This is a genomic window from Desulfatiferula olefinivorans, assembly GCF_054657895.1.
The window spans coordinates 1-57,671 of record NZ_BAAHXV010000028.1 but is presented as its reverse complement, the minus strand read 5'-3'; the positions used below and the strand labels follow the sequence as shown (position 1 = coordinate 57,671).

Below are 57,671 nucleotides of genomic sequence, written 5' to 3'. Positions count from 1 at the left end.
ATGGCCGCCTGCGGCCTGTCGAACCTTCCGGCCATGATCGGGTATGATGTGTTTCCCTTCGGGTCGTTCATGGGACTCCCCGTGATGATCCTGGCCTATGGGGTGTTTCGTTATGACGTGGTCCGGATCAATCTGTATTCCCGCCGCAGACTCTGGCACGGCGTGGTCATCGGGCTCACCTGGGGGGGATATGCCCTGCTGGCTGCGGCGGTCGGGATCACCGTAAGGACCGTGCCGCTCGACATGGCGGCGGCACGGGTTGTGCCCGCAGGTCTGCCGCTTTTGCTGTCCCTGTCGGTCTGCGTGTTTTTTTCGGTGCTGTCCCTGAGGGTTGATCCCTCTCTGGTGGGGTCGCGGCTGTTCGGGCTGATCTGCCTGGTTTTCGCGTTTTTGAGCACGGATATTCTGCTGAACAGCCTGGTGACCGATGCCGAAACCGGCCTTCGGATCAGCCGCCTGAACCATGCATTTCTGGTGATGTGGCCGGGCCTTTACATCCATCTGGTGTCCCTGGTCTGCAAGCGGCCGGACGTAAGGCCCCTGGTCCTTTTTTATTACATCCTGGGCGCCGTGTTCGCGCCGTTGACCCAGAGTCCATGGTACCTGAGCGGCACGGTTCGCTATTCCTGGGGATTTTTCGCCCAGCGGGGCCCCCTGTTCGATCTGTTCTGTCTGCTTTCGGTCCTGAATTTTCTCTACTGCCTGGGCCTGTTCGCCGAGGCGAGGCGTCGGGAGATCCGAGCCGTGGACCGGCAGCGCCTGACCCTCTTCGCCCTGGGCCTGGGTGCCCTGGGCCTGTTCGCCGTGGGCAACCTGCCTGCCATGAACGGATATGATCTGTATCCGGCGGGCAATTTCGCCTTCGTTCCCATCAGCCTGTTCGGCTATGCCATGTTCCGCAAGAATCTGAAGGATGTAAGGGTTCTTTTGAGCCAGTCGGTTTACCTGATCGGTATCCTGGGGTTTCTGGTGCCGGCGGCGGGTCTCGCGGGACGCCACGATTTTCGAACCTGGTCCCGGGGGAGTATCCTGTGGGCCCTGGGTTTCGGGCTTGTGATGTTCGCCGTTTACAAACGGGTCCTTGTTCGGTTTCTGGCCCTGGTGCTGAGACGACAGGACAGGGCCCTTGACCGCTGGTACGAACGGCTGACGGATCGGCTGTCCCGCGCCCGGTCCCTGACGGATGTGGTGGGGTTTCTGGCCGATCCCCTCTTTCAGGGCCTGGGGGTGTTCCGGTACCTCGTTGTCATTGACGATCCTGGGTCATCGGGTCTTCGTTTCTTCGAGGAAAACCATCCCGACGCGAGGGCCGGGGGGGGCTCTCCCATGGGGCGGCTGTTTCCGCAGCGCCTGTCGGACCATCCCCTTCGTCCCCTCATCGACAGTCGGGGCCGGGTGATCACCCAGTCCGTCCTTGAGGCCTGGGTCGCCGACGGCAACCTCACCCTTGGGCCCGATGATCCGATACGGACGGCGGACGTCATTCAGCCGGTGCATTCCGACGCGGCCCTGATCGGGCTGATTCTGTTTTACGGCAAGGAGGACGGGTCCGTGTATTCGCTCCGTGAAACGGAATTTATCGGCCGGATGGGGCTGATTCTCGGGCCCTGCATCGAAAACGCCCTGCGGCTCGAAGGTCTGGAGACGGAGATCGACCGGCGGACCCGGGATCTCAAAGGGGCCCTGGATGAGATCACCCGGATCCACCGGTTCATCCGGGATGCCAATGCCAGTCTTAATCCGGACGACATCCTCGGCGTTCTGGCCCGGAACCTGCCTTCGGGGTTTCCCCTGGATACCCTGCTCATGCTGATGGTGGACGGCCCCATGGACCGGCTGTCGGTGTCGGCGGTTCACAGCCGTGAAGCCGATCCGGAACGGACGCGACGTCTGATGGCCCTGTCGGTGTCCCTTGACGACCTTTCGTCCTGGGCCGTGGGCTGCGTCCGGTCGGGCAAGCCGGTGTGTCGCAGGGCGGATGAGGAGCAGCCGGTGTTTGAATCGGCCGTCCACGGGCTGGTGCCGTTTACGACCATGCTGATCTTTCCCATGGAACTCGGCCGGGATGTGATCGGAGTCATTGTGTTCCTGTCGGATCCCCGGCCGTTTGAGGCTTCGGCGGCAGATATGGACAGGCTTCAGGGCGATGTGGCCCGGGTCGCTTCGGCCGTCAACAACGCCCGGCTGTACGAACGCGCCGAAGCGGCGGCCCGGGCGAAAAGCGAGTTTCTGGCCCGAATGAGTCACGAGATCCGGTCGCCCTTGACGGCGGTCCTGGGCATGGGCGAGCTTCTCGCGGGAACGCCCCTTTCGGATCACCAGGCGCGTTGCGTGGATATCCTGACCAGTGCCGGCGGCCTTCTGTTGTCCGTCATCAACGACATCCTGGATTATTCCCGACTGGAGGCGGGCCGGGTGACGCTCGAGGTTCTTGACTTCGATCTGCACCGCCTGATGGAGGATCTTACGGGCATCGTCGGCATTTCAGCCGGGAAAAAAGGCTTGACCGTGTCCCTGATCCGCTCGGACGATCTGCCCCGGCGGGTCAAGGGGGATCCCTTCAAACTGGCCCAGGTGATCATGAACCTTCTGGATAACGCCGTGAGGTTCACGGAAACGGGGGGCGTGACGCTTTATGGTGCTCCTGTAGGTGACGATCGCGTGCGGCTTGCGGTGGAAGACACGGGCATCGGCATGACGGCGGAGCAGATGGCGGTGATTTTTGACCGGTTTACCCAGGCGGAGTCCTCGACCACACGGCGGTTCGGCGGGACGGGTCTGGGCCTGTCCATCAGCCGCAAACTGGCCGAGCGGATGGGGGGCACCCTTTGCGTGACCTCGCAGCCGGGGCAGGGCAGCCGTTTCGAGATGACCGTGCCCCTGCCCGCGGCCGGGGACGGGGCCGTGGACGCCGTGCCGGTGATCCATGCCGAACGGTTCAGGCTCAAGTCCGCCTTTGCCGAATCCCTGCCCGCCATGCCGGAGCCCTTGTCACCGAACGCGGCGGCCCGGCGTATTCTTTTGGCCGAGGATCTGGCTACCAACGTTCAGGTGGTCCGTCTTTTCCTGGAATCCCTGCCGGTTCGGTTGGATGTGGCGCGAAACGGGGCCGAGGCCCTTTCCATGGTTCAAAAAGAACGATACGACCTGGTTTTGATGGACATTCACATGCCGGTGATGGACGGGGAAGATGCCCTGCGGCACATTCGTGATTGGGAGCGGCGTGAGGGGCACCCGCCGGTGAGGGTGGCGGCTCTGACCGCCCAGGGGCCCGACGAAACGGGCCGGCGGTTCCTGGCCGGGTTCGACGCCCTGCTGCCCAAGCCGTTCAGCCGGTCGGACCTGCTCCGGGTTCTGGGCTTTGACGACCGTCCCGCTTCAAGCGAACCGGCCGCCGGGGTAACGGCCGTCGATCCGCGGTTCCTGCCGCTCCTCCCGGAGCTGATCGCCGAAATCACCGAGGCCCTGGACACCATGGCCCGAGCCCTCGGCGACGCTGATTTTTCGACAATTCTGAGACTGGCCCACGGCTTCAAGGGGGCCGCCGCCAACATGGGACTGACCGCCCTGAGCGACCGGTTCCGGATGCTTCACGCCCAGGGGCTCGCCCGTCGGCCGGACCTGATTCGGGCCGCCTTCGACGCCATCCGCTCCGACCTGTCGGATCTGAATGCCACTTTTTTGTGACATCCCACGGGACCGTCAAAACGTGACTGAACGATTCCCGCGGATCACTTATCGCAGGGCCTCCTTGTTGAAGCGGGCGGGCGGCATGTCGGTGTTGTACGTGATGGAGTCAGGCACCAGTTCGGTCCATTCGTCGCCGTCCTTTTCGATCATGCGCATCCGGTGGGCGGTGAGGATGCCGTCCACCGGACGGACGTCATGCATCTCGAGCCGTTTGAAGGGTTTTCCTTTGGCGAAAAATTCCACCTGGAGGATGAAAAAATCGGAAGTGCGTATGCACAGGATCAGTTTGTCGTACACGAGGGCGTCCTTTTTTTTCACAACCTCGATCCGGTAGCAGGGCTCTCCGAGAACCGTACCGTCAGGCAGGCGGGTGTAGGTATAATCGTCGATGTTGCGGGGTGACAGATCCTCGTAGCAGAAATGGGAATTCACGAAGGATTTTCCCTTGGACGAGGAGGAGATGCGCTTGACTTTGCCCGAGGACATCATCAGCCACTGGTCATCCTCCGTGTCCGGATGGGTGTGGGTGAGCAGTTTGATCCGGGAGGGCCGGGTAAAGGAAAGCAGGGTTCTTGTGTCGTTTTGGGCCATCTCCATGGATTCCAGGGTGAAGGCCTTTTCGGTGGACGTGCCCTTGGAATGGATGGTCATGGTCACGGTGCTTTCGGCGGTTTTGGGCCGGGGCAGGTTATCGCTTTTTTCGACGATGTCCCTGGCCGTGAGGGCCGTCGCCGGGGCCGTGGTGAAAAAAAACAGGAACAGGATGGGAAACAGGCGGTTTTTCATGGGTATTCCTCCGTGTGATGCATGGGGATCAAAAGAGATAACGCAGGGACCACACCACGCTGTCGTTGGTCCGGTAATAGTAAAACACTGAGGCGGTGTCGTTTCTTGCCCGGGATGCTCCGTCGATACGGATCCATCCGAGGCTGGTCGACAGGCCGTTTTGAAAATCGTAGGTGACTTTGGGCCAGAGGGTGCCGCCGGATTTACGGACGTCCCACAGGCCGGACAGGGACAGGGACACCCGTCCGTCCAGATAGCTGTCCTGGAGCCTCACGCTCAACAGGTTGCTGAGGATGGGCGGGACGAACCCGTTTTCAAGGTACCGTCCCCGATACCATTCCACGGTCAGCACCGTGTCCCCGTCATGGCCGTCAAGGAGTTTGTAAAGGGGAATGAAGTAGTTGAATCCCAGGCTGACGGCGATGAAGGGGGAGGTGTCCATGGTGTAGGGCAGCGTCACGCTTGCCGAACCCTGGGTCGACTGGTCGAGAACGGCCGGTTTGTCGGCGGTGAAGGCCGCTTCCGCCTGGATCACGAGATCGCCTATGGCCCGCGAAACATCCGCGCCCAGGCGGGAAATCACGCCGGAGCGGGGCTCGACCAGAACACAGACACGCCCGTCCTCCCCGATCACCGTCCGCATCGGCACAAACTGCAAGTCCGGATCAGGTCCGTGGTAAACGCTGGCGGACGTGTCGGCCCCATAAATCGTTGTGGTCAGGCGCGCCCCCCAGCCGATGTTCGAAAAACGGGCGGCAAGTTTTTGGGGATCGTCGAAGAGGATGGGGAGGCTGTAGTTGTCAAGATCGATGGCCCAGTAACGGTCCCGGACGGGCAGGATGCCGGGGGTGTGAACGGGGGCCATGACCATCTCCAGGGTCGACCGTTCGAAAAATACCATGCCGGACAGGGAAAAGACCCCCTCCCTGATTTCATCCTCGTCTCTGAAAAAAAACTCGCGCATGTCATGGGGGTTGAAGCAGGCCGTCGGATTGAGCACGTCCGCCGTTCCCCATCCGTAGATCTGGTTGCCGACCCGGAGACGGAAGGCCGTGTTTTCGTAATGGACATAGCCTTCATTTATCGAAAGCTCGGCGGCGTCTCCGGTCACCGTCAGGTTGCGCGACACATCGGTTTTTTCGCGGTACGCGTGATCGTCCCGGTGGTTTCGGGCGAAGAGGCCCGAGGAAAGGTACAGGTCCGGCGCCAGGTACACGTGAAAGGTGTCCGTTCCGTATCGGACCTCGAGGTGTCCCCGCAGTTCGGTTTTCTTGTGGGCGCTGCGGACCGACGGGGCGTTTTCTGTCTGGTAGAGGGTTTCGATATCGACAAAGCCCTGGGGCGCGGATGCAAGGTCGCCTGCACGGACCGCGGGCGAAACGAGGAGACCGAGAAGCATCACCGCCGGGGCAAGGCGTTTTGAAAAACCGGTCATCATTCCGCTTCCTCGGCAAGGGCCGGATGCCAGGCGTCGGCAGGTGAGGCTTCGGTTTTCTTTGTGCGGGCTCTGAACGAGGGTTTGACGATCATGATCAGGGCGGGAAGAATGAACAGGTCTCCCAAAAGGGCGAAAACCATGGCCATGCCGGCCAGGGCGCCGAAGGCGATAATGGGCTTTACCGATCCGGTGGTCAGGACGAAATAGGCGATGGAAAGAACCACGGAGGTCATGACGATGGGTTTGCCCGTGTCCCGGAAGGTCTTGATGACGGCCGCACGGGTATCAAGTCCCGAAAGGGCGTTTCGCCGGAACCAGGTGATAAAGTGGATGGTGTCGTCCACGGCGATGCCGATGGTCACGCTGGCGATCATGATGGTGGAACCGTCAAGGGGAATGCCGAACCATCCCATGATGCCCAGGGTGACCAGGATGGGAAACAGGTTGGGAACCATGCTGAGGACGGTCAGGCGAATGTTCTTGCACACAAAGTACATCATGATGAAAATCAGGACAAAGGCCGATCCGAAACTCCGGGCCTGACTGATTTTGAGGTTGCGGTCCATGGTTACGTAAAGGGTTGACATGCCCGTGTGGGTGAAGGACAGCCGCTCCCCTAAAAGGGGGGCGATCGTTGTGTCCATGTACCGGTTGAATTCCTTGGATTTTTCGGTGGACCCGAAGCGGGAGGCGAAGGACATCCTTGCGTCCATGCGGTCAGGCGACAACACCCGCCTCAGGATGTCGGTATCGCCGAGCTCGTAATAGTCGAGCACATCCAGGCGGTCATGGGGAAGGGCCCCGTCGTCAGTCTGTTTCGGGTTGAAGGCCCGGTGGATTTCCCGGACGTAGTCGACGGCGGAAAAGGCGCTGGTGAACTGGCCGTCCATGCGCGTCAGGATCATGTTCTGGACGCGGGCCAAAAGCGCAAGGCTTTCCGGGTTAGTGAAGTCATGGTCGGGGCTGCCGGCATGGAAAACCACTTCCACCGGGACGGTCCCCCGCAGGGTCTCTTCGATGAATGCGATGTCCTGTTTGAGCGGGTTGTCATCCTTCAGATAGCTGACGAAATCGGTTTCGAACCTGAGTCTTATGATGCCTGCGGAGGTGACCACGGCAATGATGAGGAAAAGGACGGCCACGGCGGTATGGTGGGTGGTCACCAGGCGTCCCAGCATGTCCAGGGCTCTCACGGCAAGATCCGGCCCCTTTGAAGGCCGGCGACGCCTTTCGCCGGCCAGCCCCTTGCCAAGGCGTTTCCGGAAGATCATCAGCAGCACGGGCAAAAGCACCATGGTCATGAAAAAGGCGATCATCACGCCGATGGACGTGAACACCCCCACTGTTTTGACGGGCCGGACCGTGGTGGTCACAAAGGACAGGTAGCCGATGCCCGTGGTCACGCTGGTGAACAGGCAGGGGAACCACAGGGAACCGATGGATCGGGCCACGGCCTCGCGGTGGTTGCCGCCGTTTTTGACGTAGCTTTCTTTGTAGAACGATAGAATGTGGATGGAGTCGGCGATGGAGATGGCCAGAAGCACCGGGGCGATGATGACGGTGACGGTGTTGATGCTTTCCCCGCACATGATCAGAAGACCGATGCCCCAGAGCACGATGACCGTGATGTTGAGCTGGCCCAGGAGGGAAAGGGTCATGTTGCGGAGCAGCATGTAGACCACGAAGATGATGATGAAAAAGGTGATGGGCGTGAATTTCAGATTGTCCGATCCGGTGAGCCCCTCGATTTCGACTTCCAGATAGGGGCCCCCCGAATAAAACAGCGTCACCCTGCCTCCGGCCACGGCTTCAACCCGGTCGCGCAGGGTCTTGAGCAGGGCGTGCTTGGTCTCGTTGGACGACATCGGGGTAAGTTCGATCATCACGGCCGTGGTGGTTCCGTCGGCTGAAATCAGGTTTCCCACCAGCACCGGATGGCTCAGGGCCTCCCGTCTTATCTCGGCAAGACGGCTCCCGGTCAGGGGGGCATCGGCGGGGATCAGTGTGCGGAATTCCACGGTGTCGTCGTCGCCCTGAGCCACCTCGGTTTCGGTGAGGCTCATTACGTTTTCAACGCCGGGAAGGGCGAGGGCCGTTTCCGAGATGCCCCGGATGAGCCCGATGGCCTCAGGGGTGAAGATGTCATCGGCCCTGAACACGATGGCTGCCACCTCATCGTTGCCGTATTGTTCCTGAAACTGACGGTAATACGCAACCACCGGGTCATCCGAATCGAAAAACATGGTGACATGGTTGTCGTATTTCTGTTGGGTATAGAAATAGGCAAAGGGCACAGTCAGAATCAGCAGGCAGATGCCCACCAGCACATAATGCCTGACGATTCGGTCAATCCAGATGTCCATGCGGTTATCCCCGGCAAGCGAGCGTTGGAAAACATGCCGGACATCGTGTGTGCCCGGCGCGGAAGAAGCACTCTGGGAATTGAATTTTTTTTGAATCCATAGCCTTGTTTTGTACAAAAGTCAAATATCGAAACACGGCCATCTTATGGCGGGGAGGTTCCCACAGGCGGGGGCCGGGTCAAGGCCGGGACGAATCGATGAAACAGCCGCCGTCGGAACTCGGGAGGGCCGATGTGGCGGGGGAATCGGGGTCCTTGTTGTCCGATGGTTCGGTGACGGTGATATAGGCCGTGCGGGTCATGGGGCCGGACAGGGGATAGTCGACGCCGTCCACGGTCATGGACACAGAGACGGAAAAGAGACCCGGACTGTCGTAACGGACCTGGGGATTGGCCCCGGTGGACGTGTCGGGCGTACCGCCGGCGAAGGTCCAGGTAAATGCCGTGACCAGCTCGGGATGGCTGGGCAGGGCTGAAAACGAAACGGTGTCGCCCGTGTCCACGGCCGTCCGGTCGGCGCTGAAGGACAGCGATGGGATGACCCGGATGTAATCGGGCCGGGTCAGGGTGTCGGTGACCCCGTTGTTTGAAACCGAAAGAGTCACGTCGAACAGGCCCAGGTCGGGAAAGGACACCGTGGGGTGCTGGACCGTGTGGGCGGTCTGGACGGCCCCTTCGATCATCCAGGCAAAGGTTTCCGGACAGCCGGTACTGGTGTCGGTGAAGGTGACGGAACGTCCCGCAAGGACGGTGACCGTGGCCGTGGTCGGGTCTGCACCCACCATGAACCGGGCCTGGGGTTCCGTGGTTTCCGGCAGGCTTCCGAGGGCGACAAGCGCGGTATGAGGTCGCCGGTTCTGTTTGGTGATGACCAGATCGATGGTGTCCTCATCGGTGAGCCCGTGCAGGTCAAGGGAGATTCGTCCTGAGGCCCCCGTCCAGACCGATTCAAGCAATTCGTCGCCGTTTGAAACGGCGACCCGTGCATAGGGCTCGGTGACCAGGGCAAACGTGCGGTCAAGGCAGGGTGCGGCCAGGGGGGGCGGGTCTCCCAGCCAGGGGGACAGGGACGGGTCCCCCAGAACGTTGTAGATTTCAAAATAATAGGGGCCGTAGGCCGGGGAATGGGTCATGACGGACAGGTTGCCGCAGTAGACCATCTGACCGGCGGTGACATGCCAGTCGGTTTCCGGTTCGCCGTGGGTGTGGAAGAGGGCGTCGATGTTGCCGAATCCGGTGTCCTCGTAATCGAGGTTTCGGACGGTCTGGGCGGTCAGGGGGATGTTGTTGACGCCCACGGCCCAGTAGAAATCCTCGTCCCAGAAGGTTTCGTTGGCGGCTCCCAGGTAAACGGCGGCGCCTTTGGATTGTGCCAGCACCAGTTTTTCACCGAAGGCGTCCTGCCTTTCGAACCGGCTGGACTCACAGCAGTTGGCCACGACGAATCCGTAGCGGTTCGGGTTGTCCAGATCGAAAATGTCGAAGATGTCCAGTTCGTAGCTGTCCGCGGGCTTGTTAAACCAGCCCGTGGAATCGCAGTGGCCGGTGTAGTTGACAAACCCCGCGCCCCCGTCGATGCGGGCCATGATCTGGTCGGTCATAAGGGTGGTTCCGGTACTCCGGGTGTCCACGGTGCCGCCCCAGTCCCAGCTCTGGTTGTACAAAAAGGCGTAGATTTCGGAAAAGCCGGAATCCACGTTGAAATATTCGTTGATCAGGTAGGCGATCTGGCCGTTGGCGTAGGTGGGGCTGTCGTAAACATCCGCTCCGGCGATCAGCAGGCAGGCGTCCAGGTAGTCGGTGTTGAGCGGCTCGTCGTTCGACGTCAGGGTCTCGTAGGCCAGGGTTTTGTGGACGACGGCGTCAAGTTCCCAGGAGGTCGCGGCGGGAAATCGTCCGTAGTAGGCGTCGGGCAGGCCGTCGTCGGTGAAGTCGCAGTAGAACAGGTCCGTGACGTGACCGCCGTCCACCAGGTCATGGGTAACCGGGAAGGCCGGAATCTCGGCGACGTCCCCCACGAGAAGCACATAGACCGGCGGGGTGTCGCCCGTGTACAGATCCCGGAGATAGGTTTTCAGATCGTTGCGGCGGATGGCCGGATCGGACGATGAAAAAATCACGTCGGTGTCGGCCTCGATCACGTGGAAGCCTTTGCGCCGCTTCCAGGTGATAAAATCCTGAAGGCTCTCTCTGGCCAGAAAGGTGCTGGACGCCGCCACCACATAGGTCGGCGGGCCCGCCGCATAGGGATCGGAAAGGGCGTCTTTTGTCCGGGACCGGGGGGGCGTCAGGCTGCGGTAAACGGCGTCAAAGGCCGGGGTCCGGTAGCGGGTTTTCAGGGTTTCGGTGAGGGCGGTGTCCGCGCCCTCGAAATTCAGCCGGGCCGTGAGACGGCCGGAAACGATCAGGGTGTTGCTCCGGGCATCGTACCGGAAGGGCGCCACGGTGACCCGGGCCATGCGGACCCCCCGCATGACGCCCAGAATGTCCACGGTCACGGGTTCCGGCGCCATAGACCGGTCCGGTTCATAAGCCGCCGGGTCATAGGCAAAATTCCGCTCGTTTTCATCCGTCCGCTTGGACCGTCCGGGCTGGCGGGGCATGGGCCGGAGGCCTTCGGCCAGGGCATCGAGATCAAAACAAACCTCGAAACGGTCAAGGATTTCAACGGTGATCTCGGCTTTCTGAGGTATTTCGATGAGTGTGTGGATCACGGGAAGGTCCGGCGCCCCCTTGGCCCCGATCCCCGGGACGTATCCGGGGACATCGAGCCGGACAAAGGGTCCCGCCGTCGTGTCGATGCGGGCCAGGGTCAGATCGGAGAGGGTGCTGACCAGATCAAGGGACAGCCCGGCCACCTTTTCCACACGACAGGCCGTGGGCTCATGCGGCATCACATCCAGCCGGGCGGGCAGGGCGGCAAACACCGAATGGTGCAGAAGGACGCACACCACGGCCAGAAAACATCGTCTCATAAATCATCCCATCACGGTCAAATATCATATCAATCGGCCAATCATATCCCGGCCTTTAACCATCATGCAAGAAAAAAGATCGGAGGCGGAACATCAGGCAGCCCATCCCTTCACCACCCCCGGCATGGGATCATGCTTCAATGACAAACAAGAAAGGACGAAGGTCGGCCGAGCCGCCCTTCCTCGGTTTCGCTACCAGGTGGCGTAGAGTCTGAACTGGGGGCCGTGACGGAGCATGCCGTAACTGGCGTCGTAACCCAGTTCATCGGCGTGTTCGGCCGCGCCTTCGAAGGTCGCCAGAAAGCAGAAGTTCAGGTTGTAGCCCAGGGCCAGAACCCCGTGACCGCCCAAGAGGGACGGCGCCCAGAAGAAACCCATGGTGCTGTCGTTCTGGAGATAGGCCACGAAGCTTTCACGGTCCTCAAAGGTACGGCCGGGCCCGTTCAGTTCTTCGGCCCAGGCCGCCGATTCAGGCGACACCGTGCCCCGGCCGAATCCGATGGAGTCCTGGGCATGGGCGAAGAATTTCACCGTGCCGGGCTGGATGAGGCCCCCGGCCATCTCTCCCATCATCGTGTCGAATCCGAATTGAAAACAGTATAAATCCGCTTCGTAACCGTTGTCGTACACCGGTACGCCGTAAACCTGATTTTCCTTTCCGCCGGGGGTGGTCATGGTATGGATTTCAATGGGCACCGTCATGGTGGTGTACCCCAGGCCCACATACCAGCCCATGGTTTTGTCCGAGTTGAACAGGTAGTTCAATTCATAAGAGGTCACGTCATGGTCGTAGGCCATGGCGGCGGGCATGCCCGTGGCCAGTGTTCCAGTCCAGTCGGCCGTCCCCCGGATCGTCCCCAGCGAATACCGGGCAAAGATGTTTTTGACGGCCAGGTAGCCGGTGTACCGGTCCACTTCCCCGATGACCTCGTCATCGATCACGGCCGAGAGGCCGAGACTCGCCTGGATTTTGTTGATCCGCACATTGGCGGTATACGACGTGAAGCTCGAGGCGTCCATGTCGTAGTCGATGTCGTCGGTGCCGTGGGGATTCAGAAAGGAGGGGAAGCTCCAGACCACATGGGGCAGGGTGTCCACCCCGACCACCGACTGGATGATGTCGCCGCCGGCCCGGGCCGATGAAGGCGAAACACAGAAAAAAAATGTCAGGATGATACAAAACGACAGGCGGACGATTGCAGGTCTGATCATGGACACTCCTTTGTTGACACTAAACACGGGTTGACGGTCATGTATCATGTATCGGCTTTTATGGAACGAGGCTTGACGGCAGTTTTTGATCATGGATGATATTCGTTTCCCCTGAACCGGCTGGGCGTGCATCCCGTCCAGGCTTTGAAGGCGCGGTAGAAGCTTGATACCTCGCCAAAGCCGAGGCGCGCGGCTACCTGTTCCATGGTCAGGCTGGTGGTTCGGATCAGTTCCAGAGCACGGGCTTTGCGAAATTCGGTGACAATGCCGGTGTAGGTGGTCTTTTCGGCCAGCAGGCGACGCCGGAGCGTCCGGGGCGACAGGCCAAGGTGACGGGCCATCTGGTCAAAGCCCGGGACAGGGTCCCGGGAGACGGTGAGTTCCTGGAGGATGTGGGCACCGATTGAATCATGGGCCTGGAGCAGGGGCAGCATCTGGGCGCAGTCCCGCTCCAGGGCGCGCCGGGCCAGGGGGTTGGCCAGGGGCAGGGGGCGGGTCAGGTGTTTTGCGTCGAAGACCATCATGTTTTCGGGGGCGTTGAACACGATGGGACAATCGAACAGGGCCTCGTATCGTTCGGCGTAGTTGGGCCGGGGGTAAGCGAAATGCAGCTCCCGAAATACGTCGGAGTGAATCCGGCTGGCTTTGGCCATGGCCTGGATGGACCCGACCTCGGCCTCGCAGCAGAACGCCCTGAACCCGTCGAGGTTTGTCATTTCCCGGAACCGGGCGACCCCCCTGGTGCCGTCGATGGTCAGGCTGTAGCGGTGATAGGACCCCGTCAGGGGGAGGTAGGTCAGAACCAGCTTGAGGGCGTCCAGAAGGGTGTCGCAGCACATCATGGCCATGCCCAGCTTGCCGTTGGCGCTGAAATTGTATTCCGCTCCCACGTCCAGGCCGATCCAGGGGATATTGACCAGATCGATGAAGCGCCGGGCAATGGCTTTTTCCCGGAGCAGGGTGATATGTTTTCGGGGGTCTTCGAGATCTCCGGACACGAGGCCGCTTCCCGCCAGCAGAACCTCCCGTGCGATGCCGTGACGCTCCGCCACCCGGGCCATGATCAGCACGGCGTTGATCAGTCGTCGCGGCGTCAGCGTTTTGTGTGACGTGAATCGTATGATTTGGTCCATCTGTCCCTCCCCGGCGGTCTGGCCTGTTTTGCCACTATAATTGTCCTTTCCGGACATTGTCAACGGCGATCATCTCGCATATCACTGTTTACAAAACCCCCTTGAGTGAAACAGGAGAATAAAACGTCACCATGATCAGCGTCGGCATCGATATCGGCTCCATCACGACGAAGATTGCCATGATGGACCGGGACAAACTGCTTTATTCGGACGTGGGCTTCAGCGGCTACGACATGGGCAAAGCCTGGCGAAACCTTTTTGACCGGATGCTTGAACGGACCGGCCGGACTGAGGCGGCCATCGACTGCATCGTGTCCACCGGATACGGTCGGAAAAGCGTGACCCCGGCCCATAAACAGATCACGGAGATCACCTGTCATGCCGCCGGGGCCCGTTATTTTTTTCCGAAGGTCCGGGCCGTCATCGACATCGGGGGCCAGGACAGCAAGTGCATTGCCGTCGATGAGAACGGGGACGTGTCGGATTTTGTGATGAACGACAAATGTGCCGCCGGTACCGGTCGGTTCCTGGAGGTGATGGCACGGGCCCTCGAGGTGGATCTTGCGGACTTTGCGGCCTTGTCGAAAAAGGCTAAACGGCCGGTGCTGATCAGCAGCATGTGCACGGTATTCGCCGAATCCGAGGTGATTTCGATGATTGCCCGGGGCGAACGTCGGGAAAACATCATCGCGGGCATTCACGATTCCATCGCCTCACGCATGGTTTCGATGATGAACCGTACCGGCGTCATCAAACCCCTGGTCATGACCGGCGGGGTGTCGAAAAATCCGGGGATGCGGTGGGCCATCGAAAAGAAAGTGGGGATGACCCTTCATGTGCCGGAAAAGGCCCAGGCGTGCGGGGCCATCGGAGCCGCCATTCTGGCGACACGCTGACAGGAAAAAAGAGATGATGAAACCCTTTGCCTATTACGACACGGGTCATGAGTTTTCCGAAGAGATCGTCATGGCCGCCGGAATGACCCCGGTCAAAATTCTGGGGAATGTCCATGTACCCAATGACCCGGCGGACCGTTACGTCCATCATTACATCTGCCCTTTTTCCCGGTCCTGTTTGACCCAAGGGATGGCAGGCGCTGGGGCGTGGGCGGGCATCGCGTTCTGTCACGGGTGCGACACGACCAACAATCAGTTCGATATCTGGAAATACCATGTGCCTGCGGCGTTTCTGTACTGGATCAGCACGCCGGCCAAGAACGACGAGACGGCTCGGGCCTGGCACGATAAGGAGTTGCGGCGGTTTATCGTCCGGCTCGAAGCGCATTTTTCCGTGAGCATCACCGATGACAAGCTGGCCGGGGCCATCCGCCTGTCCAACCGGGTCAAAGATCTGATGCGCCGCCTGTCGGCACTCCGGGCGGTCAAGGATATTCCCAACCGGGACTATTTCGAATTGACCCGGTGCTGCGTCACGGACGACAAAACAAAACTGGCGGATGATTTGGAGGCCACCCTTTCGGACTGGCAGTCCCGGCCGCCGTTTCCGCCGGACCGGGTGCCGGTACTCGTGACCGGGTCGGACATCACCTGCGTTGAGGTCATGGATATCCTCGAAGCCGCCCGGCTCCGGGTGGTCCGCGATGATCTGTCTTTGGGCGAACGCTATTACGCCGCAACCATTGACGAGACCAAGGATCCGGTCCGTGCGCTGGTCGATTATCACACACGGATCCCCCAGCCGCCGACCAAGATCCCCTTTGAGGCCCGTCTGACCTATCTGAGATCCTGCCTTGCCGAAACGCCGGTCAAGGGGGTTGTGTATCAGATCCTGAAATTCTGTGAGCCCCACGGCCTCGATCTGCCGTTTATGGTCGGTGAGCTGAAAAAGGATGGGAACAAGGTGGCCGTCATCGAACGGGAATACACCCCCACCGTGGATCAACAACTGATAAGCCGCCTGGAAAGTTTCCGGGAGATGATCGAATAAGGAAGATCGCCCATGATAAGGCTCAGCCGATTTGCCGTCACCCATCCGACCCTTCTGGTCCGGGGCCTGAAAGGGTATCTCAACCAGCCCCTTTCGCCGCGTTTGTTTCTGATCGTCCTGGATTATCTGAACAAGACCCGGATGACGGTCATCCAGCCGTGGAAGCGGTTCGGGGTGTTCAGTGCCGGATTCCCCACGGAGATTCCGGCGGCCATGGGGTTTTTCCCGGGGTATCCGGAAGCCTATGCGGCCCTGACCGGGGCTGCCGGGTGCACGGTGCCGCCCATCGAGCATGCGGAAAGCCTGGGATACGGCCGGGATCTGTGCAGTTACATGAAAACCAGCATCGGCGCCTCCCGTCTGGGCTGGCCCGAGGATTTCGGGGGGCACCGGGTGGCGGACGCCTATTTTTCAGCCAATCTGGTCTGCGACACCCATCTCAAATGGTTTGAAAACGAGGCCAAGCGTCATGATCGGCCCCATTTCGCCCTGGATGTGCCCCAGCTGGTGGCCGGTGAAAGCGAGGCGAGGATTGAGGAATACGTCGACTACATCGAGGCCCAGCTCTGGGATCTGATCGCCTTTCTGGAAAAGCTCACCGGAAAGCCCTTCAACGAGAAAAAATTCATGACCATGGTCAGCCGGTCGGCGGAGATCTGCCGGTTGTTCAAGGAAATTTACGAATACCGGAAGCGGTATCCGGCCAACCGGTATTTTGAATGGGTGCGGACCTTTATGCTGCCCATGGTCAGCCAGTGGAACCAGAAGGACGCCATCCGGTTTTACCGCAGCGAACTGAAAAAAGCGGAAAAACGCTACGGCGACAACGCGTCCATTGACGGGGGCCGGGAACGGTACCGGGTGCTGTGGGAAGGGATCACCCTCTGGTACAACGTGGATCTGTATCAGAAGGTGCTGGCCGACAAGGGGGCGCGTATCGTTGTCGATCCCTACACCTATTCCTTTGCCGCCCGCAGCGCTCCCGGCGCTACCCTCAGGGAAACCTTGCGGCGCATGGCCCGCGATCACATCATCATTCCCTTCACCCTGAATCTCGATCGGCGCATTGCCTATTTCAACGGCCTGATCGAGGACTACGACCTGGACGGCATCATTCTCCACGCCAACCAGAGCTGCCGTCCCAGCAGCACCGGCCTTCCGGATCTCCAGGAAGCCCTTCAGAAGCAATGGGGCATTCCCGTTCTGATGATGAACACGGATCATTGCGATCCGAGAGCTTATGCCGAAGGCCCCATGAACACACGGGTCGAGGGCTTTGTCGAACTGATGGAAACCTATAAGAAACGGAAAAAGGACAAACCATGAGTTGACGGCTTCGTAAAACGTCCGATATCTGCGTTACGCTTCATCCCTCGTCACTGCGGCGTACCCCAAGTACGCCTCATTCCTTGGGATTCGCAAGCCTTGATCTCGAACGTTTTACGAAGCCGTCCAAAAAATGACTTTTTATGAGGCCATCATGAGTTATCGCTATCTGAAAACACGGCGGGAGAACCGGACGCTCTGGGTGGAGATCCATCATCCTCCCGTGAATTTCATTGTGACGGACATGCTTGAGGAGCTGCATCATCTGATCAAAAACGTTCGCCGGGATGACGCCATCCGGGTGTTTATCCTCACGGGCGGCCGGGAGGACTCCTACATCATGCATTTTTCCATTGAGGAACTGATGCAGCTCACCTCCCACCTGCGCAAGCTGTTTCTGCATATCCTTGTCCGGTACCGCCCGACGGCCGCCCTGCTCCGATATTACATGACCTTTTCCAATTGGATGATGGATGTCTTCCCATGGTATGAAACCTTGGTCCTCAGGCAATCCAAGGCCATCCGGGGGTATTCCTCCGGGGCCTTTCTCTGGTTTCAGATGATGCGGACTTATGCGGCCATCGAGCGGATGAACAAGGTCACCATCGCTGCCATCAATGGCTCGTGCAATGGCGGCGGCACGGAAATGGCCGCCTGTTTCGATTTCCGATTCATGGTCAAGGATCAGGGGTTCACCATCGGTCAGCCCGAGGTTCTGGTCAACATCGTACCCGGCGGCGGCGGCACCCAGCGGCTGCCCAGGCTCATCGGAAAGGCCCGTGCCCTGGAGCTGATGCTCCGGGGGAACCAGCTATCCCCCGTTGAAGCGCGTGATCTTGGGCTGTTGACCGATATCTTCGACAAAGATATATTTTACGAAAGGGTTCAGGGCTTTGCCGATCACATGAGCAAACGGCCCCCGGTGGCCATCGACGCCATCAAACAGGCTGTGCACCGGGGTCTTGATACCACGGTCCGCCACGGGCTGTCCATCGAGCTCGAGCAAAGCGTCCGTTGTTTCGACACCCGTGATACGGCCATGGCACTTGAACGTTATCTGGCTTATATCCGGGAGAATATCATGACCCTCGATCCGGAGGCGGCTTCCACGGAAGAGATTGTGGGCCTGCTGCACCGGACCCTTGACGTGATGGAGTCGGCAGCGCTGTTTACGCCGTTTGAAGGAAAATGACCGCAGAGGTCGAAGGCATAACCACACATACATTGCAATGGAGAAGAGACAATGAAAAAATTTCCAAAGAAGCGGATCATGATCACCGGCGCGGGGTCCGGGCTGGGACGGGCCATGGCCCTTGAGTTTGCGTCCATGGGCTGGCGGGTCTGCGTGTCGGATATCAATAAAGAGCGGGCCGATGAAACCCTGGCCCTGGTTGAAAAAAAGGGCGGAAGCGGGTTTGTTTCCGTCTGCGATGTGAGACAGCCGGAAAGCATCGAGGCCCTGGCCGCCGAGATCGAAAACGCCTGGGGCGGGGTGGACGTCGTCGTCAACAATGCGGGCGTGGCCGCCGCCGGATTCATGGAAAAGATTCCGCTTGAAACCTGGGACTGGATTCTGGACATCAACCTGAAAAGTCTGATCTACGGCTGCCGGACCTTCATTCCCATGATGGACAAACAGGGCGGGGGGCACATCGTGAACGTGGCCTCCAACGCGGGCATCGCCTCACTTCCCGAAATGGCCTGCTACAACGTGACCAAGGCGGCGGTGATCTCTCTGTCCGAGACCCTGAGGACCGAGCTGAAACCCAAGAACATCGGCGTCTCGGTGGTGGCCCCCACCTTTTTCAAAACCAACCTGATGGACCAGTTCACCTCGTCGGACGAACGCCAGCGGAAAATGGCGAGCGCTTTTTTCGACAAGTCCCGGGTCACCGCCGGCGACGTGGCCCGCCATGTGGTCCGGTCCGTGAAGCGCGACCGGCTTTATGTGATCACCCAGGCCGACGGCAAGTTCACCTGGCTGGCCAAGCGTCTGGCGCCCGAGACCTATTTCAACGTCCTGGGCTGGGGCTATAAAAAGGGGCTCATGAATAAATTTCTCGGCATCTGATCCGTCCGGATGTCCCCACCGAAGGGCTCTGTGATCGAAATCGGTCACGGGGCCCTTTTGTTTTTTGATCAGAGCCCGCCCAGAAAGCCGATCAGGTAAGAATGGAACAGGTCGGTGTGGGTCAGGTAGCAGGGGTGGCTGCCCTGGTCAATGATCACCTTTTCTGCGTTGGGCATGGCATGACACAAAAGGTCGGCGTTCTCCGTCGGCACCACCTGATCCTCGCTGCCCCAGATGGCCAGAACGGGCAGCGGGTTACCCGAAAGGGCTTCGGCGTAATCGGGAATGTTGGTCGGCGCCACGGCCACATAACCTTTAAGGGGCACGGTGCCTTCGGCAATGACGGGCAGGGCGTATCCGCCGCTCATGGACGGCGAGACAATGACCGGCGAAACGAGCTTGAGGCCCGCGATAATGGCTTTCAGGATGTCGGGTTTTGGACGGTCAAGGACCGGTGTCCGGCCGTATCCGGGAAGGTCCGCGGCAAAGGCATGAAACCCGTTGGCTTCGAGCATTTCAAGGGTTCCGGTTTCCTTCCAGGTTCCGGAATGGAAGCTTCGCCCGTGGAGCAGCAGGATTTCCGGGTCACCCGGTTTTCCCGCCTCCAGATAATGAACGTCAACGGTGTCGATGGAAAGGGTCTTTTCGGTCAGCATAACAAACCTCGTCTTGGTGGGTGGTCTGATCCCGGGCCGTCGATTGCCCGTCCACCAACTGGTATCCCATCTTCCCCGGAATTGCAACGTTGACGGCTTCGTAAAACGTCCGATTTAGCGCTAACGCTTCACTTCGTGTCTGCGCTTTCGCTTCATCCCTCGTCACTGCGGCGTACCCTTAGTACGCCTCATTCCTCGGGATTCGCGACGCCTTGAACTCGAACGTTTTTCTTTGCCGGCCTTTGATGACGTTTTACGAGTTCATCAACGCCGGAAATGACCGGGGCCAGGGCAATCGCATGTATGATCTTAAAACGCATGGGTCCCTTCCTGCGGAACGGATTAAGCCGTTCACGTTTACGGTCACGAGCACGAGCACGTTCACGATGCCGGAAGGCAACACGTGAACGCAACCGTCAGACGGTTCAACCGCCGTGGGATGAGACGGTCGAGCCGGTCTCGGCCTGCCGTGCTCGTGCTCGTGAACATGCACGTGAACGAATAATACATCCGATTGTCCAGCGGAAATGCCCATTGACCCGGGATTCAATCGCGGCTATGGTGACGTCGGGCAAGGAGCGGAGATCAGGATGGACAGACGGCACGTTCGGTTTTTCATATCGTGGTTCGATGCCTACGCGGCATCGTTTGAAACAGCGGACCCCGAATTCAATCGAAACATCATTTTGAAATCACGGCATACCCGGCGGGTCTGCGGGGAAATCTTCGGACTGGGCCGGGCGCTGGGCCTTTCCGATGAGGATCGCCGTCTTTCCGTTGTGACGGCCCTGTTTCACGATCTGGGCCGTTTCGAACAGTACCGACGGTTCGGGACTTTTTCCGACCGGAAATCAGTGAATCACGCCGAACTCGGCGTTGAGATTCTAAGACGGGAAGGGGTGCTGGATGGTCTCGATGAATCCGTGACGGGCCTGATTACAGATGCGGTGCGTTACCACAACCGGGCCGCCCTTCCGGACCATCTCGACCCCCGGCATCTTTTTTTTACCCGCCTTCTGAGGGATGCCGACAAGCTGGACATCCTTCGGGTGGTTACCGCCTATTACGCCGCCAAGACCCGGGGCGAACACAATGAAACCATCGAACTGGACCTGCCCGACACCCCCGGGGTATCGGCGGCCATCTGCGAGCAGCTGATCAACGGGCAAACCATCCGGTTCGAGGATATGAACAACCTCAACGACTTCAAGCTGCTCCAGGTGGGGTGGGTTTACGACATCAATTTTGTTCCCGCCCTGAAACGTCTGCAACGTCGGGCGTACCTGGCCATGCTGCGATCCGTTTTGCCGGACAGTGACGATATCCGCCGGGTCTTCGGGGCCGTGAAGGGTCGTCTGGAAGAACGGCTCAAAGAGGGGGCGTGACTCCGGCGCCGGCTGCGTTACGCGTCATCCCTCGTTATTGCGTCGTATCCTGAGAGCGTTTCATCTTAGATAACGAAGCCCGTGTGATCGTTACATGATTCATCGGGGCCGTTTGAAAACACAGATTCGTTTTCCGCGGAAGGGCATATCGAAAACGACGTCGTACCGGCTGAGGAGTTCGGGATTCCGATACCGCAGGATGGCCAGGCCGTCCGGGTGGTCTTGAAACCATTTCTCGGCTGAGGTGATGTCGTGGGATTCATCGACGGCTTTTTCCAGTCTGCCCAGAAAACCCAGTTCGCCGTGGTAATTGCCGAGATACGCCCAATCGACGTTTTTGTGGGTGTCGAGAAAGCGGACCATGGGTTCAAGATCGAATCGTTTGAACAGACTTAAGGAGCCGATTCCGTGCAGCGCCATGACAAAGGCCGCCATGATCAGGGCGGTGTTCCGGATGGTTTTTTCCGTGATCGTCGTCATGGAGGCGATCAGAATGGCCACGGCGGGCAGAAAGGGAACAAGGTAGTGGGGCTGTTTCCCCCGGATCAGGGAAAAGGCGATAAATAGGGGCACGATCCAGAGGACCAGGAATCGGATCGCCCACTGGTCCTGATACTGTTTTTTCAATCCTTTCAGCCCCCGCCGGAACGACGGGAAAAACAGCCAGGGCAGGCAAAGCACCGGCAGGAAGGGAAGATAAAAGAAGACGGGTCGGGCGTGGGAACCGACAAAGCGGCCGGTCACACGTCCCATGGTCTGCTCCCAGACAAGCCGGTAGGCGAAATCCCCGGAGGCTTGAGACAACATGGGAATGAGCCACAGCAGGACCGGAACGACGGACAGCAGGAACGCACAAAGACAGCCGCCATACCATTTGAGGTGCCCCATGGGCTTGGGCAGCCACAGGGGGCCGGTCAGCATTGGGAACAGTACGTAAAGCCAGGCCACGGGGCCCTTGGTGAGGACGCCCAGACCCATGGCCGCCGCCATCCAGAGGAGGTGCCTTGTTAAACCCGACCGTGCGAAAGAAAGAAGTGCGATCAGCGTGAGCAGCACAAAGACCGTGAGGGTGATATCGAACATGACCAAAAGGCCGACCATGAGAAACGTCAGGCTGCCGGTCAGGACAAAGGGCACCGTCCGGGTGATCCGGACATCATCGGCAAACAGCGCGGCGGCCAGTGTTCGGGTCAGACACAGACAGGCGACGGCTGAGGCGAGTATGGGAAGCGTTCCCGCCCAGCGGCTGACGCCGAAAGCGGCCCAGCTTGCATTGATCAGCCAGAAAAGCAGCGGCGGCTTGTGATGATAGGGCTGAAAATTGACCGTCAGGGGGGCCAGCCAGTCACCCCGCAGAAACATTTCCCAGGCCACGGACATGTAGCGCATTTCATCGACCGGAAGCAGCGGGCGAAGCAGTATCACCGCCAAAAACAGACACGCAAGAAGCATGGCCGGCAAAAGGCAATCGTAAGACAGAGTTGTTTTCTTCATGGGCTTTGTCCTTATTGCGCCGAAGGCTGGGCGGTTTTGTGATGTTCCATCGTGATGAAATAGATGTTTCGAAGATAGATGAACAGACCGGTGCTCTGTCCGAAAATAAAAACGGGGTCCCGCCTGTACACCGCATAGGACAACAGGGTGATGCCGCCGGCCAGGGAAAAATACCAGAACGCCTTGGGGATGATGCTTTTCTTCTGTTTTTCCGAGGCCAGCCATTGAACGAAAAAGCGCATGAAGAACAGCGTCTGGCCCAGGAAACCCACGCCAAGCCAGATATGTTCGGCCGTTAACGTCGGGAGAAAGGCTTTCATGGCGCCTCCCCGATCGATTGATCCATGCTGTCGATTTTCAGGGGGCGATGCGCCCGTTTCTGAAGCCACAACACGCCGAAAAGATCGCTGAGGCCCACAAGGGCCCGGTCCAGCGTCCCGTATTTGGAATGCCCGAAGACCCGCGGTCTGTGGGACACCCCGACATGGACCAGGCGAACACCCTCGCGCAGCATCAATGCCGGGAGGAACCGGTGCATGTGGTCGAAATACGGCAGCCTCAGGAAATCGGAACGCCGGAACAGTTTCAACGAGCATCCCGTGTCCCGGGTGTGATCATGCAGCAGTGAGGAACGGATTCCATTGGCGATTTTTGACGAGATGCGCCGGATCCGGTTGTCGTTTCGCCGGGTGCGTTCACCCGCCACCATCAATCGGGGCGATGTGATTTTGTTGCGGGTGTATGCCTCCCATAACACCCTGATATCCTCCGGAGGGTTCTGGCCGTCGCCGTCCAGGGTGACGATGATGTCACGGGAAGCCGCTTCGATGCCGGTCCAGAGCGCGGCGGACTGGCCGTAGTTTTTCGTGTGTCTGATCGTTCGAAGAGCAGGGTGACGGGCACGGAGCGCCTGTAAAACATCCCATGAGCCGTCCGTGCTGCCGTCGTCGATAACGATAATCTCGTCGATGGGCACGTCGTCCATGACACTCGCGATCTCGTTGATGAGGGGCGGGAGATTGTCTTTTTCATCGTAAATCGGAACAACAACTGAAATCATGGCTATTCCTCCTTTTGTTTACATGCGCCGTGAAAAAATATCCTTGAAACCGGGATCGAGAGCGTCGAACGGCATCACGGTCTTTCCATCGTCACGCAGCACGCTGCCCCGGGCATGATCGATGTAGTAGTAGCTGAGATCGTTGAACACGAGGACCGATTCCGGAACATTGTGAAAGGTGGGCATGTAGGTGCTGCATACCCGGAGCCGGTTTTCGGGGATCGGGCCAAGAATGGACAGACCGTCTAAGGGGTTTATGGGGGAAAGATGCATCAGGTCGAGGATGGTCGGGACAATGTCGGCCTGGGACAAGGGGGCGCGGCGTTTGGCCCTGAGCTTCGGCATGGCGGCCTCCGGGGCTGAAACGATCAGGGGGTTGTGGATCACGTCGCTTGAAAAAAAATCGTTGAAAAACCCATTGGCCCCGCCCAGGTTCTGGCCGTGATCCGGAGAAAAGAAGAGCCAGGCGTCGGGGTTGGTCTCACGTACCCGGTCGATCAGGCGGGAAAGCACGATGTCGGTGTACGCCACGGTGTTGTCGAAGGCGTTGACGCTGTTGGGCTCGCCCTCGGGAAGAAACCGTTTGTATTCGGGTTCACAGTGCTCGGCAAAGGGGTAGTGGCTGCCGTCCATCTGGACGACCAGGAAAAACGGGCTCGTGGTCCGGTCCAGGAACGGCAGGACGCCGTTGTCGAGCAGGTCCAGATCGTCGGCGCCTTTGTGGACACTGGCCTGGGGGTTGAAATGGGTGCCGTTGACGAATTCGTCCACGGAGTCGTCGATCAGGAATTCTTTCATCCGGCCCCAGTAAAGGTCCTGGGCCGTGAAAAAGGCCGTGTGATACCCCCTGGCTTTGGCGTAGTTCAGCACGGTCGGGCAGGTGTAGATGTAGCCCTTGGGATCGATGCCCTCGAGGCCGGTCATCATGTAGGGCACGGACAGCCGGGTCTGAAGGCCGATGCTGATGCAGTTGTCGAAGGCCGCGATGCGTCCCTCCCGGGCAAGGCGGGAAAGGCCGGGGGTGGTGTCCCGCTCATAGCCGAACAGGCCCATGTGGGACAGCACCGTGGATTCCCCGATGACCATGATGATGTCCGGAAGGGGTCGGTCCGTCGGATCGGCCGTGACGTCCGGCCGCTTCAGCTTGAACTGTTCGTAGGATTTCTGTTTGACCATTTCCACATAGGATCCGGCGTAGGCCATGACGCTGTTTTGAAAGACGGGGACACTGTACCAGCTCAGGGCCGTCAGTGCGGTGACGGCAACGAGGGTGAAACCGGAGATGCCCTGGGTCACGATGTGAAATCCCTGAACGGTCCGTCTGAGGATGATGACGGCAAGAAGCACCGCAGCAAAGGCCAGGATCACCCGGAAGAGGGGCAGGGTGTCGACCCACAGGGAAAACACCAGGCCGGGATCCTCGAAGAAGGCTTTGAAGCCGAAGGAGGACACGAATTTATGATAGACACTGAAATAGGACAGTTGAATCATCATGGGGAGAAACAGGATCAGAACGGCCAGGCCGACGCGGGCCTTCCCCCGGAGCAGATGGGTTGCGATCAGCACCAAAAGGCCGAGGAAGCCCAGGGCGCTTGCGGTGTAATTCACGATGAAACGCTCGCCGGCCCCATGCTCGATGATCCAGGCGGTGTCCCGGATCAGGAAAAGATCGAACAGGGAAAGGGCGAGCCATACCAGGAAAAGGCTTCGGACCTGCCCGGGGATCGACCACCGGCGGATGCGGGACGTGATGCGCGACAGGGTCGTGTCTGGGGATGATTGAAAGACGTTATTCATTGGATGCGCTCCATGCCTGTATGGGTGACAGGGTTCGGTCAGGGCCGTTATACCGGTAGGCCCGATGGTTGTATGTCCAGGACGCCCACAGGGCATGGGCCAGGGCGGTCCGGCCAAGGGCGTCATCCGTATGGGCCGGAATCAGTTGATGGTTTTGAAAAAGAAAATGATCCGCGCGTTCTCCGGGTTGCAGGAGGGTGACACGGTCGCCGGAAAGATACGCCTGGTTTTTATAATACTGAAGAATGGCACGGTCGTCGGCGCCGTCTTCCTGCTCTCGGGTCAGATCCCGTCCGATCATCGGGCTCAGGCAGGATATCCCCAGAAGGGAGAGCAGGGTGGGCGGCAGGTCGATCTGGCTGGAGACCCTTTGATCCACACGTGATGCGATGCCCGGGCCGATGATCAGGCCCGGAATCCGGAACCGGTCGATGGGGACAAGTGTTTCTCCGACCGTATGGGAATTGTGGTCCGCCACCACGACAAAGAGCGTGTGATCCCAGTAGGACGAGTGCCGGGCGTTTTCAAAAAATTCGCCCAGGGCGTGATCCGCGTATGTGACGGCATTGTGGAGCGTGGCTTTGGGGGTTTCGTACAGATCGATGACGCCGTCGGGGAATTCGTAGGGCGGATGGTTGGAGGAAGTGAAAATCAGGGAAAAGGAGGGGCGATCAGAATCCGAAGACAGGATCTCATGGGCCCTGGCGAACAGGTCCTGATCCGAAACCCCCCAGGACCCCTTGAACGAGGGCTGGTCATAGTCGTTTTCATCGTAGACCTCCTGGAACCCGTTGCCCAGGAAGAATTTTTTCATGTTGTCGAAATTGCTGTCCCCCCCGTAGATGAACCGTGTCGTGTATCCCTGATCACCCAGGACCTGGGCCAGGGTGAAGAAATGGGACTGGGATTTGCCCAGTTTGACCACGCTCCGGCCCGGCGTGGGCGGGAAACCGCAAATCACCGCCTCGATGCCGCGAACCGATCGTGTGCCGGTGGCATACAAGCGGTCAAACCACCACCCTTCCCGGGCCAAGGCCTCAAGGCGGGGCGTGAGGGGGAGCCCTCCCAGGGACGCCACGAATTCAGCCCCCAGGCTTTCCTCGAGAATGATCACCAGATTGAGGGGTTTCTCCCGATGGACCGTGGGGGTGAACCGATGCTCGGTGGGGGTGTCGGGGTTGGTGAAGGAGGATTCGGGCTCACCCATGGCTCTCCTGATCCGGGCGATCATGTCCCGATCGTCCATGTGGCCGTAAATCTTGGCCGCATGGCCTTCGTCCTTGATCCGGTACAGGGCGTAAAGCACGGAATAGGTGGAATTCAGGGGCAGGTCGTTGATCAGGGGATCGCTGGAAAACGCCACGGTGCTGGGATTGATCGGACGATGGCCCAGGGAGGAACGACCGCCCAGAAACAGAAGAAGGGCCAGCATGGGCAAAAGGACTAGTTTCGATGCCGGATGCCAGGCGGACGGCTTTCGGCCGAGGATGCCGGCCAGGATATACGCCCCCCAGGCCGCAAGGAAGAGGGCCGCAAAGCCGGCAATCGTCAGAACAGGAAAGCCTTTAACGAGCATGGAGAACACCTCGTGGGGATAGGCCGGATACTCCACGAACAGGCGGTTGGGCCGAACGTCGTAAGCGTTGATGAAGCCCGGGGTGATCGCTTCCATCATGACGAACAACGCCGTCCAGGCCGAAAACCAGATCCGGAGAAAGTTCCGGAAAAACGCGTGGGTAAACCGGTAGCCCTCCAGGAAGGGGGCAAGAAGCACCGGCAGCGACACGCAATACACCGAAGATGTTACATCGATCCGGACGCCGTAAGCCAGAATCCGGACCAGGGTTCCGGGATCGGGGATCCGGGCGTGGTAAAGGCATACGATCAGAATCCGGCTCAGGCTCAGCGTGAGCAGGATCACTATGAAAAAAACGGCAGGCACAACATAGGGGCCTGCCCACAGCCGAAGTCGTTTCATGGCATCCCTTCGTGGTTCTTGATAAAACGGTGCCTGACGTTAGGGTCCGGGAATAATGAAACGCCGGTACCGTGGACGGAGGCTCAGAGGGGACTATAGACGGGCTGCCTTACGGGAATCTTTCTTGAACATGACATTTTTGAAAGGTTGGAGACAGGAGTCAGCCGGCGCACAGGACGCGGCCGTGAGGGGCGGGAGCAGGAAGGGTCAGAGGCGAGACATGTTCGGGAGGAAAGGGGCTGTCTCCGGAGGGTCGACGGTCGGCAGGGTGATGGTGAAAACGGAGCCTTTTCCAGGCTGGCTGGAGACCGCCACCGTTCCCCGGTGGGCCTGGACAATGGCTTTGACCAGGCTCAGGCCCAGACCCAGCCCTTTTTGCGAACGGCTCAGGTCGCCCCGGTACAGACGGTCCCAGATGCGGTCGATGTCCCTGGCATCGATGCCGGGTCCGTCATCATGGATGGTGATGATGACCGTTCGCTTTCCGGCCGAGGCTTCGATATGAACATGGCCGTGCTCGGGCGTGAACTTGACGGCGTTGTCGATCAGGTTGGCCAGGGCCTGGCCGAACCGGTCCCGGTCGGCATGGACGATGAGAGGATCGGGGATGTCCATGGTAAGGGTGAGGGATTTGTTTTCAGCCAGAACCTCGTACATGTCGACGATGGGGGCGAGGACGTTTTTCAACGGGACGGCCGCCGTGTGGAGAATCATGGTTCCGGTTTCCGCCTCGGAAATATCCATCAGCGTATCGAGGATCCTCAGAATACGGTCCGTCTCTTCAAGGACACTTTCGTGAACCTCCCGGCCGGCGTCATCGGGAGGCAGGGCGTTTAGACTTTCTTCGCATCGGTTGCGCATGCGCGTGAGCGGGGTTCGGAGGTCATGGGCCACGTTGTCCAGGGATTGCTTCATCCCCAGAACCAGTTGGCTGATCCTGTCCAGCATGTGGTTGAACAGACGCGCCAGTTCGTCCAGTTCGTCTCCGCTTTCCGTCCGGGACACCCTGGTATCCATTTTCCCGATATCGATGGATTGGACGGTAGCAATGATATGACGCAAGGGGGTGAGAGCCCGAAAGGCCAGAAAAATTCCAAGGATAATGCCCGTGACGATCAGGGGCGCCATCAAACTGAGAATCAGCCGGCGGAATTCGGCAAGGTCTTCATCCCGAAACTGGCTGGTCATGCCCAACTGGAGGGTGTGGAGACTGCTCAGCCGACGGGTCTGGATATCGAGGACCGTATCGCTATGATCGGAGGATGGCAACCTCAGCCATTTTTCGTCGATCAGTTTAGCGTTTTCGAGGCTCCGGATGGGGAAACGATCTTCAGAAAACGGGCAGTACATGAACACGGTCCGGTTGTTCGGATCGGCGACACGGATGAACAGCAGATTTTTCAGCCGTGCGCTCAGGTGGGAACCGACAAAGGATCGGATACCCTCGAGGCCGCCGCCGAGGTACTCGCTTTCGGTTTCATTGATCTCGGAGAGGATCACCTGAAAATCGCTTTTTTCAAGGGTCGTCGACAAAAAGAAATAGGCGATCAGAAACAGGGCCACAATGGCGAGGAGCGTATAGCCCGAATACCAGGCGGCCAGACGGAAACCGATTTTCCGGGTCATGCGTTTAAGGTTCGTCAAGGACATAGCCGACCCCCCGGATGGTCCGGATCAATTTTTCCGAATAATCTTTGTCGATTTTCGCACGCAGGCGGCAGATCAGGACGTCGACCACGTTGGTCTGCGGATCGAAACTGAAATCCCAGAGCTTTTCGAGAATCAGGGACTTGGACAGCGGCATGCCCGGATGTCTCATGAAGTGCTCGAGAAGGGCAAACTCCTTGGGCTGGAGGTCCAATTCCTCGCCGTTTCGGAAAACCTTGCGTTTCATCAGATCCATGGAAAGGGGCCCCACCGACAGGGTGGTGGGTTCCATCACCCCCCCGGCCCTGCGGATCAGGGCCTGAATCCGGACGAGCAGTTCGGAAAAGGCAAAGGGTTTGACCAGGTAATCGTCGCCCCCCTGTTGTATCCCGCGAATCCGGTCATTGACTGTCCGGCGGGCGCTGAGAATCAGAATCGGGGTGTTGATCCGTTTCTTCCGGATCTGTTCGATGAGGGTCAGCCCATCCATGCCCGGCAGCATCAGGTCGATGACGGCGGCATCGTAGGTCTGGGTCTGGAAATACAAAAGGCCGTCCCGGCCGTTTTCGACATGGTCCACGGCAAATCCGGCTTCCGTGAGCCCCTTTTTGATGAACAAGGCGATTTTGATGTCGTCTTCAACGATAAGAATGCGCATGCCGTCCCCGGATCCCCCTGTCGGGTTGTGCCGTGCCGGTGACACGGTTGGATGATGGACCTATTTTCAGGGAGCTTTGTCCGCTTGTCAAGTCCCATGATGCGAAGACGGGGATGAATTCCCGGCACGCCGTTATCCCGGGTCGGAATATCGGTCAAGGCCGTATGCAAACGGAGTCGTCGGGAGAACGATGGGTCGAGGCGTTTCTGACCAGGAAGAACGTCATGGCGCGCCCGACAGGATTCGAACCTGTGATCTTCGGCTCCGGAGGCCGACGCCTTATCCACTGGGCCACGGGCGCATCATGATAAACGGCCCCCCATCGGGAAGCCTGAATCAATAACGACGTATACTTACCCTTGAATGGGACGGGATTCAAGACTTTTTTTCAAGGTGGAGCGATTTTGATCCGCTCCGGAAGACGGCACGATGCGTCGAAATGGAGGGAATCCGTTCAACCAGGCCCGGGGGATAACCCTCGGGCCTGTTTTAGTATAAAGATCAGTCCACAAAGGGAATGCTCAGGGTCGAATTCTGATCGTAGCTGAAGGTCAGTTTGTAATCCGTGTCCGGGGCCTTGCCGTAGTTGAGATCCTCGGTGTCGATGGCCAGGGCGATGCGTTGGCCTTTTTCCACGGTCACGCAGGTGGTGACCAGGTTGAATTCGACGGTCAGGGTCTCACCGGCGCGGGCGTTTTTCATGAATTTTCCGTCACCGAGGATGGTCAGGGGCGCGTGGCTGAACAGGGTGCCCACGTTGTTTTTGTCCAGGGTGTACAGATGGGCCACCAGCTGAAAGGAGTCGGTGGTGGGGGTGATGTTCAGCTTCACGTGGGGCGCACCGATGATGGTCCGGTCCCGGTCCATGGGCTCGGACTGGTAGACGATGGATTTGCCCTTGTTGGTCATGGGAAACCAGGTTTCCACGTGAAGGTTGGTGGTGTGGGCCTCAAGCAGGGAGCTCAGAATCGGAATACCCGTGGTGATGCCGGACAGGCTTCCCGACCGGATGGTGTCCGCAGTGTTTTTTTTCTGCGAATAACTGTTGAGGGTTCCGTACAGACGATACCAGGGACGGTTGCCAAGGAAGAACGTTTCAGGCCGGATGGTGTTGACGTTGTTGGAGGGATCGTAGATGCCGTCCAGGTAATTCATGTTGATGTCTTTGATGTAGATGTGATCGACATAGTTCCGGTCCTGATTCCGTTTGTTGTCGATGCTCATGGGCGGCAGGTCCATGATGCCGGTGTCCATGCCTTTCAGGTGCTCGTCAAACCAGGCATGGGCCTTGTTCCAGGCTTCACTGGCGATGCCCAGGGCGCCGGGGATGTCGTTGGACCCATGGACCCCCTGGTTGATGTCCAGGCGTTTCTTGTCGGTTTCGAGGGCATAGAAGAAGGGGAGAATCTGATTGGGCGGAAACATCTCGTCCTGAAGATTGTTGCTCAGGCAGACGGCGATGTCTCTCGGCCGGCCGTCGATGCGGTTGAGCCTGTCGACGAAGTTGATCGGTGACCGTTCCATGGCCCAGGTGATGATGCTGTCATAGTAGAGCGGATGGTTGTGTTCGAACAGCGCGCCCGTCAGCTCCCGGATCATCGGGTCGAAATTGCCGGTGAGGTCCCCGATCTCCTGAAGCACGAATTTGTGCCAGACTTCCTTGGTGGTCTGGTTCATGTAAAGCGATCCGGCAAGGTCCCCCCAGGGCACCATGGCCATCACCGCCTTGACCCGGGTGTCGTGGGCCGCTCCCAGCAGGGACAGTCCGCCGCCCAGGGAAATACCGCACATGCCGATTTTGGCGCCCGAATCATCGATGACCCGTCCCTGGTCGTCGGTGACGACGCCGGCCACGGGCTGATAGGCGATCAGCCAGTCAATGATGGCATTGATGTCGGCCATGTCGTCGGGGCCGCCCACGTTGACCTGTCCTTCGGAGATGCCCCAGCCCCTGGGGCTGTATCCCAGCACGATGTATCCCTTGCGGCAGAGTTTTGCCCCCTGCATGACGTATTCGTGCTCTTCCATTACCCAGCTGCTGGGCATGACAATGGCGGGAAAGCGTTCGAAAGGCTCACGGGCTTTGGGGACAAAGATATTGGCGGCGATGGTGACGCCGTCATGGGAGGAAATGAGAACATCGCCCCGCCAGGTGGATTCATACAGCTCTTCGGAGGTATTGAATCCGGGTTCTTCGGGCAGGGTGCCCATGGCAACGGCCGAGGTGCATGTCAATAATAAAGCAAGCAGGGGATAGATAAAAAACTGACGGCGTTTCATGCTGACAAGGTCCTCCTAAAAATTGTTTATTGTACCGACGGGCGCTTCACCCGTCGAAACCCAACATCTGACCGCCGTTGTAGACGGCAGCCGGATCAATCATGTTCTGTATCGTTTTAGCCGGATTGAACGCATGCAGTCAGTGGGCGGACTGCTAACGCACGGTTGATTAAACGAACGTACAGTATGTGTGTGAACACTGTCAACCTCTATGTACATCTTTTTTTACGTCGGTGAAAAAGAGGGCTCCGGGCGCAGGCGGCAATGCCGAAAATACAGTCGGACCGGGCTCTGCCGTCCAGGCAATCGCATGTCCTGTTCGTTCATGTGCATGTTCACGTTCACGAGCACGGCAGGCCGAGACCGGCTCGACCGTTTCATCCCACGTCGGTTGAACCATCTAACGATTGCGTTCACGTGTTGCCTTCCGGCACCGTGAACGTGCTCGTGACCGTAAACGTGAACGGCATGATCCGTTCCGCAGGAAGAGACCCATGTGTTTTAAGATCATACAGGCGATTGACCCGGCATGCCGTCGATTGTCGGTTGCCATGGTCGTCAAAGGCTGTTAAAATCAGGACGTCGTTTTTCATCCAATCTCCCTAACGATCCTGAGAGGAATCCGAGACCATGATCGCTCTGTCGACCCGCAGTCCCATGACGGCCCGCACGGACCTTCTGGTGCTTCTGGCCACCGAATCGAAGTATCTTTATCAACAGGCGGAACTGAAGGCGCTGGTGAAAAAAGCCGTCTCCTTTCCCGAGTTCTCCGGAAAGGCCGGGGAACAGCTGATCCTGACCGATCCTTCGGGAGTCAAAGCCCGGCGTGTGCTGATTCGAGGGCTGGGGGCCATGGGGCGCATCGATTCGGAGAATATCCGCAGGGCCTGCGGCGCCGCGGTCCGCTGGGCCGTTCAAGGCCGCATCGAAACCCTGTCCTTTGTCCTGCCCGATCTGTCGACCCTGAAACCGTCGCCTGCGGTTTTTCTGGAGGCCATGGCCGAAGGTGCCTGTCTGGCCAATGATCTGTTCGATGTCTATCGCGAAACCAAGACCGCCCGGGTACTCCAAACGATGACGGTTTACACCGGAGCAGCCATGCCCCCCGGGGCCAAGGACCGGATCAAACGCATTCAGACGATCTGCGAGGCCGGGCGTCTGGCCCGGTCGTGGGTTTCCATGCCGGCCAATGACAAACCGCCTCTGGTCTTGGCCGGGCTGATCGGGGAAGCCTTTGCCGACAGCCCGGTGACCGTCCACATTCATGACGAAGACTGGCTGGAACAACAGGGCTTCGGCGCCATGCTGGCCGTGGCGCGGGGCAGTTTGAACCGGTCCGCCCTGGTGGTGATGGATCATCATCCCGAAAAGGCGCGGCGGACCGTCGTGCTGGTGGGGAAAGGGGTGACCTTCGATTCGGGCGGGCTCGATCTGAAGACCGCCGAAGGCATGGGCACCATGAAAATGGACATGGCCGGTGCCGCCGCCGTGGCCGGAGCCCTGCGGGCCTTGTCCTCCATGTGTCCGGATATCCGCATCGTGGGCGTGACCCCCCTGGTGGAAAATATGCCCTCGGGCCAGGCGTTTCGGCCCGGGGACATCGTGCGCAGCTACAGCGGCAAAACCATTGAAATCGGAAACACCGATGCCGAAGGCCGTCTGATCCTGGCCGATGCTCTGGCCTGGGCCTCCCGGACCTATGCGCCCGACCTGATGGTCGATCTGGCCACGTTGACCGGTGCCTGCATGGTGGCCCTGGGTGACCGCATCGCCGGGGTGTTTTCACCGGACCGAGCCCTGGCCCTTTCCATCGAAGCGGCGGGTCGGCGCAGCGGTGAACGCTGCTGGCCCCTGCCCCTGGTCGATGATTACAAGGAACTGCTCAAGAGTGATTTTGCCGACATCGGCAACATGGCGGCATCGAAATACGGCGGAGCCATCACCGCCGCGCTGTTTCTGTCGGAATTTGTCGGAAAAGCCCGATGGGCCCACGTGGATATCGCCGGACCCGCCTATGCGTCCAAGGCGACAGACCTTGGGCCGTCCGGGGGAACGGGATTCGGCGTCCGCCTTTTGTGCGAACTGATCGGATCAGGCGGGCTGCTCAAGGCCGGATCATGATCGGGGGGGTGTTTTTTTTTCTTTGAACAAGAGGCAGGGTTTGCCCGAATTTTCAAGAACCGTGACAGACGGCAGTTTTTTTCCCTTGAACCCCATGGCGCGGCAGCCGTAAGGATTTTTCACATCCCAGGTGATATAGAAGTGGGTACATTTACGGCAGTTAACGGTGTTTTTTGAGTTCATGGCCTGAAGTTCCGGTTTCGGGCGAAGGGCGCGACAAAAAATTTACACCATATGCCTTGGTTTGATCAAGAAAGAATGGCCATGCTCCGAAAAATCCTCACCAGGAATATTCAGAAGTACCTGGAATACAATGATCTTCGCAAGCAGATGTTCGTCGAATGCTCCCCGAAGGACAGTGAGTTGATTCTCTATCTGCTGCCGTGGCTTCTGAGCGTGAACCACCCGGACTGCCCCGGGTATGTTCCGGGGCTCGACACGGCCTTCCAGGTGTATGACGCGGCCTCGGACAAAGAGATCCGGAATCGGGAACAGCGGTTCAAGGAAATGTTCGGCATCACGGAGCGGGGAACCCTCTTGAGGGCCTGCTCGTCGTTTCACTGGATCGAGGGGCTTTATACCATCGGCAGCATCGGCACCATCAGTCAGACCCCCGAGTCGGACTGTGACATCTGGGTCTGCTACGACGGGCGCATGCTTGATGCGGGGAGCGTCAAAGCCCTCAACCAAAAGCTTGAGCTGATTCGGGAATGGATCGGCCAGAACGGGAAAATACCGGTCTATTTTTTTGTATCCGAAATCCACGATATCCGGGCATGCCGGTTCGGTTCCGTCGATGAAGAAAGCTCGGGAAGCACCCAGACCCAGGTACTCAAGGAGGAGTTTTACCGGACCTGCGTGCTGATCTGCGGAAAAATCCCACTCTGGTGGATCTGCTATGACAGCCGGGTCCTGATGAATTACGACCGGGTTCTATTGGAGATCACCAAGCAGCCCTATGGATTCGAGAACCTGCTTGATCTGGGCAATCTGGAGCGGGTCGACGAGCACGAGTACTTCGGGGCGGCCCTCTGGCAGCTGCACAAATCCCTTGAAAAGCCCCTCAAATCCATTATCAAGATGCTTCTTCTGAAGATGCAGCTGGACGCTCCCAGCGAGGAACTGGTCTGCCATAAATTCCGGCAGCATGTGATGGTCAAGCACAAGGACGTGATGATTCCCGACCCCAGTGTCTTTTCCATGTTTTTCATCATGAGTTATTATCAGGGGAAGCATGACGCCGATACCATTTCCTTTATCAAGGAATGCTTTTATCTCCGGTGCGGGCTTAAGCCCTTCAGCCGGAAGCATCAGTTCAGGGAACGGCTGATCGGTCTGTTTTTCAGTAAATTCGAAATCGACAAAGAGATCCGGTACAATCTGGACCAGTTCCCCAAGTGGAACCTGGAGGCCCAGATTCGGTTCGGAAAACGGATCTTCAAGCTGCTTCTGCAGATTTATCGGGATATTTCACGATCCCATGCCGGGGTGGCCACCCTCATCGACCGGGAGGATCTGACGGTCATCGGCCGTAAGATTCAGGCCTATTACGAAAGCAGGACGCACAAGGTGGCCATTCTGCCCAAGCCCATGGGGGTCCTCAACATCTCCGGCCTGACCTTTCATCTGAACGAAGGCAGGTGGCAGGTCTTTTCCGGGAATATCATGGGCGGACGGATTGTCGGTGATCCGGATATCCTGTATGTGATCGCCTTTATCGTTCAGAACCGTTTGTTCGAACCCGGACGAACCCACATGATCCCCAATTATTCGAGCATCTCTCTGCCGGAAATCGAAAATCTTGCCGTGAAAATCCGGGAATTCATCGTTTCGGACCATACGGTCATCCGGGGCGATTATCTGAAAAAGGCCGTCATTGCCAAAATGCTGGTGGTGATCAGCTTTGAAGAGGAACCCTGGGAAAAGGCGGCCGGAAATATCGGGCTCATCTGCAAAAACAGCTGGGGCGAGGTGACGGTTCAACGCTTTCACACGGAAAAACGGCTGAGGCTGTTTCTCGACGAATCGGGGTGTCGCGGCGGCCGGGTTCGGGTGGATTATTACCTGCAGAAAAAGACCAACAATTATACGACGCTTCTCAAACAGGTCCGGCATATCATCGAAGGATGAAAAGGGATGGGTTGACGCTCCAAATGAAAAAGGCCACGGCGTATGCCGTGGCCTTTTCTATGAATGGTGCCGAAGGGGAGACTTGAACTCCCACGGGTCGCCCCACACGGCCCTCAACCGTGCGCGTCTACCAGTTCCACCACTTCGGCATGATCTCGTTATTCAGCGGAGTCGGCTGCCTTTTCTTCCGCTCCGGCAGGTTCGGCGGGCACAGCGGGAGGCGCTGTTTCCGGAACCGTTTGTTCGACGGCGGGTTTGACCTGATCCATCAGCGACGCCTTGACCCGGTGGCCTGAATGGTAGGCCAGGTACAGGGACGTCAGCATGAACAGTATCGCGATTCCCGTGGTGATCTTGCCCAGCAGGGTTGTGGCCGTGCTGGTGCCGAACATGGCCTGACCGCCGGCGCCGCCCATGGACGCTCCGATGTCGGCCCCTTTGCCGGTCTGGAGCAGAACGATCATGATCAGAGCCAGACAGGCAAGAATGTGCAATACTGTAATGATAAAAGTCATAATCCTAACGCCGTATCATTCAAAACGAATAATGTCGTTGAAAGTTGCCGCATCGAGGCTGGCTCCGCCGACCAGCGCGCCGTCCACATCTTCGAGTGTCATCAACTCGGAAATGTTTGCGGGTTTGACACTGCCGCCGTAAAGAATTCTCATTGAGGCGGCCCGTTCATCGCCGAAAAGATCTCCGATCAGTGATCGAAGGAAGGCATGAACGTCCTGAACCTGCCCGGGTGTTGCGGTTTTTCCGGTCCCGATGGCCCAGACCGGCTCATACGCCAGAACAAGAGTCTTCAGTTCCTCAGAGCCGAGTCCTTTTAACCCGTCTTTGATCTGTTTGTCAAGAACATTCATCGTTTTTTCTTGGTCCCGCTCACTTTCGGTTTCACCGATGCACAGAACGGGAACAAGCCCGTTTTCGATGGCTGCACGGAGCCGCAGGTTGACCGTTTCATCGGTCTCGCCGAAATACTGTCGTCGCTCGGAATGTCCGATGATCACATGGGTGCAGCCGCAGGACCGAAGCATCCCTGCGGAAATCTCTCCGGTAAAGGCACCGTCCTTTTCCCAGTGAAGATTCTGGGCGCCCAGGGCGACGGCCGAGCCTTTGAGGGCCTCGGACACCGGCGCGAGGGAGGTGAACGAGGGGGCGATCATCACGTCCGTATGGCGTGCATCCGCCGTGAGGCGGACGAGTTGTCGGGCCGTTTCCACGGCGTCGCCGCAGGATTTGAACATTTTCCAGTTCCCGGCGATCAAAGGGCGTCTTTGGGTCATGGCAACTCCTTGTGGGCTGTCGGTTGTTGTCAAAACGACGGGTTCCGATCAGAGCTGGGAACCGATCAGGGCGGCCAGATCCACCATGCGGGCCGAATAACCGGCTTCGTTGTCGTACCAGGACATGACCTTGACCATGTTGCCGATCACGTCGGTCACGGGAGCGTCCACGATGGAGGACAGGGGCGAACCGTTGAAGTCGCTGGACACCAGGGGCAGGGTCGAGTATCCGAGAATGCCTTTGAGGGGGCCTTCGGCGGCGGCGTTGAGGGCCTCGTTGACCTCGGCGGCGGTGAGACCGGATTTTTCGACACAGGTCACCAGATCCACGATGGAGACGTTGGGCGTGGGCACCCGCAACGACAGGCCGTTGAGTTTGCCTTTCAGTTCCGGAAGCACCAGGGCCACGGCTTTGGCCGCACCGGTGGTCGTCGGGATCATGGACAAGCCGGCGGCTCGGGCGCGTCTCAGATCCTTGTGCGGGGCGTCTAAGATCCGCTGGTCGCCGGTGTAGGAATGGATGGTGGTCATCAGCCCGCTGACAATGCCGAACCGCTCGTGAATGACCTTGGCCACGGGTGCCAGGCAGTTGGTGGTGCAGGACGCGTTGGAGATGATGTGATGTTTGGCGGGATCGTACATGTCCTGGTTGACGCCGAGCACCACGGTGATGTCCGGGTTGGTGGCCGGGGCCGAGATGATGACTTTTCGGGCACCGGCGGCCAGGTGTTTGGCGGCGCCTTCACGGTCTCTGAATCGTCCGGTGCATTCGGCGGCGATATCCACCCCTTCACGGGCCCAGGGCAGGTCGGCCGGGTCCTGGATGGCGGTGACGGCAATGCTTCGGCCGTCGACCTCGATGGTGTTTTCCCCGGCTTCCACCTTGTGGGGAAAGCGTCCATGAACCGAATCATAGGAAAGAAGATGCGCGATGGTTTTAGTGTCGGTCAGGTCATTGATCGCCACCACATCCACGTTGGGGTGCTTAAGGGCTGCCCGAAAAACGAGTCGCCCGATGCGTCCGAAACCATTGATACCCAATTTTACAGTCATGTCTGCCTCCAGGTCGTCGTGTACACACAATTAAAAGCCGGAACAAAGCGGCGGGCACAGGGGACGTAACACAAAGGTCGGTCCACGATCTTGTCCGGTTTTTCCGATGTAATGATAATAAAAAGAAAAAGGCGGCCAGGCTCCGGCATGAAGCCCGGAAAGGCGCCTGTACGGCCTTGTCAAAACATAGACACTTTTAAAGCAAAGGGATTGCCCTTGTCAAGAAGAACGCATCACTATTATCAGGACCCTTCAGGTTGACCAGGATACCTGAAATCCGGGTTACTCGGCTCCTTTGAGAATGCCGCTTGCAAGGGAGATGCTGCGTTTGCCCGAGGCGACCAGGGTTTTCGCCACACCGCTCAAGTCCTCGTTTTTCTGAAGGCCCACGGCTCGGATCAGAATGGGCAGGTTGACGCCGGAAATCACTTCCACGCGGCCTTCGTCAAGAAAGGAGTAACTGAGATTCGACGGGGTGCCTCCGAACATGTCGGTGAGGATCAGGATGCCTTTCTTCGCATCCACCTGCTTGATGGCCTTGGCAATGTTGTCACGCAGGTCGTCCACGTTTTCCTTGACGTTGATGGAGACCTGGGTCACGGCCTCCGGTTTCGATCCAAGGATGAATTCAGCGGTTTCGATGAGCGTTTGGCCGAGACGGCCGTGGGTGACAAGGACGATGCCGATCATAACATTCCTCTGGTAAGTGGTTTCCGTCCGCTTTGGGCACGAACGGAGCATTGACGTCTGGTAATATAGTACATGATGGCGTCATGTCAAAAAAAAGTTCCCAAAATCGAAAACGCCGGGGGCCTTGACGCCGTCACGGCGTCTCCCGGTTTTCAGGCTCTTCCATGCCGATGTCCCGGTGGGTGACGGTGACCTTGGCTTCATTCTGCCTGAGATGCTCCAGCAGAAGCTCGGCCACGGTCACGCTGCGGTGACGGCCTCCGGTGCAGCCCACCGAAACCGTCAGATAACGTTTGCCTTCCCGGGCGTATCGGGGAATCAGAAAGTCGATCAGGCCGATATACTTCTCGAGAAAGGCCGGGAAGTCTGGATCCTCGAGTACATAGCGTCGGACCTCGGGGTTCAGTCCGGAAAAATCCTTGAGTTCCGGAACGAAATAGGGGTTCCTCAGAAAACGCACATCCATGACCAGGTCGGCATCCTGGGGAATCCCGTATTTGAAGCCGAACGAGAGAATGTTGATCCGCATCGATTCGGTGTCGGCGTTTTTTTCCGCCATGGATTTGATGATGGATTTCAGGGTCCGGACATCGTAGAGCGAGGTGTCGATGATTTTGTCGGCCTGGTCCCGGATGCCCGCGAGCAGGGAGCGTTCAAGACGGATACTTTCGATGAGGGTCGCCCCCGCGTTCAGCGGATGCTGACGGCGGGTCTGGCTGAACCGTCGGATCAGAACCTTTTCGTCGGCTTCCAGAAAAATGATCTGGAACACGTAGCCCTTGTCGGTCAAATCCCGGAACACCGAGGGATAGGTGGTGATGAATTCCTTTTCCCTCAGGTCCATCACGAAGGCCAGTCCGATGATGCCGGGGGAACTTTTCAGGGGCAGATCCAGAAATTTGGGAAACAGAAGGACCGGCATGTTGTCCACGCAATAGTAACCGGCATCTTCCAGCGCCGACATGGCCGTGCTTTTGCCCGACCCCGACAGGCCCGTGATGATGATGATGTTCAGGTCTTTCATGGTGTTCTCCCACCGTTGACGGATTCTTTAAACGTCCGATCTTACGCGTTTTACGAGACCGTCGCCGTCGGTCCTCTGCGGGGTTAAAAATCGTCGTCCCGGCTTCCGATGGCCGCAAGAACGTCGTCGACCCGGGCCGCTTCCATCAGTTGTTGTTTGAAGCCGTCCGTTTTCAAAAGTTTGGATATGCGCGCAAGGAGCTTGAGGTGCAACCCGGTGGATTCTTCGGGGGTGATCAGGGTAAAGAAAATGTGGGTCGGCTTACCGTCGATGGAATCAAAATCGACCCCCTGGCGGCTGAGGCCGAATCCGATGGCCATGCGGTCGATGGCCTTGGTTTTCCCATGGGGAATGCCCACACCGTCGCCGATGCCGGTACTGCCCAGCTGCTCCCGTTCGATCAGGATGCGGAACAGCTCCTTTGCGGTCAGGCCGGTGCTTTGGGTCAGCGGGGCGACCAACTCTTCGAGTACGCCTTTTTTGTCCCGGGATTTCAGATCGGGAAGGATGGCGTCTGGATGAAGAATATCAAGGATTTTCATGTTTCCTCCGGAAGCCGGATCGATCAGGCATGGTCAGTTTTCCCCCCTGGGCGTTATGTTAAAACAGCACTATTCATACCAGCCCGGCACCCAAGTTTCAAGGCCAAAAGACATCCGGCCCAATAGTAAAGGGCGCTCCGGGGAGCGCCCTTGTTGTTTTCAAATCAGTGTCTTTAAAAACGGTCACATGTCACAGAGCCAAGGGCCGGACCTCCCTGCCCGGTCCCGTTGGCGCACCGGGGGCATCAGATCCCGGCGTTTCCGGAAAAGGCTTCCGCGGGGGCGTTTTCGTCGTAAAGGCTCAGGTCGTCGTCCGCCTGTTCGGCGCCTTCTGCGCCCAGGTGGGTATTCTTGATGCTGTCTCTGGAGTTGGTGGCCCGCTTGTTGATTTTGTCCCGGCTCTTGGTCAGCTGGGTTTTGAGTTTGTCCAGCACCATGTCGATGGACGAATACATGTTGTCGCTTTCTTCTTTGGCATAGATGGTCAGTTTGTCGCTGGCCAGGTTGATCTCCGCCGTGTGGCGGATCTTTTCGACGGAAAAAACGACGTTGGCTTCGGCAGGGTTGTCAAGGAGTTTGTCAAATCGATCAAGTTTCTTTTGAACATATGATCGAAGGGCATCTGATGAATCAAGATTCTTAAAGGTGACAGATACGTGCATAGAATGACCTCCCTAAAATTGTTTGCGTTTACTGGAAGGCAGGATACGCATGGCCTCCCTGTATTTTGCTACGGTTCGTCGAGCAATGTCTATGTTGGCGTCCTCCTTTAGCATCTGGGCGATTTTTTCATCGCTGTAGGGTTTTTGTGGGTTTTCTTTGTCGATGATCTGTTTGATCTTGTCCTGCACACTGACCGAGGCGATGGCCGACTCGCCGTGCACCCGGTTGATCGAGCTGTTGAAAAAGAATTTCAGCTCGAAGATGCCCTGGGGGGTCAGTGCGTATTTGTTGGTGGTGACGCGGCTGATGGTGGATTCGTGCATGCCGATATCCTGGGCCACGTCCCGTAAAACCATGGGTTTGAGATAGGCGATGCCCTTGTCGAAAAATTCCGACTGGAACTTGAGAATGCTTTCCATGACGTTGTAAATGGTTTTCTGGCGCTGATGAATGCTTTTGATCAGCCAGGCCGCCGAACGCATTTTTTCCTGGAGGTACTCCCGCGTTTCGCCGGTCAGGTCCTTGCCCTGGCTGATGGCCTTGCGGTAATAGGGGTTGACCCGCAGCTTGGGCATGCCGTCGTCGTTGAGGACGATGATAAACTCTCCTTCCTCCTTGTATACGAAAATGTCCGGAATGATGTAGTGGGGTTCTTCATCGCTGAAAATCCGTCCCGGTTTGGATTCGAAGCCCTGGATGACCGTCACGGCTGCGAGTACGCCGGTGATGGGGATTTTCAGCGCCCGGGCGATGGCTTTGTAATTCTTGTTTTCCAGATCCTTGATATGGTGGGTGATGATCCGGGTGAGCACCGGGTCATCAATTTTCAGCTGCCGGGCCTGGATCAGGAGGCATTCGCCCAGGGATCGGGCGCAGACGCCGGGCGGATCGAAAGACTGGAGGGTTTCCAGAACGTCCTCGACCATGTCCGCCGGGTAGTTGGACGCGGCGGAGAGTTCCTCGACCGTGGTGGTCAGGTACCCGTCCTGGTCCAGATTGCCGATGATCAGGCAGCCGATTTCTTTTTCGAATTCCGAGGGAAGAAACATCAGGAGCTGCCAGAGCAGATGGTCGTTTAAGGATTTTTTTTCCGACACGAAGGCTTCGAAGCTCGTGCTTTCACGGTGCTCGGCCTCGTAGTGGGTTTTGCCGGTGGAGTTGTATTCCTCGATGTAATTGTCCCAGTCGATGTCGGTATCGAGTTTTTCCTCGATCTTGACTTCACTTTCGGCGGCGGCCTCGGCGGAACGGGGTTCCTCCGCGTCCGGCGATTCATCGGACAACTCCTTGGGGGTGTGTTCAGACAGCTCTTCCAGGGCTGGATTTTCTTCAATTTCCTGGTTGATGGCATCCACGAGTTCAAGTCTGGAAAGCTGCAGAAGCTTGATGGCCTGCTGGAGCTGGGGCGTCATCACCAGTTGCTGGGAAAGTTTGAGTTGCTGCCTGAGTTCAAGTGCCATAGTGCTTTATAATCTGAATTCCTCGCCAAGGTAAATTTTCCGGGCAATTTCGCTGGCGGCGATCTTTTCCGGGGCGCCGGTTTCGATGACCGCGCCGTTGTTCATGATAAACGCCTCGTCGCAGACCCCTAACGTTTCTCGGACATTGTGATCGGAAATCAGCACGCCGATGTTTCTCTCGGTCAGGAGCCCGATGATTTTCTGAATGTCGATCACGGCAATGGGATCCACCCCGGCAAACGGTTCATCGAGCAGGATGAACGCGGGATCGGTGGCCAAAACCCGCGTGATCTCAAGCCGGCGCCGCTCTCCTCCGGACAGGACCGCCGCCTTCTGGTCGGAAAGGTGACGGATTCTCAGTTCATCCAGAAGGGTCTCGGCCTTGCGGAGCTGCTCGGCCCGGGTCAGGGGGAGCAGCTCAAGAATCACCATCACGTTTTCCTTGACCGTGAGGGATTTGAACACCGACGATTCCTGGGGCAGATAGCCGATTCCTTTCCGGGCCCTTATGTACATGGGTTCCCGGGTGATATCGATGCCGTTCACGAGAACGCGGCCCGAATCCGGCCGGATGATTCCCACCGCCATGTAGAAGGTGGTGGTTTTCCCTGCGCCGTTGGGGCCGAGGAGGCCGGTTACCCGGCCGCTTTCCACCTGGAGACTCACGTGATTGACCACGGTCCGGCCGCCATAGGTTTTTTCCAGATTTTCCAGTGTCAGAACAGCCATGGCCGACTATCGGGTATCACGTTGTTGGTTGTCGCGACGGAACCCCCCGCCGTGTGCGTCACGGCGCCGGGTTTCGGCCCGGACCGGGGATGCGTCGCGTCCCGGGGGGCTTTCCCATCTGAAATACAGGTCAAGTATAACATAAGACGTTTGAAAAATATGCCAAAAATTTTTTGATGGTTCGAAAATCAATAAATGGATGACAATTTAGGCACTTATTTTGCATCACTCTGCCCGGAATCCGACGGCCGCCGCCGGGCGTCACCGGCTTTTTCCGCGTCCTCCTCGTAGAAAAACGCCTCGACCCTCTGGTTGGTGCCGCCATGGACGGTCACCTTTCCCGTGGTGCGGTTCATGATGATTGTTTCGCCGGTAATCGTGCTTTTTCCGCTGACCACCTTGGGGCTGCCCCCGGACAGCGTGACGGTATCGTCCTTGCGGTTGAAAACGGCCGTTTCCGCCCAGGCGGTCTTGTCCTCCATGACCATCTTCACCGCACCTGCGGCCACGATGGTCTCGATGCCCCGGGCCGGGTCACTGCCCTTGCCGTCGTCCGCAGACCTTTCGTTTGCGGACGCGTCGTTCCGGTCGGTGTAGGTGATTTTCAGGCGATCGCTGGTCAGGGTCGAACCGTCCTGAATCGCCGTCACGTTACCCTGGAATTCGGCGTAGCGGGCGTCCCGGTCCGAGACCAGGGTATCGGCGGTGATATGGATTTCGGTGCTTTTTTTTGCCGTGTCGGCCAGGGCCTCGCCGGCCCAAGGACAGAGGGCTGCAAGCGTCAGCAGCATGAAAAAGGCAAGGGGGGCGATCCGGACGCGGGATCGATGGTCAGTCCGTTTCAATGAAAACTCCTTTCACGTTTCCTTCCAGCCGGGTGATGCCGGTGTTCATGTCGAGGATCAGCCGGTCACCCGTGATCCGGGACCGGTCTTTGGTGACGGTTGCCGGAACCGGGGTGGTGATCAGACGTTTTTTTTCGGCGTAATGCAGGGTTTCCGTTTTCAGGGTATACGGCCCGTTGACGATCACCACGTGACCCGTGGCCGTGATATCCCGGGTGGTCGTCTCCATGATTCCCTGATCGGAGGTGAGGGTGGTGACGGTTCCGTCTTCGGCGAAGAACACCAGGGTCAGGGCGTGAAACAGGGCTTCGTTCCGGTCCTGGTAGTAGTTGACGGTTTCGGCCTTGAGGCTCCACTGGCGGACTCCGGCCTTGGAGGCCGTGTGGTCCACCCGGTCGAGAGTCAGGGTGGCGCCGGGGTCCGACGGGGAAAACAGGGCGAACCGGCCGGTCTGAAGGCGGTAATTGACAAAGATGATCACCACGACAAGAAGGATCAGGACGATCAGGACGTAGAAGGCGAATTTTATTTTTTCCGGATGGGTCGGCATGTCACAGGAACCGTTCGATCACAGAGTCCCAGAGACCCTGGGCTTTGAGAATCCTCTCGCTGATTTCCCGGACCGCCCCAGCGCCTCCCCTGGCCGTGGTGACGAAAACCGCCGCCGCCCGGGCCTCGGCGCAGGCGTCGGCAACGGCCGTGGGAAGGCCGCAGCGTTTCATGATCCGGATGTCCGGAAGGTCGTCCCCGGCATAGGCAATGGCCGAAGGGGCCAGGCCGGTTTCGCGGACAATGGCGTCAAACACCTCTTCCTTGTGTTTGACGCCGTCGTAAATCCGTGTGACGCCTAAGTTTTCAAGACGCGCCGTCAGTGCCGGAGCCCGGCGGGCCGTGACGATGCCCACCTCGATGCCCGCGTCCATCAAAAGGCGGATGCCCATGCCGTCCTTGACGCTGAATTGTTTCACCTCGTCGCCTAAGGCGGTGTAGATGATGTCGCCGCGGGTAAGCACCCCGTCCACATCCAAAAGCAGCATCCGGATGCCTTTGGCCCTCCGGCTTATGTCATCGTGAATCAGCATACAATTTTCTTGATGGCCGCAAGCTGGGGAAGCAGGGCTTCGATCATGGGAAAATTCAGCGAATTGGGGCCGTCGCACAGGGCCTTGTCCGGGTTTTCATGCACTTCGAGAAAAATGCCGTCCGCCCCGGCAGCCACGGCGGCCCGGGCCAGTAGCGGCGCGTATTCCCGCTGGCCGCCCGAACTCTGCCCCTGGCCTCCGGGCAGTTGGACGCTGTGGGTGGCGTCAAAGATCACCGGGCAGCCGGTTTTCTGCATGATGGGAATGCCCCTGAAGTCCACCGTCAGGTTGTTGTAGCCGAAGGACGAGCCGCGCTCGGTCAGGAAAATGTTTTCGGCTCCGGCGGTCCTGGCCTTGACGACGATGTTGTCCATGTCCCAGGGGGCCAGGAACTGCCCTTTTTTAATGTTCAGCGGTTTGCCGGAGCGGGCGGCTTCGGTGATCAGGTCCGTCTGCCGGCAAAGAAAGGCGGGAATCTGGATCACGTCGAGGACGTCGGCGGCTTCGGCCACTTCGGCGGGGCCATGCACGTCCGAAATGATGGTCAGTCCCAGGGTTTCCTTGAGCTTTCGGAGGATGGCCAGCCCCTCCTGTTTGCCCGGCCCCCGGTACGAGGCGATGGAGGTTCGGTTGGCCTTGTCGTAGGACGCTTTAAATATATAAGGTATTCCCATCCGTGTGGTGAGGTCTTTGAGAAAGGAGGCGATGGCGAAACTGGTGTCATAGTCTTCGATGACGCAGGGTCCGGCGATGAGGAGGAGGGGCTGCCCTTCTCCCGCGTCGATCCGACCTGCCCGGGCAATGCGCTTCATAGATTTTCCTGTTGTTTATTTCACGATAATTTTATAAGAAACGTTCCATACGATTCCGGTCTTTCAGGGTGTATCGTGAGCCTGTATAAAAGTCAAGAAATGACGGCTTCGTAAAACGTCAGATATCTGCGTTACGCGTCATCCCTCGTCACTGCGGCGTACCCTAAGTACGCCTCGTTCCTCGGGATTCGCAAGCCTTGATCTCGAACATTTTACGAAGCCGTCTGAAATTCTACTTTTAAAGAGACCATCAAGAAATCAAATACAAGGCTTGATTGGCGGCTTTTTTGCTGTTATGACTGGTCAAAAAAACAAACGGCAACGGTGGTTCTGATCTCTTGAAAAAAAAATCGACAAACAAAAAAAAAATCCTGTTCCGGCTTCTGATTCCGGCAGTCTTGGCAGCCTGCATTGTCGGGCTGGTGATCAATTACGAAGGTGAGAAACCGTCCCTTGACATGGACTTGCCCATGCGCGCCATCGGGGTGTCGAAACCCCTGACCGGGACGGTGTCGGATCAAAAAAGCGGTCTTCGCTCCGTCTGGATGGCGCTGTCCCAGGGCGGTGTTGACCATGTGCTCCTTGAACAGCGTTTCCCGGTCCGGTTTTATTCCCGGGATGACCGGGTCCATGCGTTCCCGGTCAATCTTCAGATCGAACCCCAGCGGCTGGGACTGGCCGACGGGCCCGCCCTGCTTCGCATAAGGATCAGCGACGGGTCGTTCCGGGGCTGGTTTTCCGGCAATGTCACCTACGTGGAAAAGGAACTGCAGATCGATACCCGCCCGCCGGAAATCGACGTGCTGACCCGGAACCACAACATCGTTCCCGGCGGGGCCGCCCTGATCATCTACCGGGTTTCCGAAACGGGGGGGCGTACCGGGGTCCAGGTGGGCGACGAATTTTTCCCGGGCCATGCCGGGTACTTCAAAGACCCCCACATCATGCTGGCCTTTTTCGCCCTGGCCCACACCCAGGGGCAGAACACACCCATGTTCATCGAAGCCCGGGATGCGGCGGGCAATTCGGCACGGGCCGGGTTCATGCACTACATCGGCCACAAGGAATTCAAGGCCGACCGGATTACCATCAGCGACGGCTTTCTCAATGTCAACATGCCGGGCTTTTCCGTGGATGGGCTCGCGGACACCGGTGACCATCTCGAAAAATTTCTGAAAATCAACCGGGACGTCCGCCGTGAAAACGGACGGCGTATTTTGAGCCCAGGCCCCAAAACCGCTGCGGAGAAATACTGGGACGGGGCTTTTTTGAGGCTCCCCGGCTCGGCCACACGGGCCAATTTTGCCGACCATCGAAGCTATTACTACAATGGGAAGGTCGTGGACCGTCAGTACCACATGGGCATCGACCTGGCTTCGGTCAAGCATGCGGAGGTGCCCGCCGCCAACCGGGGCCGTGTCGCTCTTATCGACACCATCGGCATTTACGGCAAGACCGTGGTCATCGACCATGGGTTCGGGCTTTTTTCCACCTATTCCCACCTGAGCCGGACCAGCGTGAACGAGGGGGATATGGTAGCCAAAGGCGATATCATCGGCAACACCGGCATTACCGGTCTGACCGGTGGCGATCATCTTCATTACGGCATGTTTGTCGATCATGTGTTCGTCGATCCCCTTCAGTGGTGGGACCCGTCCTGGATCGAAAACAACATCACATCCAAACTCAGCGGAACAGGAGCCGTAAGGTAAAGGCTCCGGAACGGATGGGTAACGTGGCGAAACATCAGATCAACAAAACCTACGCGCAGATCAACGAAAAAATCAAACGGGGCGACGTCGTCGTCGTCACGGCCGATGAGATCATCGACATCGTCCGCGAAGAGGGGCCGGTGGAAGCGGCCCGCCGGGTGGACGTCGTCACCACGGGCACCTTCGCGCCCATGTGTTCGTCGGGCGTGTTCATCAATATCGGCCAGTCCCGCCCCCTGATCCGCACGACGAAGACCTTTTTCAACAATGTGGAAGCCTATTCGGGCGTGGCGGCCATCGACTGTTATATCGGCGCCACGGCGGTATGCGAAGACGATCCGCTGAACAAGGTCTATCCCGGTGAATTCAACTACGGCGGCGGTCATGTGATCGAGGATCTGGTGGCCGGACGCACGGTGCATATCAAAGCCGGAAGCTACGGCACGGACTGTTATCCCAATCGGGAAATCGAGCGGGAGGTGACCCTGGCCGATCTGCCCATGGCTGTGATGTGCAACCCCAGAAACGCCTACCAGAACTACAACGCGGCCATCAACACGGCCAACAAGACCGTCTATACCTACATGGGGACCTTAAAGCCCCGGGGCGGCAACGTGAACTACTGCAGCGCCGGCCAGTTGAGCCCCCTTTTGAACGATCCCTACTACAAGACCATCGGCATCGGCACCCGGATTTTCATCGGCGGTGCCCAGGGCTTCGTGACGGGGCCGGGGACGCAGCACAATCCCGGCCAGATCCGCACGGCCGGCGGCGTTCCCGTCCGCCCCTCGGGGACGATCTGGACCATGGGGGATCTCAAACAGATGAGCCGGGACTGGGTGAGGGGCCTGAGCATCCGGGGATACGGCTGCTCGCTGGCCCTCGGCATCGGCATTCCCATTCCCATTCTCAACGAGGAGATCGCCCAATACACGGCGGTTTCCGACGAGGACATCTTTACCCAGGTGCTGGATTTCGGCCACAACTATCCCAACGGCATTTTCGACAGCCTGGGGCAGGTCAGCTACGCCCAGCTGAGAAGCGGAACGATTCACCTGGACGGCCGGGATATCCAGACGGTGCCCCTGTCGAGCATGGTCAAAGCCCGTCAGATCGCAGATATACTCAAACAATGGATTCGAGACGGGGAATTCTTTCTGGGTGAACCCCAGGAAACCCTGCCCCTTTAGCCCGATTTCCGACCCTCTACGGTGAGGCACCACGTGAAAGACAAAAACGATAAAGCAAGCGCTCCAAAAACGGAGAGCAAGCCCCGGAAGGGGATGCTGCGGGAAAATGCCGAGGCACTGATCATCGCCCTGATCCTGGCCCTGTTCATCCGCACCTTCATTGTCCAGGCCTTCAAGATTCCCACGGGCTCCATGCTCGACACCCTTCAGATCGGCGATCACATTCTGGTCAACAAATTCATTTACGGGGTCAAGCTTCCCTTTGTCCGGAAAACCATCATTCCCATCAGCGAGCCTGAGCGCGAGGATATCGTGGTGTTCATCTACCCGGTGGACAAGCGCGATTTCATCAAGCGGGTTGTGGCCGTGGCCGGGGACACCCTGGAAATCCGTGACAAAAAGGTTTATGTGAACGGAGAGTGGATGGGGCCCCGGGATTATGTGCGGTTTACCATGGACGAGATTGTGCCGCCGGTGATTCCCAAAGATACCTTCGAGGGCATCTGGCTCGACCAGATCAACCGGTTTGGTGAAGTCCAGGGGATGGACAGGCGCTTTGTCAAAGACAATTTCGGTCCCGTCACCATCCCCGAGGGGCATCTGTTCGTCATGGGGGACAATAGGGACAACAGCCACGACAGCCGGTTCTGGGGGTTCGTTCCCCTGGAATCGGTCAAGGGAAAAGCCTTTATTATCTACTGGTCCTGGGACAGCGAGAACTTCGGCGTGCGCTGGAGCAGGCTGGGGGATCTCCTGAAATAAAAGGCTTGAAAACAAATCAAAACAGACATAAGAAACGGCCGGTGTTTGACTGCCGGCCCCAGGGTTCGGTTCTTTCGTAAACGTAACGATTTGCAGGGGGAACATGCAATTACGGAAAAAGGACATTCTGGACATCGAGTCTCTGACCGTCGATGAAATCAATCTGATTCTCGATACGGCCGAGGGGATGAAGGAAATTTCGGAGCGCCCCATCAAGAAAGTCCCCACCTTGAGGGGGAAAACCATCATTTTGTTTTTTCATGAACCCAGCACCCGGACCAAGGTGTCCTTCGATATCGCGGCCAAACGCCTGAGCGCGGACAGCATTTCCATTGCCGCGAGCTCCAGCAGCATGGTCAAGGGGGAAACCCTGATCGACACGGCCACGACCCTGGAAGCCATGAAGCCCGACATCATCGTGATGCGTCATTCCGCAGGCGGGGCGCCTCATCTGATGGCCAGACACGTCAAGGCCTCGGTGATCAACGGCGGGGACGGCATGCACGCCCATCCCACCCAGGCCCTTTTGGACATGATGAGTGCCCGCCAGAGGCTGGGGGATCTTTCCGGCAAGCGGGTGGCCATTATCGGCGACATCGCCCACAGCCGGGTGGCCCGGTCCAACGCCGTGGGATTCACCAAAATGGGGGCCAGTGTCGTGCTTTCGGGGCCGCCCACCATGATTCCCAAAGGCATTGAAACCTACGGCGCGGATGTGACCTGCGACATGGACGAGGCCATCACCGATGCCGATATCATCATGATGCTCCGGATCCAGAAAGAGCGTCAGGAAAATTTTCTGTTTTCCACGGTCCGGGAATATTCGCGTTACTACGGTCTTTCGGAAGCGCGGGTCAAACGGGCGAAAAAAGACGTTCTCATCATGCACCCCGGCCCCATGAACCGGGGGGTCGAAATTTCCGAAGCCGTGGCCGACGGTCCCTATTCGATCATTCTCGACCAGGTGACCAACGGCGTGGCCCTGCGTATGGCCCTGTTTTATCTTCTTGCGGGAGGAAGCCGAGATGGCGACACTCATTAAAGGCGGCCGGGTCCTCGATCCCGGACACTGTGACGAGCTGCTGGATCTGATCATCGAAAACGGCCGTATTGCCGCCATAAAAAAACCCGGACAAGGCGCCGGGGATGACGTTATCGATCAGATTATCGATGCCTCAGGCAAACTGGTGGTGCCGGGCCTGATCGACATGCATGTGCACTTGAGGGAGCCGGGGTTCGAATACAAGGAAACCATCGAAAGCGGATGCCGGGCCGCGGCCCACGGCGGGTTCACGGCGGTCTGCGCCATGCCCAACACAAAGCCCGTCAACGACAACCGCCAGGTCACCGAATACGTGATCCGTCAGGCGAAGGCCGCCGGCTACGCCAAGGTCTATCCGGCGGCGGCCATCAGCGTGGGGTCCAAAGGCCAGTCCCTGGCCGAATACGGTGATTTGAAAGAGGCCGGTGCCGTGGCGTTGACCGACGACGGCATGCCCGTCGAAAACGGCCAGCTGATGCGCAGAGCCCTGGAATATGCCCGGGGCTTTGATTTGCCCATCATCGCCCATTGCGAGGACATGACCCTGGTGGCCGGGGGCTGCATGAACGAGGGCGAGACGGCCACGCGTCTGGGACTGGCCGGCATCCCCAATTTGTCGGAAAGCATCATGGTGATCCGGGATATCGGTCTCTGTGAACTGACCGGCGGGCGCCTGCACATCGCCCATGTGAGCACCGAAGAATCGATCGAGGCCATTCGTGCGGCCAAGGCCCGGGGCGTGCGGGTGACGGCGGAAACGGCGCCCCATTATTTTACCCTGACCGAAAGGGCGGTGGGGTCTTTCGACACCCACGCCAAGATGAATCCGCCCCTTCGCAGCGAAAAAGACCGGCAGGCCGTCCGCGCCGCCCTGGCCGACGGGACCCTGGACGTGATCGCCACGGACCACGCGCCCCATTCGCCGCTTGAAAAGAACGTCGAATTCGCCCAGGCCGCCAACGGCATCATCGGCCTGGAAACGGCCCTGCCCCTGTCCCTTGCCCTGGTTCGGGACGGCGTTCTTTCCCTTGCAGACCTCATCGCCAAGCTGACGGTGAACCCGGCATCGGTTCTGGGCGTAAGCTCGGGCATCCGGATTGACGGCCCGGCGGATATCACCATCATCGACCTGGACGCGGCCTGGACCCTCACGGCCGAGGCCCTTCAGTCGAAAAGCCGCAACATGCCCTTCGACGGCTGGACCCTGACGGGCAGGGCGGTGTTAACGATGGTCGACGGACGGATTGTTTTCAAGGACATGGATTGAGGTCAGGTATGACGGAGCAGGCGTCAGGCGCACACATTCTGGTGGTTGACGATGAACTCAGCATGCGGGAATTTCTCGAGCTGATGCTTGTCAAGGCCGGATACCGTGTGGATTGTGCCGAGAACGGCAAAGACGCCCTGGCCCTGATCACAAAGCATCTTTACGATCTGGTGCTGACCGATATAAGACTGGGAGACCTGTCCGGGCTGGACGTGCTGCGGGCCGCGAAAAAACGTCAGGCCGAAACCGTGGTGATTCTGATTTCCGCTTACGCCACCACGGAAACCGCCGTCGAAGCCATGAACGACGGGGCCTACGATTATGTGCCCAAGCCCTTTGACAATACCGAACTCAAGGCCACCATCGCCCGGGCTCTTGCCCTGAAAACCTCGGAGCGGGAGAAAGAGGATCTGGCCGAGGAGACCCGAAGTCACCTTCATTTTGATTCCATGATCGGCGACAGTCCGGCCATGAAGCGCATTTACACCCTGATCGAGCAGGTGGCCCGGGCCAGAACCAACGTGATGATCACCGGTGAGAGCGGCACCGGCAAGGAACTGATCGCCAGCTCCATTCACCATCTGAGCGACCGGAAGCACAAACCCTTTGTGACGGTCAACTGCGGCGGCATCCCCGAAACCCTGATGGAAAGCGAGCTGTTCGGCCACAAGAAAGGCTCGTTCACCGGGGCCAGCACGGACAAGAAGGGGTTGTTCGAAGAAGCCCACGGCGGAACGATTTTCCTCGATGAAATCGGCGAGCTGACCATGCCGCTCCAGGTCAAGTTGCTGCGGGCCGTTCAGCAGCGGTCCTTCAAGCCCGTGGGGGACACCAAGGATGTGGACGTGGACATCCGCATCATCAGCGCCACCAACAAGAAACTCGAGGAAGAGGTGATGGCCGGCAACTTCCGCGAGGATCTGTTCTACCGCCTGAACGTCATCGAAATCAAGGTGCCCGCCCTGCGTGAACGCAAAAGCGATCTCAAGGCCCTGGCCCAGTTTTTCCTCGACAAGTATTCCCGGGAGATGGGTAAGGACATCACCAAGATATCGTCCTACGCCGTGGAGCTTCTGACCAAATACGATTTTCCCGGCAACGTGCGGGAACTGGAAAACCTGATCGAACGCAGTGTGGCCCTGTCCACCACCAACATCATTCTGCCCGAAAGTCTGTCTCTGTCTTCCTACAAACGCCGCTGGATCGAAGGGGTGCCCAATCGCCGCTTCGACCTCCAGGACGTGGAGCACGGGGTCCAGCTCGACGACGTGATGAACGCCATCGAAAAAGCCTACATTCAGAAGGCCCTCGAATGCACCGGCGGCAACAAGAGCAAGGCCGCCCGGCTCCTCGACATCACCTTCCGATCCATGCGCTACCGCTGTGAAAAGCTGGGCATAGACTGACCCGCTTCACTCATAATCCCGTTTTACGATGCCCTCATTCGCCGGACAATGGCCTTGGCCGGAATCAGCCCCGTGGCTGCGGCGGATACGATGTTTCCCGCCACCCCGGGGCCGTCGCCCGCGATAAACATCCCGTTTATTTCGGTTTCCAGATCGTTTGAGCTGTCGATCTGGGTGGAAAAGAACTTGATTTCCGGGGCGTAAAGCAGGGTCTCGTCGTTGGTGACCCCTGGGACGACCCGGTCGAGTTTCTCCAGCCCTTCGACAAGGTTGGTCAGAATCCGTTCGGGCAGGGTCATGGCGATGTCGCCGCAGACCACATCGGGCAGGGTGGGCTCGATGTAGCTGTTGCGGATGCGGGACCAGGTGCTTCGCCGTCCCCGTTTGAGGTCCCCGAACCGCTGGAGAATCGGTTTGCCGCCGCCGATCAGTGAGGACAGGTAGCCCACGGATTCGCCGTAGGCCAGGTTGTCGGTCACCGGTTCGGTGAGAATCACCTTGGACAGAAAAGCGAAGTTGGTGTTGTCGGACTTGCGGTCCATCAGGGCATGGCCGTTGACACAGACGAAGTTCTTGTAGCTCTCCGTGGAGACAAATCCTCCCCGGTTGGTGCAGAAGGTCCGGGTTTCATCGTCGTATTTTGGCGTCCGGATGAAAAACGTGGGGTCGTAGATCACCTTGCACAGGTCCTGCATGATGTCGTTGTGAACCTCCACCCGCACCCCGATTTCGATGCCCCGCTGACTGAGGCCGACCCCTAAGGCCTGGGCCTGTTTCGACACCCATTCGGCCCCCACCCGCCCCGGGGCCAGGATCAGGTTCGGGGCCTTGTATTCGGCCTTGTTTGTGACCAGCCCGGTGACGCGGCCCTCGGTCACCCGGATGTCCAGGGCTTCCTCGTCGGTGTGGATGCGGACCTTGTTTGCAATCAGATGATCATGAAACCGGGCGATGTGGGAGGGCAGATGGTCGCTGCCCAGGTGCTTCTGCTTGATGATCAGAAGGTTGATGCCGTTTTGCTTGGCGGTCTTGCGGATGGCCTCGGCTTTCGGCATGTCCGTGGGGTAGACCTCGCCGTCCATGCCGAACCGGTTGAAAATCGCCTCGGTCTCGTCGATGAGGGCCTGGGCTTCGCTTCGGGGCATGAACTGGGTGAGATCGGTCTTGCCCAGTTTGGGGATGTAGTTGAGCTTGCCGTCGGAAAACAGCCCCGCGCCTCCGATCCCCGAAAGAATATGGCAGGGGTCGCATTTCATGCACCTGCCGGTCTTGGCATTGGGGCAGCGCCTCTGTAAGGCCGTTTTCCCCTTTTCGATCAAAAGTATGTCAAGGTCGCTGTGCTCGCACAGGTAATGGGCGGCGAACAGCCCGGCCGGGCCGCCCCCCACAATGATCACATCGGCGTCTTGCTTCATGGCCTCGTACCTCGTTTTTTTCAATTGGCACGGCTGACCGGCGAATCAAACGACCGGATCAGGCGGGCAGGGACAAAAGATACCCCAATGTACCACGATTCCCATCCCTTGATGAAGGCTTTTTGCGGGAATGGATCTGAGGGTACCTACGGGCCTCCGAAAAAATATTTTATCCCATCATGCATCACTGGTTTCACATCATCGTTGAACGGGCTTCTCTCAAAAACTTCTCGCCAAACACGGTTCCCGCACATCCAGGAAAAATCCTTGCCATTTTATAGCGAAACCGGCAATAATTATTACCAGTTTCAACATTGACTGGAAAAATTGACAGCCGGAGGTTTCGTCATGATGGACATGCTTAAAGAAATAATCCTCAATTTTCAGGAGAGGAACCTGTCGACAGGTGTGCCCAGACGGGTTGCTGTCTCACAGGTTCCGGGCAAAGCCACGGTTTGCATCGGTGTACGACGCGGCGGCAAGTCGACATTTATGTTTCAGCTGATGAAAAAACTGGAGGACTCCGGCGTTTCCCGTCAGAACATTCTCTATCTGAACTTTTTCGATGACAGGCTTCACAGCTTGCAGCACAAAAACCTGGGTGTGATCCTGGAGGCCTATTTCTCGCTCTATCCGGAAAAAAAGAACACCGAAAAGGTTTATTGCTTTTTTGATGAAATCCAGGTCGTATCCGGCTGGGAGCCCTTCATTGACCGTTTGATGCGCACGGAAACGTGTGAGGTGTATATCACCGGATCGTCGGCTCAGATGCTCTCCCGGGAGATTGCGACCCAGATGCGCGGGCGGGCGCTGTCCTGGGAAATGTTTCCGTTTTCATTTCGTGAGTTTCTCGATTTCAAAGGGATTGCGAGCGACGGTCCATTCTCGACCAAAAAACGTTTGACCATTCAGAAAGCATTCGAGGAGTATTGGGAAACCGGCGGTTTTCCCGAGGTTGCAGGTCTCGACCGGATATTGAGGCTAAAGACCCACCAGGAGTATTTTAACGCAATGCTGTTCCGCGATCTCGTCGAACGCCATGATATCTCTCACCCCAGGGCGGTTGCAGAACTGGCTCATTGGCTGGTGGACAATACAGGGTCTCTCTATTCCATCAACAACCTGACCAATTATTTGAAATCTCTGGGCCATAAAGCGCCGAAATCAGCCGTCTCGGATTATCTCGAATGGTTCGAAGATGCCTTTGTTCTGTTCACGGTGCGCATCTTTGACGCCTCACTGGCCCGGGCCAACACCAACCCTAAGAAGATTTATTGTGTCGATCACTCTCTGGTGACATCGATCAGCTCCGGGATTCTAGTCAATTCAGGTCATCTTCTGGAAAATCTGGTATTCATCGCCCTGCGTCGGGTTACACCGGACATCTTTTACTACAAGACCAGAGCGGGCCGGGAAGTTGATTTCATCGCCGGACGGCAAGACCCGTCTCGCCTGCTTGTTCAGGTCTGTGAATCGATGGCCGACCCGCTAACCCGAAAGCGTGAGACCACCGCGCTTGCCGAAGCCATGGCCGAACTGAAACTGTCCCAGGGCATTATTGTAACACGTCACGAGGAAGAACAGATACCGGTTGATTCCGGAAAGATTGACGTGGTTCCGGTCTGGCGGTTTCTGCTGAATGATGCGACCCGGTCATAAAAGATCGTCTCCGCAACATCAAACAACCCGACATCGGTAAATACCTCCTTGGCCATGTCGGCGACAGCTCTGTCAGCATTTCACGGAAACGATTGCGGTTGAAAATGGAAGAGGATTTGGAATTAAAGCGACTATTTGATGGGATTTTGGAGGAGTTGTCAAGAATAAAGATTTGACTCCAAATCGTATAAGTATTTCAATTTAATTGGTAATTTGGATGAATTCCATGATGCGGCAAATATCAGTGGACGTCTGTATGGTGATATGGGAAAACTCCTTTTTAATGAAGCAACGTCAAGTTATAATACCGGCTTTATAAAAGGCCTGTTCCATCAGCTTGATTTTCTGGATGATTTAAGAGATGCTGAAAAAAATGTGGAAGCTCTTGAAAAAAGTGTTTCATTAGCAAATACTCAGAGGTACGTGGATGTTGTAGCTGATGGAGGGCGTAAGTTTGAGCTGAAGAATTATTCACACTATACCGGAGATAATATTAAAAATGTTATCAAAGGGCTTGATAAAGAATTGGCTCAGGCCATGGCTAATATGGCATCAGATGACATGGTCGAAGCAGCTTTAAAAAAGATACATTTTGTATTTCGAGGAAGTCCGCAAGGGGCGGAGCAGATGATCAAACAAATGAAAGACGCCGGGCTTAAAAAGTTACCAAAACGAACACATAAAAAGGCAAGGGCTTTGTTTGAACAGCAAATGGATGACGCATTGACAGCCGTTACGGGCAATATTAAAAGAACTATGCCGGAATTGGGTGAGATGGTTGTTTTTCAAGGAAAGACAGTGCCGTATTAATAATATGAGGGGTTACTATGCATAAAGAGTACTATAGGAGGAACAGGGAACAGGGGACAGGCAAAAATTATTC

47 protein-coding genes and 2 tRNA genes (1 of these 49 running past the window's edge) are annotated in these 57,671 nt (G+C 58.0%); 17 read left to right on the top strand and 32 right to left on the bottom strand.

Annotated features, from left to right (window positions below):
- On the top strand, window positions 1-3,687 hold the 3' portion of the coding sequence (locus ACYQ11_RS16845; protein ID WP_459924980.1) for an ATP-binding protein. It extends 693 nt beyond the left edge of the window; the window shows 3,687 of its 4,380 coding nt (coding positions 694-4,380); its start codon lies off the left edge, out of view; it ends in the stop codon at window positions 3,685-3,687.
- Between the two features lie 48 nt (window positions 3,688-3,735).
- Here ACYQ11_RS16845 and ACYQ11_RS16840 read toward each other — a convergent pair whose 3' ends face one another.
- From ACYQ11_RS16840 to ACYQ11_RS16815, 6 genes are all read right to left on the bottom strand, one after another.
- Window positions 3,736-4,476 carry an outer membrane lipoprotein-sorting protein gene (locus tag ACYQ11_RS16840; RefSeq protein WP_459924979.1) on the bottom strand — a complete coding sequence of 247 codons (741 nt, stop codon included), beginning with the start codon at window positions 4,474-4,476 and terminating at the stop codon, window positions 3,736-3,738.
- 28 nt (window positions 4,477-4,504) lie between these two features.
- Window positions 4,505-5,914 (bottom strand): hypothetical protein, encoded by a 1,410-nt coding sequence (locus tag ACYQ11_RS16835; RefSeq protein ID WP_459924978.1) that lies wholly within the window; start codon window positions 5,912-5,914, stop codon window positions 4,505-4,507.
- Window positions 5,911-8,277 (bottom strand): efflux RND transporter permease subunit, encoded by a 2,367-nt coding sequence (locus ACYQ11_RS16830; RefSeq protein WP_459924977.1) that lies wholly within the window; start codon window positions 8,275-8,277, stop codon window positions 5,911-5,913. The genes ACYQ11_RS16835 and ACYQ11_RS16830 overlap by 4 nt, the downstream gene beginning before the upstream one ends.
- Window positions 8,278-8,455: 178 nt before the next feature.
- Window positions 8,456-11,251: a C25 family cysteine peptidase gene (locus tag ACYQ11_RS16825; protein ID WP_459924976.1), complete on the bottom strand. Its 2,796-nt coding sequence runs from the start codon at window positions 11,249-11,251 to the stop codon at window positions 8,456-8,458.
- A 192-nt stretch (window positions 11,252-11,443) separates the two neighbouring features.
- Complete coding sequence (locus ACYQ11_RS16820) at window positions 11,444-12,463, bottom strand: hypothetical protein (protein ID WP_459924975.1); 1,020 nt, start codon at window positions 12,461-12,463, stop codon at window positions 11,444-11,446.
- A gap of 89 nt (window positions 12,464-12,552) precedes the next feature.
- Window positions 12,553-13,596: an AraC family transcriptional regulator gene (locus ACYQ11_RS16815; protein WP_459924974.1), complete on the bottom strand. Its 1,044-nt coding sequence runs from the start codon at window positions 13,594-13,596 to the stop codon at window positions 12,553-12,555.
- A 131-nt stretch (window positions 13,597-13,727) separates the two neighbouring features.
- Between ACYQ11_RS16815 and ACYQ11_RS16810 the strand changes: the two genes are divergently transcribed.
- The 5 genes from ACYQ11_RS16810 (at window position 13,728) to ACYQ11_RS16790 (ending at window position 18,940) form a co-directional block, all read left to right on the top strand.
- Complete coding sequence (locus ACYQ11_RS16810; protein WP_459924973.1) at window positions 13,728-14,492, top strand: acyl-CoA dehydratase activase; 765 nt, start codon at window positions 13,728-13,730, stop codon at window positions 14,490-14,492.
- A gap of 13 nt (window positions 14,493-14,505) precedes the next feature.
- Complete coding sequence (locus ACYQ11_RS16805; RefSeq protein WP_459924972.1) at window positions 14,506-15,543, top strand: 2-hydroxyacyl-CoA dehydratase subunit D; 1,038 nt, start codon at window positions 14,506-14,508, stop codon at window positions 15,541-15,543.
- A 12-nt stretch (window positions 15,544-15,555) separates the two neighbouring features.
- Window positions 15,556-16,869 (top strand): 2-hydroxyacyl-CoA dehydratase subunit D, encoded by a 1,314-nt coding sequence (locus tag ACYQ11_RS16800; RefSeq protein ID WP_459924971.1) that lies wholly within the window; start codon window positions 15,556-15,558, stop codon window positions 16,867-16,869.
- 154 nt (window positions 16,870-17,023) lie between these two features.
- Window positions 17,024-18,061, top strand: a complete 1,038-nt coding sequence (locus ACYQ11_RS16795) for an enoyl-CoA hydratase/isomerase family protein (protein WP_459924970.1) — start codon at window positions 17,024-17,026, stop codon at window positions 18,059-18,061.
- A 51-nt stretch (window positions 18,062-18,112) separates the two neighbouring features.
- Complete coding sequence (locus tag ACYQ11_RS16790; protein ID WP_459924969.1) at window positions 18,113-18,940, top strand: SDR family oxidoreductase; 828 nt, start codon at window positions 18,113-18,115, stop codon at window positions 18,938-18,940.
- 68 nt (window positions 18,941-19,008) lie between these two features.
- On the opposite strand, the gene ACYQ11_RS16785 is transcribed toward ACYQ11_RS16790, so the two are convergent.
- Entirely contained in the window at window positions 19,009-19,596 is a 588-nt protein-coding gene (locus tag ACYQ11_RS16785; RefSeq protein ID WP_459924968.1) for an alpha/beta fold hydrolase, read from the bottom strand.
- Between the two features lie 188 nt (window positions 19,597-19,784).
- Window positions 19,785-19,916 carry a hypothetical protein gene (locus ACYQ11_RS16780; protein WP_459924967.1) on the bottom strand — a complete coding sequence of 44 codons (132 nt, stop codon included), beginning with the start codon at window positions 19,914-19,916 and terminating at the stop codon, window positions 19,785-19,787.
- Between the two features lie 270 nt (window positions 19,917-20,186).
- Here ACYQ11_RS16780 and ACYQ11_RS16775 point away from each other — a divergent pair, with 270 nt between their 5' ends.
- Complete coding sequence (locus tag ACYQ11_RS16775) at window positions 20,187-20,981, top strand: HD domain-containing protein (RefSeq protein WP_459924966.1); 795 nt, start codon at window positions 20,187-20,189, stop codon at window positions 20,979-20,981.
- 99 nt (window positions 20,982-21,080) lie between these two features.
- Here the strand turns inward: ACYQ11_RS16775 and ACYQ11_RS16770 are convergent, their stop codons facing one another.
- The 9 genes from ACYQ11_RS16770 to ACYQ11_RS16730 all read right to left on the bottom strand — a co-directional run bounded on the left by ACYQ11_RS16770 (window position 21,081) and on the right by ACYQ11_RS16730 (window position 31,895).
- Window positions 21,081-22,475, bottom strand: a complete 1,395-nt coding sequence (locus ACYQ11_RS16770) for an ArnT family glycosyltransferase (protein WP_459924965.1) — start codon at window positions 22,473-22,475, stop codon at window positions 21,081-21,083.
- Window positions 22,476-22,486: 11 nt separating this feature from the next.
- The gene (locus ACYQ11_RS16765) at window positions 22,487-22,795 is read right to left on the bottom strand and encodes a lipid-A-disaccharide synthase N-terminal domain-containing protein (RefSeq protein WP_459924964.1); all 309 of its coding nucleotides are present in this window, start codon (window positions 22,793-22,795) and stop codon (window positions 22,487-22,489) included.
- A complete protein-coding gene (locus ACYQ11_RS16760) occupies window positions 22,792-23,535 on the bottom strand; it encodes a glycosyltransferase family 2 protein (RefSeq protein ID WP_459924963.1) in 744 nt (247 codons plus the stop codon). Before ACYQ11_RS16760 ends, ACYQ11_RS16765 begins: the two co-directional genes overlap by 4 nt.
- An 18-nt stretch (window positions 23,536-23,553) precedes the next feature.
- A complete protein-coding gene (locus ACYQ11_RS16755; protein ID WP_459924962.1) occupies window positions 23,554-25,332 on the bottom strand; it encodes a phosphoethanolamine transferase in 1,779 nt (592 codons plus the stop codon).
- A complete protein-coding gene (locus tag ACYQ11_RS16750; protein WP_459924961.1) occupies window positions 25,325-27,310 on the bottom strand; it encodes an LTA synthase family protein in 1,986 nt (661 codons plus the stop codon). The genes ACYQ11_RS16755 and ACYQ11_RS16750 overlap by 8 nt, the downstream gene beginning before the upstream one ends.
- Before the next feature lie 207 nt (window positions 27,311-27,517).
- Window positions 27,518-28,960 (bottom strand): sensor histidine kinase, encoded by a 1,443-nt coding sequence (locus tag ACYQ11_RS16745; RefSeq protein ID WP_459924960.1) that lies wholly within the window; start codon window positions 28,958-28,960, stop codon window positions 27,518-27,520.
- Window positions 28,941-29,615: a response regulator gene (locus tag ACYQ11_RS16740; protein WP_459924959.1), complete on the bottom strand. Its 675-nt coding sequence runs from the start codon at window positions 29,613-29,615 to the stop codon at window positions 28,941-28,943. Before ACYQ11_RS16740 ends, ACYQ11_RS16745 begins: the two co-directional genes overlap by 20 nt.
- 225 nt (window positions 29,616-29,840) lie before the next feature.
- A tRNA-Arg gene (locus ACYQ11_RS16735) sits at window positions 29,841-29,916 on the bottom strand.
- 200 nt (window positions 29,917-30,116) lie between these two features.
- Entirely contained in the window at window positions 30,117-31,895 is a 1,779-nt protein-coding gene (locus ACYQ11_RS16730) for a CocE/NonD family hydrolase (RefSeq protein WP_459924958.1), read from the bottom strand.
- 630 nt (window positions 31,896-32,525) lie between these two features.
- On the opposite strand from ACYQ11_RS16730, the gene ACYQ11_RS16725 reads away from it, so the two are divergent.
- Both ACYQ11_RS16725 and ACYQ11_RS16720 read left to right on the top strand, forming a co-directional pair.
- Window positions 32,526-34,016, top strand: a complete 1,491-nt coding sequence (locus tag ACYQ11_RS16725) for a leucyl aminopeptidase family protein (RefSeq protein WP_459924957.1) — start codon at window positions 32,526-32,528, stop codon at window positions 34,014-34,016.
- A 264-nt stretch (window positions 34,017-34,280) separates the two neighbouring features.
- A complete protein-coding gene (locus ACYQ11_RS16720) occupies window positions 34,281-36,146 on the top strand; it encodes a class I adenylate cyclase domain-containing protein (RefSeq protein WP_459924956.1) in 1,866 nt (621 codons plus the stop codon).
- 64 nt (window positions 36,147-36,210) lie between these two features.
- Here ACYQ11_RS16720 and ACYQ11_RS16715 read toward each other — a convergent pair.
- From ACYQ11_RS16715 to kdsA, 14 genes are all read right to left on the bottom strand, one after another.
- Window positions 36,211-36,295, bottom strand: a tRNA-Leu gene (locus ACYQ11_RS16715).
- A gap of 9 nt (window positions 36,296-36,304) precedes the next feature.
- A complete protein-coding gene (gene secG / locus ACYQ11_RS16710; protein ID WP_459924955.1) occupies window positions 36,305-36,661 on the bottom strand; it encodes a preprotein translocase subunit SecG in 357 nt (118 codons plus the stop codon).
- Between the two features lie 15 nt (window positions 36,662-36,676).
- On the bottom strand, window positions 36,677-37,435 hold the full coding sequence (gene tpiA / locus ACYQ11_RS16705; RefSeq protein ID WP_459924954.1) for a triose-phosphate isomerase: 759 nt from the start codon (window positions 37,433-37,435) through the stop codon (window positions 36,677-36,679).
- 48 nt (window positions 37,436-37,483) lie between these two features.
- The gene (gene gap / locus ACYQ11_RS16700; RefSeq protein ID WP_459924953.1) at window positions 37,484-38,488 is read right to left on the bottom strand and encodes a type I glyceraldehyde-3-phosphate dehydrogenase; all 1,005 of its coding nucleotides are present in this window, start codon (window positions 38,486-38,488) and stop codon (window positions 37,484-37,486) included.
- Window positions 38,489-38,770: 282 nt separating this feature from the next.
- Window positions 38,771-39,178 carry a PTS sugar transporter subunit IIA gene (locus ACYQ11_RS16695; RefSeq protein ID WP_459924952.1) on the bottom strand — a complete coding sequence of 136 codons (408 nt, stop codon included), beginning with the start codon at window positions 39,176-39,178 and terminating at the stop codon, window positions 38,771-38,773.
- A 133-nt stretch (window positions 39,179-39,311) separates the two neighbouring features.
- Window positions 39,312-40,202, bottom strand: a complete 891-nt coding sequence (rapZ, locus tag ACYQ11_RS16690) for an RNase adapter RapZ (RefSeq protein ID WP_459924951.1) — start codon at window positions 40,200-40,202, stop codon at window positions 39,312-39,314.
- Between the two features lie 83 nt (window positions 40,203-40,285).
- A complete protein-coding gene (locus ACYQ11_RS16685; protein WP_459924950.1) occupies window positions 40,286-40,744 on the bottom strand; it encodes a PTS sugar transporter subunit IIA in 459 nt (152 codons plus the stop codon).
- Window positions 40,745-40,989: 245 nt separating this feature from the next.
- Entirely contained in the window at window positions 40,990-41,406 is a 417-nt protein-coding gene (hpf, locus tag ACYQ11_RS16680) for a ribosome hibernation-promoting factor, HPF/YfiA family (RefSeq protein WP_459924949.1), read from the bottom strand.
- A 12-nt stretch (window positions 41,407-41,418) separates the two neighbouring features.
- The gene (gene rpoN / locus ACYQ11_RS16675; RefSeq protein ID WP_459924948.1) at window positions 41,419-42,867 is read right to left on the bottom strand and encodes an RNA polymerase factor sigma-54; all 1,449 of its coding nucleotides are present in this window, start codon (window positions 42,865-42,867) and stop codon (window positions 41,419-41,421) included.
- Window positions 42,868-42,873: 6 nt separating this feature from the next.
- On the bottom strand, window positions 42,874-43,596 hold the full coding sequence (gene lptB / locus ACYQ11_RS16670) for an LPS export ABC transporter ATP-binding protein (protein WP_459924947.1): 723 nt from the start codon (window positions 43,594-43,596) through the stop codon (window positions 42,874-42,876).
- A gap of 215 nt (window positions 43,597-43,811) precedes the next feature.
- Window positions 43,812-44,441, bottom strand: coding sequence for an LptA/OstA family protein (locus tag ACYQ11_RS16665; RefSeq protein ID WP_459924946.1), 630 nt, complete (start codon window positions 44,439-44,441; stop codon window positions 43,812-43,814).
- On the bottom strand, window positions 44,428-44,991 hold the full coding sequence (lptC, locus tag ACYQ11_RS16660; RefSeq protein ID WP_459924945.1) for an LPS export ABC transporter periplasmic protein LptC: 564 nt from the start codon (window positions 44,989-44,991) through the stop codon (window positions 44,428-44,430). Before lptC ends, ACYQ11_RS16665 begins: the two co-directional genes overlap by 14 nt.
- Window position 44,992: 1 nt before the next feature.
- Window positions 44,993-45,523: a KdsC family phosphatase gene (locus tag ACYQ11_RS16655; protein ID WP_459924944.1), complete on the bottom strand. Its 531-nt coding sequence runs from the start codon at window positions 45,521-45,523 to the stop codon at window positions 44,993-44,995.
- A complete protein-coding gene (gene kdsA / locus ACYQ11_RS16650; protein WP_459924943.1) occupies window positions 45,517-46,335 on the bottom strand; it encodes a 3-deoxy-8-phosphooctulonate synthase in 819 nt (272 codons plus the stop codon). Before kdsA ends, ACYQ11_RS16655 begins: the two co-directional genes overlap by 7 nt.
- Window positions 46,336-46,673: 338 nt before the next feature.
- Here kdsA and ACYQ11_RS16645 point away from each other — a divergent pair, with 338 nt between their 5' ends.
- From ACYQ11_RS16645 to ACYQ11_RS16620, 6 genes are all read left to right on the top strand, one after another.
- Window positions 46,674-48,047 carry a M23 family metallopeptidase gene (locus ACYQ11_RS16645; RefSeq protein ID WP_459924942.1) on the top strand — a complete coding sequence of 458 codons (1,374 nt, stop codon included), beginning with the start codon at window positions 46,674-46,676 and terminating at the stop codon, window positions 48,045-48,047.
- Window positions 48,048-48,070: 23 nt separating this feature from the next.
- Complete coding sequence (locus ACYQ11_RS16640; RefSeq protein ID WP_459924941.1) at window positions 48,071-49,237, top strand: homocysteine biosynthesis protein; 1,167 nt, start codon at window positions 48,071-48,073, stop codon at window positions 49,235-49,237.
- A 93-nt stretch (window positions 49,238-49,330) separates the two neighbouring features.
- Window positions 49,331-49,999, top strand: coding sequence for a signal peptidase I (gene lepB, locus ACYQ11_RS16635; RefSeq protein WP_459924984.1), 669 nt, complete (start codon window positions 49,331-49,333; stop codon window positions 49,997-49,999).
- A gap of 103 nt (window positions 50,000-50,102) precedes the next feature.
- A complete protein-coding gene (locus tag ACYQ11_RS16630; RefSeq protein ID WP_459924940.1) occupies window positions 50,103-51,041 on the top strand; it encodes an aspartate carbamoyltransferase catalytic subunit in 939 nt (312 codons plus the stop codon).
- Window positions 51,025-52,308, top strand: coding sequence for a dihydroorotase (locus ACYQ11_RS16625; RefSeq protein WP_459924939.1), 1,284 nt, complete (start codon window positions 51,025-51,027; stop codon window positions 52,306-52,308). The genes ACYQ11_RS16630 and ACYQ11_RS16625 overlap by 17 nt, the downstream gene beginning before the upstream one ends.
- A gap of 8 nt (window positions 52,309-52,316) precedes the next feature.
- Window positions 52,317-53,714: a sigma-54-dependent transcriptional regulator gene (locus ACYQ11_RS16620; RefSeq protein ID WP_459924938.1), complete on the top strand. Its 1,398-nt coding sequence runs from the start codon at window positions 52,317-52,319 to the stop codon at window positions 53,712-53,714.
- A gap of 23 nt (window positions 53,715-53,737) precedes the next feature.
- On the opposite strand, the gene ACYQ11_RS16615 is transcribed toward ACYQ11_RS16620, so the two are convergent.
- Window positions 53,738-55,129, bottom strand: a complete 1,392-nt coding sequence (locus ACYQ11_RS16615; protein WP_459924937.1) for an NAD(P)/FAD-dependent oxidoreductase — start codon at window positions 55,127-55,129, stop codon at window positions 53,738-53,740.
- Window positions 55,130-55,477: 348 nt separating this feature from the next.
- Here ACYQ11_RS16615 and ACYQ11_RS16610 point away from each other — a divergent pair, with 348 nt between their 5' ends.
- Both ACYQ11_RS16610 and ACYQ11_RS16605 read left to right on the top strand, forming a co-directional pair.
- Window positions 55,478-56,788: an ATP-binding protein gene (locus ACYQ11_RS16610; RefSeq protein WP_459924936.1), complete on the top strand. Its 1,311-nt coding sequence runs from the start codon at window positions 55,478-55,480 to the stop codon at window positions 56,786-56,788.
- A 264-nt stretch (window positions 56,789-57,052) separates the two neighbouring features.
- Entirely contained in the window at window positions 57,053-57,598 is a 546-nt protein-coding gene (locus tag ACYQ11_RS16605) for a hypothetical protein (RefSeq protein WP_459924935.1), read from the top strand.
- Window positions 57,599-57,671: the final 73 nt, after the last annotated feature.

Coding starts and splice junctions, on each gene's coding strand:
- ACYQ11_RS16840 (WP_459924979.1), bottom strand. CDS start 4,476: ATGAAAAACCGCCTGTTTCCCATCCTGTTCCTGTTTTTTTTCACCACG.
- ACYQ11_RS16835 (WP_459924978.1), bottom strand. CDS start 5,914: ATGATGACCGGTTTTTCAAAACGCCTTGCCCCGGCGGTGATGCTTCTC.
- ACYQ11_RS16830 (WP_459924977.1), bottom strand. CDS start 8,277: ATGGACATCTGGATTGACCGAATCGTCAGGCATTATGTGCTGGTGGGC.
- ACYQ11_RS16825 (WP_459924976.1), bottom strand. CDS start 11,251: ATGAGACGATGTTTTCTGGCCGTGGTGTGCGTCCTTCTGCACCATTCG.
- ACYQ11_RS16820 (WP_459924975.1), bottom strand. CDS start 12,463: ATGATCAGACCTGCAATCGTCCGCCTGTCGTTTTGTATCATCCTGACA.
- ACYQ11_RS16815 (WP_459924974.1), bottom strand. CDS start 13,596: ATGGACCAAATCATACGATTCACGTCACACAAAACGCTGACGCCGCGA.
- ACYQ11_RS16810 (WP_459924973.1), top strand. CDS start 13,728: ATGATCAGCGTCGGCATCGATATCGGCTCCATCACGACGAAGATTGCC.
- ACYQ11_RS16805 (WP_459924972.1), top strand. CDS start 14,506: ATGATGAAACCCTTTGCCTATTACGACACGGGTCATGAGTTTTCCGAA.
- ACYQ11_RS16800 (WP_459924971.1), top strand. CDS start 15,556: ATGATAAGGCTCAGCCGATTTGCCGTCACCCATCCGACCCTTCTGGTC.
- ACYQ11_RS16795 (WP_459924970.1), top strand. CDS start 17,024: ATGAGTTATCGCTATCTGAAAACACGGCGGGAGAACCGGACGCTCTGG.
- ACYQ11_RS16790 (WP_459924969.1), top strand. CDS start 18,113: ATGAAAAAATTTCCAAAGAAGCGGATCATGATCACCGGCGCGGGGTCC.
- ACYQ11_RS16785 (WP_459924968.1), bottom strand. CDS start 19,596: ATGCTGACCGAAAAGACCCTTTCCATCGACACCGTTGACGTTCATTAT.
- ACYQ11_RS16780 (WP_459924967.1), bottom strand. CDS start 19,916: ATGCGTTTTAAGATCATACATGCGATTGCCCTGGCCCCGGTCATTTCC.
- ACYQ11_RS16775 (WP_459924966.1), top strand. CDS start 20,187: ATGGACAGACGGCACGTTCGGTTTTTCATATCGTGGTTCGATGCCTAC.
- ACYQ11_RS16770 (WP_459924965.1), bottom strand. CDS start 22,475: ATGAAGAAAACAACTCTGTCTTACGATTGCCTTTTGCCGGCCATGCTT.
- ACYQ11_RS16765 (WP_459924964.1), bottom strand. CDS start 22,795: ATGAAAGCCTTTCTCCCGACGTTAACGGCCGAACATATCTGGCTTGGC.
- ACYQ11_RS16760 (WP_459924963.1), bottom strand. CDS start 23,535: ATGATTTCAGTTGTTGTTCCGATTTACGATGAAAAAGACAATCTCCCG.
- ACYQ11_RS16755 (WP_459924962.1), bottom strand. CDS start 25,332: ATGAATAACGTCTTTCAATCATCCCCAGACACGACCCTGTCGCGCATC.
- ACYQ11_RS16750 (WP_459924961.1), bottom strand. CDS start 27,310: ATGAAACGACTTCGGCTGTGGGCAGGCCCCTATGTTGTGCCTGCCGTT.
- ACYQ11_RS16745 (WP_459924960.1), bottom strand. CDS start 28,960: ATGTCCTTGACGAACCTTAAACGCATGACCCGGAAAATCGGTTTCCGT.
- ACYQ11_RS16740 (WP_459924959.1), bottom strand. CDS start 29,615: ATGCGCATTCTTATCGTTGAAGACGACATCAAAATCGCCTTGTTCATC.
- ACYQ11_RS16730 (WP_459924958.1), bottom strand. CDS start 31,895: ATGAAACGCCGTCAGTTTTTTATCTATCCCCTGCTTGCTTTATTATTG.
- ACYQ11_RS16725 (WP_459924957.1), top strand. CDS start 32,526: ATGATCGCTCTGTCGACCCGCAGTCCCATGACGGCCCGCACGGACCTT.
- ACYQ11_RS16720 (WP_459924956.1), top strand. CDS start 34,281: ATGCTCCGAAAAATCCTCACCAGGAATATTCAGAAGTACCTGGAATAC.
- secG (WP_459924955.1), bottom strand. CDS start 36,661: ATGACTTTTATCATTACAGTATTGCACATTCTTGCCTGTCTGGCTCTG.
- tpiA (WP_459924954.1), bottom strand. CDS start 37,435: ATGACCCAAAGACGCCCTTTGATCGCCGGGAACTGGAAAATGTTCAAA.
- gap (WP_459924953.1), bottom strand. CDS start 38,488: ATGACTGTAAAATTGGGTATCAATGGTTTCGGACGCATCGGGCGACTC.
- ACYQ11_RS16695 (WP_459924952.1), bottom strand. CDS start 39,178: ATGATCGGCATCGTCCTTGTCACCCACGGCCGTCTCGGCCAAACGCTC.
- rapZ (WP_459924951.1), bottom strand. CDS start 40,202: ATGAAAGACCTGAACATCATCATCATCACGGGCCTGTCGGGGTCGGGC.
- ACYQ11_RS16685 (WP_459924950.1), bottom strand. CDS start 40,744: ATGAAAATCCTTGATATTCTTCATCCAGACGCCATCCTTCCCGATCTG.
- hpf (WP_459924949.1), bottom strand. CDS start 41,406: ATGCACGTATCTGTCACCTTTAAGAATCTTGATTCATCAGATGCCCTT.
- rpoN (WP_459924948.1), bottom strand. CDS start 42,867: ATGGCACTTGAACTCAGGCAGCAACTCAAACTTTCCCAGCAACTGGTG.
- lptB (WP_459924947.1), bottom strand. CDS start 43,596: ATGGCTGTTCTGACACTGGAAAATCTGGAAAAAACCTATGGCGGCCGG.
- lptC (WP_459924945.1), bottom strand. CDS start 44,991: ATGCCGACCCATCCGGAAAAAATAAAATTCGCCTTCTACGTCCTGATC.
- ACYQ11_RS16655 (WP_459924944.1), bottom strand. CDS start 45,523: ATGCTGATTCACGATGACATAAGCCGGAGGGCCAAAGGCATCCGGATG.
- kdsA (WP_459924943.1), bottom strand. CDS start 46,335: ATGAAGCGCATTGCCCGGGCAGGTCGGATCGACGCGGGAGAAGGGCAG.
- lepB (WP_459924984.1), top strand. CDS start 49,331: ATGCTGCGGGAAAATGCCGAGGCACTGATCATCGCCCTGATCCTGGCC.
- ACYQ11_RS16630 (WP_459924940.1), top strand. CDS start 50,103: ATGCAATTACGGAAAAAGGACATTCTGGACATCGAGTCTCTGACCGTC.
- ACYQ11_RS16625 (WP_459924939.1), top strand. CDS start 51,025: ATGGCGACACTCATTAAAGGCGGCCGGGTCCTCGATCCCGGACACTGT.
- ACYQ11_RS16620 (WP_459924938.1), top strand. CDS start 52,317: ATGACGGAGCAGGCGTCAGGCGCACACATTCTGGTGGTTGACGATGAA.
- ACYQ11_RS16615 (WP_459924937.1), bottom strand. CDS start 55,129: ATGAAGCAAGACGCCGATGTGATCATTGTGGGGGGCGGCCCGGCCGGG.
- ACYQ11_RS16610 (WP_459924936.1), top strand. CDS start 55,478: ATGATGGACATGCTTAAAGAAATAATCCTCAATTTTCAGGAGAGGAAC.
- ACYQ11_RS16605 (WP_459924935.1), top strand. CDS start 57,053: ATGGGAAAACTCCTTTTTAATGAAGCAACGTCAAGTTATAATACCGGC.